The organism is Actinoplanes sp. NPDC051861 (genome assembly GCF_040681145.1).
Lineage (GTDB): Bacteria > Actinomycetota > Actinomycetes > Mycobacteriales > Micromonosporaceae > Actinoplanes.
Window position 1 is genome coordinate 1 of sequence record NZ_JBFAYE010000016.1, and the last position, 55205, is coordinate 55205.

The window sequence follows — 55205 nt, forward strand, 5'->3', positions numbered from 1 at the left end:
CCGCTGCAGCCCGCACCGGGCAACCCCGATCGTGCAGGCCATCCTCGTCCTGCACCACGTCGAGAACCCTGCCTACTCAGGATGAAAAAGGCTCAGTGATCAGAATCGTCGTCTGCAACGATGACCACCTGAGGACCAACCATGTCAGGCCAGGCGCGAGGATCATCGCTACCAAATACGCAGCAGTGATGGCCAGTGCGCGGCGCCCCGCACCGTCGTCAGGGGTAGCGCTGTAGGATTCAAGTATGCTGAGGCCGACCAGCAGGCCTAGCCCGAATACGGTGGCTTGCGCCATCGAGAACCACAACATACGAAATGCGATCGTCAGTCGGCCGATCTCACTGCAATGCTCGAAAATTGTCGGCGACACTCGAAGTGGAGACGGCCAATGCGGGCCGGTCGGGTTGCGCGCATGGACAACCCCGAAGGCGGTTGCGGCAATGAGAAGAGCGAGTGCCGTTGCGGCTGCGCGGACGGTGAGTGATTCGTTTCCTTCCAAGGCGTCGATCGCGACTCCGCCAAAGAATGTGGCTATCGCGGAAGCGCCAATGAGCAGCACGACGGTTATCGTCAGGTCGAGGGCTTCCGACCATGTTGCCGCGCGCCTCAACCCCCGAAATTTGACAGCCGTGGACAGTGCCCACCTCAGGCACATCAGCATCGGCCAGGCTAATACGAGCACCACAAAATAAAAGGCGAAGGCGGAGGCAACCATCGTCAGCGCTTTTATGCCCGTCATGGTGACGTCCGTTCTGGCCGCCGAGGCTACCCGACTTGCTGATACGCCATCGTATCCTGTATCGATCGATGAGAATCGACGGGTATTGAACACTTGCGGCGCCTTGCCCGGCGCCGGACGGAGGGGCCATGCGAGCGTCACTGTGGACGGCCGTCGCGGCAGTTGTTGTCACTGTATTCGCTGGTCAGCCAGCCGTGGCTCGGCCGTCGGCGGGTGTGGGGCCGGTGCCGGTGATCTATGACAGTGACATGGACTTCGATGACGCCTCGACGCTGGCCTATCTGTGCGAGGAGCACAAGCTGGGCCGCGTCGATCTGCGGGCGGTGACTGTGGCGGACAACGGCTTCGGTGTGCCGCAGCGGACGCTCAGGCATGCGCGGAGTGTGCTGGAGCAGTGTGGCCTTCCGCGGGTGCCGGTGGCTTCCGGAGGGCTCGGTGAAGGGGTGCATCCCGCGCCGGCGGAACTCGTGGCGACCATTGAGACGGTGCTCAGTGGGGCTCTCGGGGACGGGGGTCGTCCGCCGTACATCTCTGATGTGAGCGCGACCGAACTGATTGCCCGCACCGTGCGGCGATCGCGGCAGCCGGTCATGGTCATCGCCACGGGGCCGTTGACGAACATCGCGGCAGCGCTCGAGTCCCGGGCGACGGCGCGGCGGATCTCGCACGTTCAGGTGATGGGTGGGGCGTTGCGGGTGCCGGGCAATCTCTACGGGTCGGCGCTGCCCGGGTTCGACAACTCGCAGGAGTTCAATTTCTGGATGGACCCGGTCGCGGCCCGGGACGTGTTGCGGGCCGCTCGGCCGGGAACGGTACGTCTGGTTCCGCTCGACGCGACCGCAGCCGTGCCCATCACGCAGGGCTTCGTCGCGCGGCTCGGCGCGGACCAGTCTGCTCCGGGTGCCCGCCTGACCTATCGGATCGTCACGCAGCCGGACCTGGCCGCGCTGATCGACTTGGGCATCATGTACTGGTGGGACGCGGTGGCGGCTGTCTCGGCCGTGCACGACCGGGGCGCTGTGGCGTCGTTCCGGCCGGAGCGCGTCGATGTGGTTCAGGACGGGGTGCGATCCGGCAGGACGGTTCTCGACCCGGCGGGCCGGTGCGTCGAAGCGGCCTACGCCGCGGACACGGCCGCCTTCGAACAGCGGTTCCTGGACACGTTGAACGGCCGGCGTTAGTGGCGGAACGACCGGTCCGGGTGGGGGACCGGGTCGGCGCGTCCTCCGAGGATGAGGTCGGCGGCGGCGAGGGCTTCTCGCAGTACCGCGTGTTCGGGGCGGCCCAGCCGGCGGGCCAGGGCGGCGACGTCCTCGAACTCGGGCATGGCCTGGACGATCACGCCGTCGAGGTGGCCCACTTTGACGGCGACCTCACCGCCGAGCACCTCCGCTTTCACGAAATATCGGGATAAAGGGACTTTTGTTCGGGGTGACTCGCGGACGCCGAGCGTGGTGGTGTGCTCGAAGATGTACCGCCGCAGACCGGCAGCTTGATCGGGCGCGCACAACACGGCCAGGGTGTGTGCGGGGCGGCCCTTTTTCATGATGATCGGGACCAGCCAGGCGTCGGCGGCCCCGGCTTCGAGGAGACCGGTCAGGACACCCGGCCAGAGACGCGGGTCGAGGTCGTCGACGTTCGCCTCCAGGAGTACGGCTGCTTCCTGGTGTGTTGCGGAGGGGGCGGCGATCAGAACCCGGACGACGTTGGCGCGATCGGGGCGGTCGCGGCCGCCGGCGCCGACGCCGACCAGGTCGAGGGTCATCGGTGGGAGGTCCTCGCAGGTCGCAGCGAGCGCCCGGATCAGCGCCATCCCGGTCGGAGTGGCCAGCTCACCGGGCTGGGACCCGCTGCCGGCGGAGATTCGCCAGCCGCGGGCGAGTTCGGCGACGGCCGGGACCGGCACCGGGAGCCGCCCGTGAGCGCCACGGGTGTGGCCGGACCCGACGGCGACCGGGCCGGCCGAGACCGAGGTGACACCCAGGTCGTCGAGGGCCGCGCAGACACCCACGACGTCGGCGATCGCGTCGAGGGCGCCGACCTCGTGGAAGTGGACTTCGTCGGCGCTGACCCCGTGCACTCTCGCCTCCGCCTCGGCCAGCCGGGCGAACACGGCCGATGCTCGGGAGTGGACGGCAGGCAGTAGCCCGGCGTCGTCGAGCAGGCCGCGGATCGCTGCCCAGGTGCGGTGCGGCGGGTCGGTGACCAGGACGTCCACACGCGCGAGACGGGCACGCAGGCCGGCGCGGGTCACCTCGGTGGTGCTGATCCGCACCGATGACGGCGCGACCGCGTCGACCGCCGCCTGGACGGCTCCATTGCCGCGCCGGCGTCGAGCAGCGCGCCGAGCAGCATGTCCCCGGCTACCCCGGCCGACGCGTCGATCCAGGCGTGCCTCATCGGGCGGGGTCCGCGGCGATCTGGGCGGCGAGGTGGCCGGCGCCGTAGCCGTTGTCGATGTTCACGACTGCTACGCCGGGTGCGCAGGCGTTGAGCATGGCCAGCAGCGGGGCGAGGCCACCGAAGGCGGCGCCGTAACCGACCGAGGTGGGCAGTGCCACGACGGGCGCGGTGATCAGACCGGCCACGACGCTGGGGAGGGCGCCGTCCATGCCCGCGGCCACCACGACGGCGCGGGCGCGGCGCAGCAGGTCGAGGCGGGCGAGGATGCGGTGGAGGCCGGCTACGCCTACGTCGACGACGAGCTCGGTTGGCCGGCCCAGGTAGCGGGCCGTCAGCTCGGCCTCGCGGGCCACGGGGAGATCGGAGGTGCCGGCGGCGGCCACCACCACGAGACCGCCGGTCGGTGGCGGAGGAGAGGGCGGCCAGGCGAGCAGCGCGGCGTCGGTGTCGTGGCGGGCGTCGGGAAGCTCGGCCCGGATCGCGGCGGCGTGGTCGGCGCCGGCCCGGGTGAAGAGGGTGACCACATCCGGTCGCGTGCGCACGGCGGCGGCGATGCCACGGACCTGGGCCGGTGTCTTTCCCGCACAGAACACCGCCTCGGGATAGCCACGCCGGACCGAGCGGTCGAGATCGAGGTCCGCGTAATCCGCCAGCCCGCCGGCCACGTCCGCCGGGTTGGGGCCGCGGTCAGGCGCGGAGGTGGTTGAGGCCGGTGGAAGGGACTGGTCAGGCACGGAGGTGGCTGAGGCCGGCGGAGGGGACCGGTCAGGCACGGAGCGCTCCGACCAGCGGCAACGTGAAGGCGCCGGACTGGATGCCGGCCAGGTCGAGCGCGGCGAAGCGGAAGCCGGCGGCGAGGACGGCGGCGTGGACGGCTTCGCGGAGGGGCGGGCTCACGGCTCGCGGCAGGTCGGCCGGTGGTAACTCCACTCTGGCCACGTCGCCGTGGTGGCGTACCCGGAAATCGGTGAAACCCAGCCGGCGCAAAGCCGCCTCGGCCCGCTCGATCTGGGCCAGCTTCTCCGGGGTCACGTCGCTGAAGTGGGGGATCCGGGAGGCCAGGCACGGCGCGGCCGGCTTGTCGGCGCAGGGCAGGCCGCAGAGGGAGGCCAGCCGCCGCACGTCGGCCTTGGTGAGACCCAGATCGGCGAGGGGGCGCAGCACCCGATGGGCGACCGCGGCCTGGGCGCCGGGACGGTCCGGGCGGCGGGCGTCGTCGGCGTTCTCCCCGTAGGCGACCGCGTCCACCCGGTGCGCCTCGACAACCTCGTCGGAGATCCGGGTGAACAGCTCGTCCTTGCAGTGGAAGCACCGGTCGGGGCCGTTGGCGCGGTACCGGTCGCGGTCCTGTTCGTGGGTCACGACCTCCACGACCGGCACCCCGATGTGGCGGGCGACGGCGTGTGCGGCGGCGCGCTCGTCGGCGGCCAGGCTGGGGGAGACGCCGAGGACGGCCAGGACACGGGACGGGCCGAGGACGCGGGCGGCGAGGGCGAGCAGGAGCGAGGAGTCGACGCCGCCGGAGAAGGCCACCGCCAGTCGATCGATTCCGGTCAGCAGTGTGGTGAGGCGGGCGAGCACATCTTCCATCGTGCTGGTCTCTCCTTAGCGGTGCTGGGTGCGGAGGCGGAACAGGACCTCGCCGGCCTCGGGAACCACGAAAGTCTCCGGATCGGCGGCGAGGGCGGCGAGGTCGATCGTGGCCGGGTCGAGGTGGTCCAGGTTCGCGGCGCGGACCACCCGTTCCGGAATGGCGGTGGCCAGCGTGACGGTCACCCGTGGCCGTTCACCGTCGACCGGGTCCCAGGTGCCGGCGCCGCGCAGGTGCGTGGAGTGTGCCAGGACGCCCCAGTGGTGGCCGGAGAACCGGTCCCACTGCTTCACGAAGTAGTCCCGGCAGTGGTACCCGATCTCCTCGATCTCCGGGTGCATCTCGGAGATCCGGGTGATGTGCGGGGCGTAGACGATCACCTGCCCACCGTCGGCGACGATGGGTTCCACCTTGTAGAAGCCCTTCGCGCCGGTCCACATGTCGTCGTACTTCTCCGGCACGATCGACAGCACCCGCCGCACCGGTGCGTCGAGGTAGCGCACGTGTGTCTCGGCGGAGACGTCGGCGCAGGCGGCCCAGGCCTCCTCCGGTGTGCCGAACGAGACGGCGTGCAGCGCACCGGTGCCGGATTGCACGACCAGGCAGAGCGCGAGCCGGCGGGCCGGGATCATCGCGGCGGCCTCGTCGATCAGGGCGCGTACCGGGGTGATTCCCCGCGTACCGATGATCTCGGCGCTGCTGATCAGCGCGCCCAGCCAGTGCGAGAAGTCGATGATCTCCTGGCCCGCGACGCCGGGGAAGAAATACTTGTTGCCGCCGGAGAAGCCGACCACCTCGTGCGGGAAGACCGGCCCGATCACCAGGCACACGTCATGCTCGACCACGGCACGGTTCAGCGTCACGTCCACCGCCTGCCGCATGCGCCCCTCGGACAGTTCAGCCACGCGCCCGGCGGCGATGCCACCGAGCGAAACCAGCGTTTCGGTCACCCACCATTCGTGGTTGCGCACTTCAAAGCATGGGTACGGGCCCCCGACGTGCTTCTCCAACTGGAGCTCTGTCATCGGCGCGTGCGTACCGAGCGCCACCAGAACGGTCACCGCCGCCGCCCGCCCGTCGAGAGCCTCGTGCACCGCACCCAGCAGGAGCGGGAGCGGGCAACTGCGCGTCGCGTCCGGAACGATGACACACACCCGCCGGCCGTCGAGGTCCTCACCGGCGAGCTTGTCGAGCACGAAGGCGCGTACCTCTGAATCACCCAGAACGCGCCCCGCGGCGCCGATGATGTTCCCCATGCTCGCACCCTCCGCCCACCGCGACCGCCCCGCAACCGGAAGCTTACTTGTGATCTAGTTAGGGGCTAGCTAGAGTTCGAGCATGGCCCCGAGGATGACGCTGCAGACCCAGCTGGTGCTGCGCGCGCTGCTCGAACACCCGACCCGCGAGTTGTACGGCCTGCAGATCAGCCATTCCGCCGGCCTGGCGACCGGCACCATCCACCCCATCCTGGCCCGCTTCGAAGGCCTCGGCTGGCTGGAGTCCCGCTGGGAGGAGATCGACCCCGCGTCCGAGGGTCGCCCGAGGCGCCGCTACTACCGCCTCAGCCCGGACGGCGCCGAGCACGCGCGCGAGGCGTTGGCGACGGCGCGCACGCCGCTCAGCGTTCTGCGGCCGGGCCTCATCCCCGGGACGGGCCCGGCATGACCCGCCACGACCGCTCCCGTGAGCTCTTCTTCAAGCTCGGCTTTGACAAAGACCTTGCCGGCTCTCTTGACCTTGTCAGGAACCTTGTGTGGTCTCTTGACGGTTTGCATGGCTCGTCCCGCATTCAGAACCTCGGCGCGCGACCCCTGTTCATCCGAGTCTGCGAGGATGCCAAGCGTCTCGCTTCGGACCTTGATGACACCCATTGCCGTGCCGGGGAGTACAACTTCGATCGAAGCGTCATCACCGGGCTCGGCCGCGCCATCGACCGTGCCAGGCTCATTGAACGGCTACTGGACGAGGCGACGTCCGTTGCCGAGGCCAGGTCGATCCAGGTCGCTCTTGCTCGCGTGCCGGATCTCGCCATCGATGTCGAGGGCATCCTGTATGTCCTGATCAACGATGCGGATCGCCGGACGGTGGTGCCGAGCGAACCATCGCCGAAGGCGCCGGCAGCGAGCGCTGCACAGCTGGCGCGCGGTGCGGTGCGGGTGCTGCCGGCGGCGGCGCGGGGACGCTACCGGGCGGAATTCGACTCGGAGCTGTATGAGCTGGCGCTGGCCGGTGTGTCGCGGTGGGCGCAGTTTCTGTATGGGTTGCGGCTGCTGGACCGGGCCTGGGTGCTGCGTGCCGAGTTGCGGGAGGCGGCGCTGCGCGGGCGGGCGGTGCGGTCATGACCGATGCGGCTCGGCGGCGGCCGTCTGCCGGGGGCGACTCGGGGGTCGGCTCGCGTGGGTGGTCCGTGGCCGGCCCGCGTGGGGATTTCGGGACCGGCCCGCGTGGGAATTTCGGGGCCGGGCGGCGTGGGGATTTCGGGGCCGGGCGGCGTGGGGATTTCGGGGCCGGTTCGGATGGGGAGGAGCGGGCTCGGGTTCGGCTGGCGGGGTGGGCTCTCGCGATCGGGGCGATGGGGACTCCGGCGACTGTGGCCGTGTTGATTTTCGCGCCGGGTGGGGCGGCTGCGGCGGGGGCCGGGGCGATCGGGGCGATGACGGTGGCGGCGTTTGCGGCGGCTCGGGCGTTCGGGCCGGCCGGGCAGCGTGCTGGTGGGCGGTCGAGGGCGCGGCGGGTCGCTGGGCGCTCGGCGGACTCGCGCAGTGGGCGGGGCTGAGCTCACTCGCGCAGTGGGCGGGGCTGAGTTCACTCGCGCAGTGGGCGGGGCTGAGTTCACTCGCGCAGTGGGCGGGGCTGAGTTCACTCGCGCAGTGGGCGGGGCTGAGCTCACTCGCCCAGGTGCGGGGCCTCGCCGGTGAGGATGTCGTAGATGCCGGCTATCTCCATGATGCGGCGGACGCCCCGGGGGGCGTCGGTGATCACGAAGGTGTGGTTGGTGGCGGCGGCGTGCTGGAAGGCGGCGATCAGGGCGCCCAGGGCGGCGGAGTCCATGAAGGTGACGCCGCTGAGGTCGGCTGTGACGCCGGTGGTGGCGGGGCGGTCCAGCTGGGCGGTGAGGATGGCGCGGAGTTCGTCGGCGGCGGCCAGGTCGAGTTCGCCGGTGAGGGCCACGGTGGGGGTGCCGTCGTGGTCGTCGATGCGGTAGGCCCAGATCTGGTTGTCGGTCACCGGTTTCCTGACGTCGTGGGTTCGCGATCGGGCGGCGGGCGCCGTGACGCCTGGTTCACCGAAACGGGTCGACCCACGGTATCCGGTTCTCCGGGGCAGCGCAGGGCGAGCAGGGCGACGTCGTCCTCGTGGTCGTGGCCGGCGAAGCGGGCGAGGATCTCGTTGAGGAGGTCCGGCAGGGGTGCGCCGGCCAGGCCGCTGAGCGCCTCCCGGAGCTGGCGCTTGCGGTCGTCGATCGGGTCCGTGCGGGTCTCGATCAGGCCGTCCGTGTAGATGAGCAGCGTGGCGCCCGGCGGTAGGCGCCTGCTGTGGTTCGAGCGTGGGGTGCGGCGCAGCACGCCGAGCAGGATGTCGCGGCCGGTGAGCTGGGTGACCGTGCCGTCTTTCTCGATCAGCAGCGGGGTGGGGTGGCCGGCGTTGGCCCACTGCAGCCGGTGGCCGTCGCCGTCACGGTCGACGTAGGCGAGCAGCGCCGTGGCCGGGGTGTGCCCGCCGAGGATCTGCATGGCGTTGTCCAGTCGGCGCAGCAGCGCGGACGGCGGCTCGTGCCGGTCGACGAGGTAGGCGCGGAGCATGCTGCGTAGCTGGCCCATCCGGGCGGCCGCGTGCATGTCGTGCCCGGTCACGTCGCCGACGACCAGGGCGAGGCGGCCGGCGTCGACGCGGACGGCGTCGTACCAGTCGCCGCCGACGTGCTCGCCGCGGGCCGCCGGTTCGTAGCGGGCGGCGAGCTCGTACGGTTCCGCCTCCGGGAGGTCGCTCAGCATGGCCTGCTGGAGCAGTTCGGCGACCTGCTCGCGGGAGTACAGGTACTCGGCACGCCGCAGCGCCTGCGCGACGTACCCGGCCAGCGCGGCGAGGACCGCCTGTTCCGCCTCGTCCAGGGAGTACGGCTGCTTCCAGACGAACGTGAGCGCGCCGATCGGGCCGTCCGGGCCGGGCAGCGGCACGCTCGCACCGGCCTGCCATCCCATCTCTTCGAAGGTCGCTGCGGCGTCCGGCACGTGGGCGGCCACCGCTTCGAGGTCGGGAAGCAGCACGGGTACGCCGGTGGCGGCCGCGACCGCCGACGGTGTCCGCGCCGTCGACGGGTAGTGCCGCCAGTGATCGGCGATCGGCGCCGCCAGGGTGTCGCCGGCCCGCAGGTCGATCTGCCCGGTGGCGTCGAGGAGCGAGACCCCGACGTAGTCCGGGTTGAGGGTGCCGGTGACGAGATCCTGGACCGCCTCGACCACGTCGGTGACCGTGGCGGTGTTGGCCAGGGCGACACTGGCCCGCAGCAGCAGCCGGCTGCGGTCGGCGGCGGCGTCCGCGGCCCGCTCCCGTGCGCGGGTGTTGTGCTCGCGCCGGCTGGCGGAACGGGTGGCGATGCGCAGCCGGAGGCTTTCCGAGCAGGCCGCCGCCAGCTCGGCCAGCAGGCCGAGCTCGTCAGCCGTCCACTCCCGGGCCACGGTGTCGATGACGCACATCGCCCCCAGGATCTCCCCGTCCGCGCCGGTCAGCGGCACTCCGGCGTAGCCGCCCGCGGACAGCTCCTCGATCACCGGATGGCCCGCCAGCAGCTGGTCGGTGCGGGCGTCGGCGACGGCGTACGCCGGGAGCGTGTGCGCGAGCGGTGTCTCGCGCCGGTCCAGCCCGCTGGCGCCCGGGAAGACCTGGCGGGTGATGCCGGTCAGCGCCACCACGGCCGCCCGTACGCCCAGCAGCCGGCGGGCCAGCGCGGCGAACCGGTCGGACATCGGATCGGGCGCCGCCGACAGGCCGGTCCGCACGAGCGGGTCCGGACGGGACGGGTTCCCCGACCGCTCGGCCGTCGACACAGCACCCGCCCCCTTCGCCGCCGCACCCGATGCCCGGTCATTTCCCGGATGGCGACGTTGTTATCCGCGCGGGGGGCGAACTGAAACCTACTGCCCGTGTGCCCCGAGCGGAGCAGGGTCACTCCAGACCGGTGCAGGGTTCGTCGTTGACCTGGCAGCCGGTGGGCTGCGAGTCGACCAGGGTCGCGCCGCGGACGTCGAAAGTGATCACGACGGGGGTGCCGGGGGTGACGGTCCGGGTGGCGTCCTGCGGCGTCAGCGTCCACACCGCGCCGTCCTGCTCGGCGGTGGCTCCCTGGACGCCGCCGATCTGCAGGGTGGCGCGCGGCAGCGTGATGCTGAGCCGCCAGTCCCGCGACGGGCCGGTTCCCTCGGCGGTGAGCGTCACGGTGGCGCGGTAGCCGAGCAGCCCGCTCCCGTTCGCGGCCGTGTACGCGGCGGTCAGCACGTTCCCGGCGGTCCCGGCCGGTGAACTGGGAGCGGGCACCGCCGAGGTGAGGCTGGGCGAGGCCGACGGGGAGGGCTTCGCGCTGGTGGCCGAGGGCCGCGCCGACGGGGCCTGCTGTGTGGTGGCGGCCGGGCCGAGGCTCTCGACCACCGGGGGAGCGGGCGCCGCCTTGCCGGGAAGCGGCAGGTCGATGAGCCCGCCGGGCGCGCCCACCAGCACACCGATCAGCAGGATGACGCCTCCGGCGGTGCCGAGCACACCGGCGAGCAGCCAGAGCGGAGCGGTCCGGCGCGGCGGGGCGCCGGGTTCGCGGCGGCCGGGCAGGTTTCCGGTCTGCACGGCCGTGACTGCCCGGAGCAGGCTGTCCAGCAGCACGACCGTCGGCGAGCGCCGGGGCCGTGGCGAGTCGTTCATCGGTTCTCCGTGACTCAGAGGGATCGGAGTGTTCACAGGGATCTCAGGCCGCTGAGCACCTGTTCGAGCAGCCGCCTGTCGGTGTGCCCGGCGGCGTCGCCGGAGCGGGGGAAGGTGATCATGCCGGCGTCGCGCAGGTCGCCCAGGATGACCCGGACCGGGCCGAGCGGCAGGCGCATCCAGGCCGCGATCTCGGAGACCGACACCGGCCGGTCCGCGAGCCGCAGGACCTCCGACTCCGGCTCGGACAGCTCGCGGCCCGCGGTCGCGCCGAGCACCCGCTGCACGATCGCGCTGAGCGTGATGCCGTCCGCGGGTACGGCGGCGCGGCCACCGGTGATCGCGTAGAGCCGGACGAGGGGGCCGGCGTCCTCGTCGTACCAGACGTCCTCAGCGATCATGACGCCTCCGTTCAATGAGCAGCTACGGAAAGATCTACGGACGTGGTGGCCGTATCGCTCATTTCGGTCATCAGGTCCGCGGGAATCCGTACCTCCGCGGCCAGTCCGCCGGCCGCGCCGCGGGCCAGCCGGACGTCGATCTCCCAGCGAGCGGCGAAGCGGCCCACGGCGTAGAAGCCCGACCAGAGCCCGCCGGCTGGTGGCTCGGGATCGGTCATCACCTGGCGGGCGTTCTCCAGGTCGAGGTCGCTCATCCCGGGCCCGGCGTCGGTGACGGTCACGGTGTAGCCGCCGTCCTCGTCGCGCTCGCCCCCGGTGCGCACCCGGGTCTCCGCGGGGGAGTAGGTGATCGCGTTGTCGATCAGTTCGGCCAGCAGGTGGGTGACCTCGAGGACGGCGTCACCGGAGAGCGCAGCCGGCTCGATCTGCGCGGTGGAGACCCGCATGTAGTCGTCGACCTCGGCGGCCGCGCCGCGTACCACCTCGCCGAGCGGCATCGGCTGGTGCCACTGCCGTCCCGGTGTGCCGCCGGACAGGGTGATCGCCTTCTCCACGTTGCGCCGCACCCGGGTGGCCAGGTGGTCGGCGCGGTACAGCTGCTCCAGGGTCTCGTCCTCGCACTGGCGGCGCTCCAGGCCGTCGAGCAGGCGCAGCAGGCGGTGCACCAGGCGCTGGTTGCGCCGGTGCATGTCGACCAGCAGCGGTTGCAGCCCTCGGTCCTGGCCGGCGTCGCTCTCCGGTTCCCGGGTGGTGGCGGCCGCGGGCGCCCCGGCGGACCGGCGTGCCGCGACGAGCACGCCGATCACCGCGACCAGCCCGACCCCGGCGATCATCCCGGCCCAGACGGTCGTGCCGATCGCCGGCGGGGTCGCCGCCGACACCGCGTCGTGCACGGCGCGTGTCTGCGCGTCGCGCAGGGCGGCGCTGACCGGGTCCGCGACGTCCGCCCAGTCGGCCGGGGCGACGCGTTCTCCCTCGGCGAGCAGCAGTCGTTGCTCCACCGCCTCCAGCGCGGGGACGGTGGTGCCGAGGTCGGCCGGTGCGGCGGCGAGCCAGGCGCGGCGCTCACCGGCGAGGCTGCCGACCCGCAGCGACTCGGCGTCACCGGCGCCGTCGCGGGTGGCCAAAGCCGTGCGCAGCAGCGCGTCCTCCTCGGACAGTGCCTCGCGGGCCCGGGCCAGCGACCCGCCCGGCAGCTCCGGCATGCTGAGACCGGCCGCGATCATCGCCCGGTAGGCGGCCAGGAGCTCGGCGGACTCGGCGGTGCGGTCGTCCACCCGGCCGCGGATCGTGTCCAGGGTGCCGAGGCGGGAGACCAGGCCGCGGGCCGCGTCCACCGCTTCCGCGGTGTACACGTGCGAACGCAGGCCCTCGGTCAGGGAGCTCAGGTCGGCGCCGGCCAGGTCGGTCCGTTCGCGGGCGGCGGCCAGGGGAGCCGGGTCACCGGCGGTGTCGTCGCCGGCGGCCGGTGTGGCAGCCGGGTCGCCGGCGGTCAGGGCGGCGGCCGAGAGCCGCCGCTCCTCCTGAAGGGCGACCACGGTCGCGTCGACGGCGGAGCCGAGCCGGTCGGCGGTGGAGCGCTCCTGTATCCGGCCGGCCGCGCCGAGGACGGCCGGAACCGTCGCGGCCAGCCAGAGAACGACGAGGAGCATCAGCCCGGCGCCCAGCCGGGGATCGACGTCACGCCAGCCGCGCTTCATGCGTTGCTCCGTCCTTTCGGTCCGAGGTTTGGTCGGCCAGCAGCTCGCGCAGGCGGGCCAGCAGCTCACGCCGGTCGGTGACGCCGAGGCGCTGCCGGATCCGGGCCACGTGGTGCTCGATCGTCTTGGCGGACAGGTAGAGCCGCTCGGCGATCTGCTTGTAGGTCAGCCCGGCCAGGACCAGCGCGGCCACCTGCTGCTCGCGTTCGCTCAGCAGGGGAGCGGCCGGCTCGGCGGCGGGGTCGGCCGCGTCGTGGTGCTCGGGTGCGCGGCCCTGCAGCAGCCGGGCGCAGTCGAGCAGGGCGGTCATCGCCTTGCGGTCCTTGGTGCGGATCGCCGCCTGGCCGGCCAGGCGGGCGCCGTCCCAGGTGAGGCCGGTCGCGGCGAGCTGGTGCGCGGCCGCCTCGACCTGCTCCGGATCGATCCGGTCGGTGATCACCGCGAGCCAGCTCCGGGCCGCGGCCGCCAGCGCGGCCACGAGAGGATGGACTCCGGCCGGCGCGGCCGCGAGAGGCCCGGACGGCGCGGCCGTGAGAGGCCCGGACGGCGTGGCGGGGACGGGTCGGTCCCCGGCCAGTTCGGACAGGGCGGCGGCGTGCCGCTCGGCCTCCTCCGGTTGCTCGGCCAGGATCGCGGCGTGCAGGCGGCTCCAGTGCAGCGGTGCGCTCCACAGCGGCGGGTCGCCCAGCCGTCGCAGGAGGCGGTCCGCCTCGCCCAGGTGCTCGGCGACGCGCCGCTGCTCGCCGAGCCGGGCCGCGGCCACGGTCAGCTCGCCGAGCGGCAGCAGCGTGAACAGGTCGACGGGCTGGCTGATCAGGACCTGGCAGGCGTCCGGCCACACCGTTCGCAGCCCCACCGGGTCGCTGTCGCGGCGGGCCAGGGCCACCCGCAGCGCGGTGGCGAACAGCAGGTCACGGCCGGGCAGGCCGGCCACGCCCGGTGCCTCGGTCAGCAGCCGGGCGGCGGCGCCGAGGTGGCCGCGCAGCATTCGGCCCCACGCCTGCAGGAGCAGGTGGCGCGGTGCCAGCGGCGGGCCGCCCATGCCCGCCCGGACCGCCCGGGACAGGGTGGTCTCGGCGGTGTCCAGGTCGGCGGTGTGCAGGGCGACGATCGCGGCCAGCGCCGCCGGGCTGTCCGGCAGCAGCGCCGCGGCGCCCGCGGGTTCCAGCAGCAGGGACGCCTGGACCAGGGTGGACAGTGCGGCGGCGGGGGTGCCGGTGACCGATTCGCGTACGCCGCGGGCCATCAGGTCGGCCGTGGCCCGGACCAGGGTCGGCGGGCCGTCGGTGCCGGCCGGCTCGGCGTCCTCGTCGAGGTGGCCGGTGCCGGTGAGCCCGACCGACCGGAATCCGGCCGCCGGCCCGGTGCCGGCCCAGCGCAGCAGCTCGGTGGCGCTGTCCAGGCGGCCACGGTGTGCCATGGCGACCGCGGAGACCCAGGCGGACTCGGCGCGCTGCGCCGGTGAGCCGCTGGCCACCGCGCGGTCGGCCAACTGGGCGGCCAGGTCGAGGTCACCGCTGAGGGCGGTGGCCAGGGCGCGGCGGGCGCCCGAGGGACGGCCGGCCTCGGCCGCGGCGGCGAAGAACCGGGCGGCCAGCGCCGGGTCGCTGTCCAGAGTCTCCTCACCGGCTGCCTCGAAGGCGAGCGCGAGCTCCGGGCTGGTCCGCGGTGCGCTGCCGCCGTCCGGCAGCAGGTGCAGCACCAGGGGGAGCACCGGGCCGCCGCGGGCCATCTGGAGGACGGCGAGGCGCTGACGAACATCGATGCGCTGCGCCATCGGGCCCAGCGCGGCCAGCGCGTGCCGCGCCAGGGGCACCATCGCACCGTCGGTCCCGAGCATGCCGCCGGCCTGCCCGGCCGCGACCAACTCGGCCACGGTGCGCTGGTCACGCTCGAGGAGTTCGGCGATCAGATCGTACGAGAGACCGGCACCCGCCTCGACGGCGAGCAGAAGCGTGCGCAGGTCGGCGTCGAGCTCGTCGAACTCCGGGGCGAACGGGGCGAGCGCCGCGGCCGGCGGCCGTGCGGTCGCCTCGGCGCCGGAGAGCCCGGCGAACGCCGCGGCCAGCCGATCGACGTAGCGGGGGACACCGGCGCTGAGCGCGGCCACCGGGGCGGCCAGGTGCTCGCCGACCCGGTCCCGGATCTCGGCGGCGGACAGCGGCGCCAGCACCACCGGCGGCCGGGTGCGGCGGAGCACCTCGGTCAGCGGGGCCAGCGCGGCGGGCCGCGGCCAGGGCCGGTACGCGACGACGATCCGCCCGCCCGGCCGCTCGGCCCGGTCGCGCAGGGTCCGCAGCCGCTCGTCGTCGAGCCGGTGCGCGTCGTCGACCAGCAGGACGTCGCTCTCCGGATCGAGCCAGGGCGCTCCGGCCGTCACGCCCGCCTCGCGATAGATCCGCTCCAGGCCGGCCAGCAGCGTGCTCTTGCCGTATCCGCCGGGCGCGCAGATCGCGGCCCGCAGCGGTGCGGACGGGTCGGTGCGAACCGTGCTCAGCAGGTCCCGCGCGCTCACTTGCGGCCGATCTCTGGTGCGGCGACGGTCAGCGGCGGCCGGGCCGGCATCTCGCCGGGCTCGGGGAGACGCAGGCGGGTACCGGTCACCGGCAGCAGCTCGGTCGGCTTGACCAGGACCTCGGCCACCGGCTCCGGCAGCATGCGGGACGACTGGACCGGAGGGCGCAGCGACAGCGCCGCACCGCGGGCGACGGTGTGCCAGGGGTCGTCGTCGCGGATGACCGGTGCGGCGATCGCGCCGGCCAGGGCCTCGAACACCGCGGGCCGGGCGGCGCCGCCACCGGCCGGCAGCACCGCGGCGAGTTCACCGAGGGCGGCACCGCAGTCCCGGGCGGTGCGCCGGATCAGGTCCAGCAGGGCGGCCGTCGCGTCGCGGGCGCCGGCGGCCACGTCGTCGCCGCCGAGCTCGCAGGTCTCGGCGACACCGAGCACCTCGAGGCGGCCCGGCTCGTACGGCACGGCGAACGTGATCTCGGTGCTGGCCCGTCCGATCCGGCAGACCAGCAGCGGGCGGCCGGGCGGCACCGGGCGCCCGGTGGCGTGCAGCCGCTCCACGACGGCCTGCGCGCGGGTGATCAGCACGACGTTGCTCATCCCGGCGTCGTTGAACGCCGCCCGCAGCGGGCCGAGCCGGCCGGGTCCCCAGGCGGTGGGGCAGGCCACCGCGATCCGCTCCGGACCCTCGCCCTGCCGCTCCCACACCGTGTCGGCCGCCTTGCGCGCCTGCTCGACCACCAGTGCCTGCGGCGTGATGAACAGGTCGTCGTAGTAGACCGGCACGTCGTCGCCGCAGCGCCGGAACAGGCCGGGCACGGCCGGTGGCGCGTCGGTGGCGACCGCCTCGGCCGGGCCCCAGCCGGCCGGCTCGGGTGCGCGCCGGCAGATCGCGGTCCACGCGGAACCGGATCCGACGTCGACGCCAAGGAGGTACGGCAAGTGAAGCTCCTCATCACCACGGGATTTGGGACTTCATGTTCGTACCAGATCGGGCATCGGGGGTCTTCCCCCAAATTCGCATCAGCCTATCCCCTAACCCCCTAACGGCGACGGGTCCGTCCCCATCGGAGATCGAGGGGGATCCACCCCGATGCCCGGACCGGCCGGGGCTCCTAGCGTGATCGGCACAACACAAACCCCGTGAGGAGTTCGTTTTCCGATGGATTCGTCCCCGACGTTGCAGGACTTCATCCTCAACCTGATCTATGACCCGGACGCCCGCTCGGCGTTCGAGATCGACCCGCACGGCACGCTCGACGCCGCCGGCCTCGGCGACGTCACCGCCGCGGACGTGCAGGACGTGCTTCCGCTGGTGCTCGACTACGCACCGCTGGGCAACACGCAGGCGCTCAACGGCCTGGCCCCGGTCGACGACCTGACCACGGGCGTGGCGCACCTGGACGTGGCCGGCGCGGTGGCGCACCTGCAGGCGATCACCGCTCAGGTCGGCGGCCTGCCGTCGCACACGGTCGGCGACCTGAACATCGCGGCCGCCGGTGCCATCACGGTGACCGCCGACCACCTGGTCTCCGGGGTGCTCAACACCAGCACCGATCTGCTGAGCCACACCGAGGTGGGCGCCGGGGCCGGCGTCGGCGTCGGCGGCCTGGATCTCACGCACGACCCGGCGGCCAACCTGGACGCCACGGTCTCGGCCACGGTGCACCAGGCCGGTGCGGATGTGGCGTACAGCTCGGAGGCGGTGATCGCGGGCACCGGTGTCACCGGCACCCTCGACACCACGGTCAACGCGCTGACCGGCGTCACCGGCACTCTGGACGCCACCGTCGGCACGGTCACCGGCGTTACCGGGTCGCTCGGCGTCGGGATCGATGACCTTGACGTCTCCGGGGTCCAGGAGGCAACCTCTTCGATTGTCGGATCGGTCCACACCGGCGGACTGCTGCCCGACGGCAATGTCGTGGAGGGTGCGACCTCGACGATCGACCACACGGTCTCGGGTGTGACCGGGCTGGTGGGCGGCTCGTCGGAGGCGGCGCCGGAGACCGATCACGGCCTGCTCGGCGGGCTCACCGGTCTGCACTTCTGATCCCCACCGGGACGGCGACGCCGGACCCGGCCGAGCGAGAGGCAGGACCACGTCCCGATGAGTGGCTGGGAGGTCGGACCCACGGCGTATGCGGGTCCGGCCTCCCCCGTCCGGCCGGACCGGACGGAACTCGACGGGCCGGGAATGCTCTGGCTCGACGTCCTCGACGCGACCATCCGGTCGTGCAGGGAACACGGCCGTCCCGACCTGGCGACCTGGTTGTGGAAGCGCCGGACCCAGCTGCTCGACCCGAACCTGCGGGTGCTGGTCGCCGGCGCGTCCAAACAGGGCAAGAGCCAGCTTATCAACGCTCTGATCAATGCCCCGGTCTGCGTGACCGGTGACGACCGTGGCACCGCCGTGCCCACCGTCGTACGCCACACCGCCGAACCCACCGCCGCCCTGATCCGGCGCGACACCGCGAGTGCCGACTGGCCCTCGGAGGCGGGTATCCACGATCTCTTCCCGCTCGGGGTGGACCGGCTCACCGACGCGCTCGCCGAGGCCCTCGCCGGCCAGCCCGCCGGCGCCGCCGAGCGGATGCACGCCGAGGTCGGCCTGCCCCGGGCGCTGCTGGCCGCCGGCCTCCAGCTGATCGACACCCCGCCGCTGCCCGGTCTTCCGGGCGCCCTGCCGGACGCTCTGCAGCAGGTCCACGCGCATCTCACCGCGGGTCACGCCGACGTGCTGATGCTGGTCTGCGACGCCTCCCGTGAGCTGACCGATCCGGAGATCGCCCTGCTGGCCGATCTGGCAGCGCTCTTCCCGAGCCTGGTCGTGGCGTTCACCAAGATTGACTACGCGCCGCACTGGCGCCGCGCGGTGGACAGCAGCCGAATGCGGCTGGCCCAGGCCGGCGTGCCGGCCACTATGGTGACGACCTCGGCGGCGCTGCGCACCCGCGCCGCGCGGAGCGGCGACGCGGCGCTCAACAACGAGTCCGGTTACCCGCAGCTGATCGGCGTCCTGCAGGCGCTGACCGCGGCCAAGCGCGACCGGCTGGCCCGGGCCGCCGCCGGGCTGCTCGGCCGGGCAGCGACCGAACGGCTGGCCGCCCCGCTGCGCGAGAGGCTGGAGGCGCAGCGCGCGGAGACCGACGGTTCGGGCGCGCAGACCCGCCTGCTCGAGGCCCAGCGCCGGATGGACCAGCTGCGCAAGTGCACCACCCGCTGGCAGAGCCGGCTGGCCGACGAGGTCGCCGACCTGATGTCCGACATCGAGCACGACCTGCGGGAGCGGACGCGCGCGGTGATCGCCCGCTCCGACGAGGTCTTCGCCGAGCAGGACCCGGGGCGGGTCTGGGAGGAGTTCGAGCCCTGGCTGCGCGACTCTCTGGTGGAGACCGCCCGGACCAGCATGGGCTGGCTGGGCGAGCGGGCGGCGTGGCTGGCGCGGTCGGTGGCCGCCGAGTTCCCGCCCGAGCTCGGCGAGGTGCTGCCGTCGTGGGTGCCCGCCGTCTCCGACGAGCTGCCGAGCCGGGTGACCGATCTGCAGACCCCGCCGGTGGAACGGTTCACGATCAGCCAGAAGCTGTTCACGGGGCTGCGTGGTTCGTACGGCGGGGTGCTCATGTTCGGCCTGGCCACCAGCCTCAGCGGGATGTCGCTGATCAACCCGATCTCGCTCGGCGGCGGCGTGGTGTTCGGCGGCAAGAGCATCCACGAGGAGGGCAAGTCGCTGCTCAAGCGCCGTCAGGCGACCGCTCGCGCCGCCGTGCAGCGTCACGTCGACGAGATCTACATCGGGATGGCCAAGGACGCGAAGGACTCGATTCGCCGGGTGCAGCGTGCTCTGCGGGACCACTTCACGGTGGTGACCGAGGACCTGCAGGACGCGATCGTCGACTCGCTGCGCACGGCCAAGGCCGAGGCTGAGCAGGAGGCCGCCGAGCGCGAGACCCGGGCCCGCCGCGTCGAGCAGGAACTCGTCCGCCTCGCCGGCCTGCAACGGCAGTCCCTCGCCCTGCTGCAAGCGCCGGCATGAGCGGTGACCGGCTCGAACATCGGGTACGGACGCTGCTCGACCAGGCGGCCCAGGTGTTCCGCGGCAACCCGCGCGCGGAGACGTGGCTGCTCCGGCACCGCGAGCGCCTCGGCGAGCCGCTGCGGGTGGCGCTGACCGGCCTGCCGCGCTCCGGCCGATCGACCCTGGTCAACGCGCTGATCGGGGAGGATGTCGCGCCGGCGCGGGAGGAGGGCGTGCCGGTCTGGTTCCACGACGGGCCGCGGCCGATCGCGCGGATCTTCCCGGAGAACGGGCAGCCGTCGGTGGCGCTGCTGGAACGCGGGACCCGCGGCGGGCACGTGGTGGCGGGGGCGGCGAGCGGTCCCCGGACGGTGGTGGTCGAGTGGCCCTGCCGGGCGCTGAGGCACACCCGCCTGCTGGAGGCGGCCGGGGACGAGGCGCACGCGGAGGCGGACGCGATCCTGCACCTGGCCCGGCACCTCGGTGAGGACGACCTCGCGGCCCTGCGGGAGGTGCCGGCGGGGCGGACGGTGATCGCTCTACCCGTACACATCATGGTTGTGCTCTCCCGGGCCGACGAAAATGCCGGCGGCATGGCCGACGCCTTGACCACCGCCAAGCGCATCGCCCGCCGCAGGCGGCGCGACCGGGATCTCTCCGCACTATGCCAGGACGTTCTCGCGGTCTCCGGGCAGATGGCGTACGCGGGACGCACGCTGCGCGAGGACGAGTTCGCCACGATCGCCGCCATCGCCGCGCTGCCCCGCCCCGCCGCCGACGCAATGCTGCTCTCCGCCGACCGGTTCGCCGCCGCCACGGTCCCGGTCCCGGCGCAGCAGCGGGCCGCCCTGCTGGACCGGCTCGGCCTCGGCGGGATCCGGCTCGCCGTGACGCTGGCCCGCACCGGCGCCCGCACCCGTGCCGACCTCGGCGAACAGCTCGTCCGGCACAGCGGGCTGACCGAGTTGCAGGCCTCGGTCAGCGACCTGCTCACCGCCCGGCGCTCGGTGCTGAAGGCCCGGACCGCGCTCGTCGGGCTGGACCGGCTGCTGCGCACCGAAGCCGGTCCGGCCACCGGCCACCTGAGCGCCGAGCGGGAGCGATTGATCGCGAACGCGCATGAATTCCGGGAATTGCGCCTGCTCGCGGCGTTGCGCACCGGCCGCGTCGAGCTACCCGCCGAGCTGGCGGTGGAGGCGCGCAGGCTCGCGGGCGGCGACGGTGAGGCGCACAGCGAGCGCCTGGGCGTGCCGCCGAACACCCCGGCCGAGCTGCTGTGGCCGGCGGCCGAGGACGCCGCCGCCCGGTGGCACGAGCAGACCACCGCGGCGGCGGCGGCGAGCGGCCGGCGCGCGGCGGAGGTGGTGCTCCGCAGCTGCACCGCGATCCTCGACGATCTAGGTTGATCCCGTGACCCGGCCGACCCTGCTCTATCTGATCAAGCAGCTGGAGCTGGCCGTGCGCTCGCGGCTGGACGAGGTGCTGCGGCCGGCGGCGATCACGCCGCTGCAGTACACGGCGCTGACGGTGCTGGAACGCCGGTCGGACCTGAGCACGGCGGCGCTGGCCCGCAACGCGTTCGTCACGGATCAGAGCGCGGCCGACATGGTGGTCGTGCTGGAGCAGCGCGGGCTGATCGCGCGCCTGCCCGACCCGGGGGACCGCCGTCGCCGGGTGCTACGGCTGACCGGGGAGGGCGCGGCCCTGCTCGACCGGCTGCGCGACGAGGTGGCGGCGGTCGAGGAGCGGATGCTCGGGCCGCTGAGCGCTTCGGAGGCCGAGGAGTTGCGGCGCTGCATCGTCGAGTGCCGGGCCGCACTCTCGGACCGGCCGCCGCGTTAGCGGGGTTCGCCGAGACCGCCGACCAGCCGGGCCGGGCGGTAGTGCAGGTAGCGGCCCTGGCCGCCGGCCGCGGCGTTGAGTGATTCCGGTGAGGTGACGGCGTCCCAGCGGCCGGTGGCGATGCGGTGTTCGAGGGCGTGCAGGGCGGCGATCGACTCGGCGGGGCGGAACGCGCAGTGGCCGATCCCGTCGACGTAGGCCTGGCGCAGGAGGCCGGCGCGGCCGGCCCGGTGCACACGTTGTGCGTACCAGTTCTCCTGCTCGACCGGAACCAGCTGGTCGACGGTGGTGTGGATGTTGAGTTCCGGGACGAGGAGGCGGCCGGTCGGCGTCGACGTGCGGGCCAGGGTCGCGATCGCGCGCCGGTCGGCGGTGATGTCCGCGTCCCGGGTGAGTGCTCGCAGGTCGGCGCGGAGGTCGAGGCCGGCGTCGCGGTAGAGGGCGCGCACCTCGGCGGCGCGAGGGCTGCTGTGCAGCAGGGCTGCGAAGTCGACGCCCGCGGTGGCCGAGCTGTTGCCGCCGGCCGCGAGTTCGACCTGGTATCGGGCGGGCATGATGAACTGCAGCGGCAGCGCGGCGCCGCCGGGATCGTTCAGCAGGGCGGCACCCAGCGCCGTCCTGGCTCGGCCCGCGGCGGTGGTCTGTGCGGCGGCGACCGCGGTGGAGAGCGCCTGAGCGGCGGCGGCCCCCTCGGCCATGCCGGCGTAGCGAACCAGTTGAACGTCGGCGCCGAGAAGGTGGGCCAGGGCGTACTCGCCGAAGAGCTGGTATTCGTTGAGGTTGAGCGCACCGGCGACCAGGCCGCAGGTGGTGAGCGCGCCGTCGATCCGGCGGCGCCGGTCCTCGGCCTCCAGCGCGCTGACCAGGCCGCCCATCGAGGTGCCCCAGGCGATCACGCGGTGCGGGCGGCCGGTGATCCCGGCAACCTCGTCCAGGGTGGCGAACTGGTCGTCCACGGCGGACTCGAGGGCCCACCAGGACGCCCCGGAATACGACGAACCGGCCAGCGTGTAGCCCTGCGCGAGGAGCTCGGCCTTGGTGGCGGCGTCGGGGGCGTTCTGCGCGACGAGCGGGCCGAACCCGTGGCTGTAGAGGATGGTCGTCCGGTTCCACCGCTCCGGCACGTCGGCGATCCAGGTGGCGCCGCTGGCGAGGGTGCCGGAGTAGCTCCCGGCGGTGCGTGCCTGTGCGGGTGGCGCGGTGAGAAGAACGAAGGCGCAGGTCAGCGCGGTGACGGCGGCGGCGATCCGGCGCATGGGTTGCTCCCTCCACCCGGGCATCGAGGGAGTTCACTATACAGGTTTCCTGTGCTTCTGGAGGTGGCCGGTGATGTCGGTCGCGACTCCTACCCACTCGATGATCTCGCCGTCGTCGTCGAGCACGGGCACGGCCCGGGACAGAGTCCGGCCGAGGCTGCCGTCGGCGCGGCGTACCCGGTGTTCCCGCTCGAAGGCCGACCGGGTCCGGATCGCCTCCTGGACGGCGGCGGTGACCTCGGCCTGATCGTCCGGGTGGACGTGGAGCTGGGGCCAGCTCGCGTCGGAGCGGCCGGTGCCGTCGATCTCCCGCAGTTCGGTCCAGTCGGCGCTCATCCGGAAGACGTCGTCCCGGCTCGCGTCGATCAGCGCGCGGATGCGCCGCTCGCTCAGCCTGCGCAGCCGCCCGAGCTCGATCTGGGCGCCCGCGCGGGCCACCAGCTCGCGCGCGGAGAACGGCTTGACGATGTAGTCGTCGGCGCCGGCGAGCAGGCCCTCGACCGCCGTCTCCTCGCCGGCGCGGGCGGTGACCAGCATGACCGGGGTCCACGGCGTGGTCTCGTCGGCGCGGATCCGGCGCAACAGCTCGAAGCCGTCCATGCCGGGCATCAGCACGTCGGCGAGGACGAGCTCGATCCGCTCCCGCGCGATCAGCCGCAGGGCCTGCTCGCCGTCGGCGGCCGTGAAGACCTGCCAGGTCTCGCCGAGCAGCCTGCTCAGGTAGTCGCGCATGTCGGCGTTGTCGTCGACGACCAGGATCCGGGCACCGGCGGACCGGCGGGCGGTCTCACCGGCGTCCGGCGTGGCGGGCCGGTCCACCCAGTGCGTCGCCTCGTCGGCCATCAGGCCGGCGAAGTCGCCGGCCGCGGAGTCCGTGCCGTCTCGGGAGGGGTCGGCGATCCGCGGGCCGAACGGTAGCCACACGGTGAACGTGGATCCCGCGCCGGGTCGGCTCGACAACCGGATCCGGCCCTGGTGGCGGCGGACCAGCTCGTCGACCAGCGCCAGCCCGATTCCGGCGCCCTCGTGGGTGCGGCCGACGGTGTCGCGGACCCGGTGGAAACGCCGGAAGATGTACGGCTGGTCGTCCGCGGGAATACCGGCGCCGGTGTCGCGGACGCTCAGCTCGGCGTGCTTGGGCTGCGCGCGCAGGCTCACCTCGACGCCACCCTGCCAGGTGAACTTGAGCGCGTTGGACACCAGGTTCGAGACGATCTTCTCCCACATCTCGCGGTCCACCCACACGGGTTCCGGCAGCGGGGGAGCGTCGACGGTCAGCTTCAACCCGGCCGCGTCGGCGGCACTCTGGAACATCGCGACGATCTCGATGGTCGCCGCGGCCAGGTCGACGGGTCCGAAGTTCACGCGCAGCCGGCCCGCCTCCGCCTGCGAGAAGTCCAGCAGGGTGCCGACCATTCGCAGCAGGCGCCGGGCGTTGCGCCGCACCAGTTCCAGCTCGGCGGTGTGCTCGGCGATCCGGTCGGCGCGCCGGTCCAGGAGCTGTTCCAGGGGGCCGAGCATGAGGGTGAGCGGCGTACGGAACTCGTGGCTGACCTTGGAGAAGAACTCGGTCTTGGCCCGGTCCAGCTCGGCCAGCTGCCCGGTCCGGTGCCGCTCCCGCTCCCGGGCGTGCGACTCGGCCGCCTTCGCCGCGATCGTCTCCCCGGCGGCGCGGAAGAACTCCCGGTACCGGTCGTCGAACCTCAGCAGCGGGTCCGCGCCGAGGACGAGGACGCCGGCCACCCGGTCCTCGGCCTGGTCCCGCAGCGGCACGACCGCGGCGGCCTCCGGTTCCCGGTGCTCCGGGCCGAAGGAACTGCCGCGGAACCGGCGGCCGACGTCGTCGACCACGATGAGCTCCCGGCCGGCGACGGCCCGTCCCAGCGGCCAGCCGGCGGTGCCCGTGCGCAGCGTGACGTGCCGCGGCGCCATCGGGCCGCCGGCCTCGACGCCGGTCGCGTCCACGAGGTTCGCCGCGTCGCCGGAGGCCGTCGTGAGGTACGCCGTCGCGTACACCACGTCCTCGGCGCGCGCGAGACAGGCGACGGCCGCCTCGAGTGCTTCCCGGCGCCCGTGCCCGGCCGGGATGGCGGCCAGGTCGCTGAGCGTGGCGAGCCGGCGGGAGGCGAGGACCTGCTCGGTGCGGTCGGACACGCTCTCGAACAGGCCCACGACGGCATCGTGCTCGTCGCGGACGGCGGTGAAGGACAGGTCGTACCACCCGCGGGTCAGCACCGCCCTGCGCCGGAAGTGCGGGACGGGCTGGACGGGCAGCAGGACCGGTTCGCCGGCGCGGGCCCGTTCGAACCACTCGCGCTGGAACTCGACGTCGGGACAGCCCTCGAAGATCGGGCGGCCGAACGCCTCCTCGTACTGGGCGCCCAGAGACGGGATCGCGCCCTCGTTGAACAGCGTCACATAGCGGTCACCGGCGTAGACCACCGCCGCGTGCGGCAGGTCGGCGGCGAGGCGCACCGCGGCGCGCAGCGCGGGCGGCCATCGGCGTACCGGCCCGAGGATGTGCTGGGACCAGTCGACGGCGTGAGCCAGCCGGCTCATCTCGTGCCCCTCGCCGAACGTGGTGCGGATCGCCTCCACCTCGTCCGGCGGTCGGGGCAGCGGGCGGCCGCGGACCACGGCGGCGACGACGACGGCGATCTCGTGCAGCGGCAGCACCAGATGGGCGCCGGCGCCGGCGGCGGCGCGCGGCATCGACGGATACTCCGCGGTGTCCTCAGACTGCGCGATCACCACACCACCGGCGGCGATCATCGCGGCGACGCCGTCGGCGCCGTCGGTGCCCGCGCCGGAGAGCACGACCGCCAGGGCACGCTCCCGGAACGAGTCGGCGAGCGAGGTCAGCAGCTCGTCGTGCGGCCGCCCGCCGGTGGGCGCGACCGTGTGCAGCCCGCAGGTGCCGTCGGGCATCACCTCCACCCAGGTGCGCGGCGGGCTGATCGTGATCCGTCCCGGCACGGCCAGCGCGGCACCGTCGACCGCCCACGTGACCTCGCGGCCCACGCGGCGCCGGAGGATCTCCGGCAGCACGCTCGCCCGCCCACCCAGATGCTGCTGCACCAGCACGCCGGCTCCGAGGCCGGCGGGGAGGTCGCGCAGCACCGCCGTCAGCGCGTCCAGCCCACCGGCCGACGCCACCATCGCGACGACGTCGAATCCGGGCCGGTCCGCGGAATCCTCCATGCCTGGCATTCTCCGCTCGCTCCACGCGTCTTTCAAAAGTGATATCACTTTGCTAGTGTTGAGAAATCATCCTCACGGGGAAGGAGCTCCCATGACCGAACACCTCGACCTGCCCGCGCCGCAGGTGCGCGAGCGCAACGCCCGGGGCGTCTCGGGCTGGCCGGTTCTCGGCCTGTCCCTCCTGGTGCTCGTCCTCAGCGTCGTCACGTTCGTCGTCGGCCTGCAGCGCGACAGCGACGCCGCCGTGCTGAGCCTGGTCGGGCTCAGCCTCCTGCTGGTGCTGGCCGCGCTCGCCGCCCTGGCCGGCCTCACCCCGGTCGCGCCCGGCGAGGCGCGCGTGCTGCAGCTGCTCGGCCGCTACATCGGCACCGTCCGCACCGACGGGCTGCGCTGGGTCAACCCGCTCACCGCCCGGCGCAAGGTCTCCACCCGGATCCGCAACCACGAGACCGACGTGCTCAAGGTCAACGACGCCGACGGCAATCCCATCGAGATCGCCGCGGTCGTCGTCTGGCAGGTGGAGGACACCGCCCGCGCCGTCTTCGAGGTCGACGACTTCATCGAGTTCGTCGCCATCCAGACCGAGACCGCGGTGCGGCACATCGCGAACAGTTATCCGTACGATTCGCACGACACCGCCCTGATGTCCCTGCGTGACAACGCCGACGAGATCACCGCCCGGCTGTCCGAGGAAATCGGGGTACGGGTCGCGGCCGCCGGCGTGAAGATCATCGAGTCACGGCTGACCCGGTTGGCGTATTCGCCGGAGATCGCCCACGCCATGCTCCGCCGCCAGCAGGCGAACGCGATCGTCGCCGCCCGGACCCGCATCGTCGAGGGTGCGGTGGGCATGGTCGAGCTGGCCCTGGGCCGCCTCGCCGACAACCATGTCGTCGACCTCGACGAGGAGCGCAAGGCCGCGATGGTCAGCAACCTCCTCGTGGTCCTCTGCGGCGACAGGGACGCCCAGCCCGTCGTCAACGCGGGCACGCTCTACTCCTAGGCACATGGCCGCGGAACGCAAGCAGCTCCTCCTCCGGCTCGACCCGGCGGTGCACGACGCACTCGCCAGGTGGGCCGGGGACGAGCTGCGCAGCACCAACGCCCAGATCGAGTACCTGTTGCGCAAGGCACTCGCCGACGCCGGCCGCCTGCCCGGAGGAGTGAGCCGGATGCGGCGGCCCGGCCGGCCCCGCGCGGACGAGACCACCACCGAACCGGAAGGAGAATGACGTGGAAGTGCCCGGCAGTCTTCCCCAGCGGGTGTTCCTGCTGGCCTACGACCCCGAGAAGGGGCGGTTCCGCGTGGGCACGAACCTCGGCGCCATGGTTCGCGCCGCGGCCCTCGCCGATCTCTACCTCGACGGCCGCCTCACCGACGAGAACGGCCGCCCCGCCGCCGCGGACCGGCGCCCCGGCATCGACCTCGTCCTCGCGACGGTCCTCGAGGAGGTCGCCAGTTCCCGGCCGCGCAAGTGGCAGTCGTGGATCGGCCGTGGTCAGCGCGCCACCGTCAGCGCGGTGCGCGAGCAGCTCAGCGCGGGCGGCTGGATCCGGGTCGAGCCCCGCAGGATTCTCGGGCTGTTCCCCACGACCAGGGTGACCCTGCGCGACCCGCGTGTCCGCAAGAACCTGCTCGGCCGGGTCAGCGGCGCACTCCGGGACCCGGTCGGCCGCGTCGACCTCGCGGACGCGGCACTGGTGGCCATCGTCGCCGCCGGTGAACTCGGTGTCGTCCTCAGCCGGAGGGCCCGGCGGGACGCCAAGCGCCGCATCCAGGAACTGACCGACCTGAGCGGGCCGGTCGGCCCGGCGCTGCGCAAGCAGATCGCGGCCGAGGCCGCCGCGGCGGCCGGCGGCTAGCTTTAGACGAGCCGCAGACTTGTCGGTCAGGGCAGGCCGGCGGCCCAGAGGAGCCCCCGCTCCGTGAGGGTCCGGGTCGGGGGCAGGGTCAGGTCGGCGGGGGAGTGACCGAGCGTGGAGACGAAGACGCGGCCCTCGCCGAACGGGCGGGTCCAGGCGACCGGCATGACGGTTCCGGCGGTCTCCGGCGCCTCGGGCACACCGGCGAACGTCGTGGTGGCCAGGACGTTCAGGGCCGGGTCGACATGGCAGTAGTACTGCTCGGTGTGCACCGGGAAGCTGGTCAGCCCGGCGGTGACGGGATGCTCGGCGGCGATGTCGACGACGTGGTCGACGAAGCCGCCGGGGTGGAAGAGGAAGCGGCCGCCGACCATGTACTGGTAGCGGGCGGCCTCGTAGCCGACGGCCAGGACACCGCCGTGCCAGCCGGCGAAACCGGCGCCGGCGTGGACCCGGTCGACCAGGTTGGCCTCCTGGGCGGCGGTGAAGGAACCGTGGGTCCAGCACTGGACGATCAGGCCGGCCGCGTCGAGCGTGCCGCGGTCGTCGTAGACGTCCAGCGAGTCCGCCGTCTCGATCGTGAAGCCGTGTGACTCCAGGAAGTCGCGGAAGAGGTCGGTGCAGGCTACGGGTTCGTGGCCGTCCCAGCCGCCACGCACGATCAGGGCCTTCATGGTGCAGACGATACTTCCGGCGCCGTCCTTCGCCGCCGGCCGGCGTACGGTAAGAATTGGGGTGTGGCCGGCGCCGGAATCGCCTAGCGTGCCCCGGATGAATGCTCGGTTGACGGCGATCTGCGTCGATGCCGGAAAGCCTCGGGAGCTGGCGCGGTTCTGGAGCGCGGTGCTGCTGCGCGAGATCGGGGACGACGGCGTCACGTTGCCGGCCGACGGCCCGGAACAGTATTCGGTGCGGTTCACCGAACGGGCGGAACCGAAGGCCGGCCCCAATCGGATGCACTTCGATCTGTCCAGCGCGGCACCCGGGGACCAGGAGCGGACCGTGGCGCGGGCGCTCGCGGCGGGAGCGCGGCACATTGATGTCGGTCAGCGTCCGGAGGAGGAGCACGTGGTGCTCGCGGATCCGGAGGGCAACGAGTTCTGTGTGATCGAGTACGGCAACGACTTCCTCGCCGGATGCGGGCTCATCGGTGCCCTGTCCTGCGACGGGAGCCGGGAGGTCGGCTATTTCTGGAGCGCTGTCCTGGGCTGGCCGCTGGTCTGGGACCAGGATGCGGAAACCGCGATCCAGTCGCCGTCGGGCGGGATGAAAATCAGCTGGGGCGGGCCGCCGCTGCCGCCGAAGAACGGGCGGGGACGGGTGCGGCTCGACATTGCCGGAGCCGGTGCCGAACGGCTGGTCGCACTCGGCGCCACCCGGGCCGGCCACCTCGAGATGGCCGACCCCGACGGCAACGAGTTCCAGATCTGCTAGACGTTGTCGACGGCCGCCTGCTCGACCGGAATGGCGGCCTTGTAACGCTTGAGGAACGCGTCGAAACCGTCCGCGTCGGCCGGGGCCGGTTCGGCGACGGTGACCTCGGCGCCGGCGAAGACGGTAGTGTTCAGGAAGTCTGCCAGCGTCTGATCGGGATTGCGAGTGGCCAGGAAAGAGGCCAGCAGGGCGATGCCCCAGGCGCCACCCTCCGACGCGGTGTCACCCACCGTGACCGGGGTGCGGATGGCCGCGGCGAGCAGGTTCTGCGCGACGCCCTCGGTCTTGAACAGGCCGCCGTGCGCGAACATGCTGTCCAGGCGTACCCCCTCGGCCTGCAGGATCTCCATGCCGATCCGCAGCGTGGCGAGCGCCGCGAACAGGTGCGTGCGCATGAAGTTGGCGAGCGTGAACCGGCTGTCCGGTGAGCGCAGGAACAGCGGGCGGCCCTCGTGCAGCCCGGTGATCGGCTCGCCGGACAGGTAGTTGAACGCCAGCAGGCCGCCGCCGTCCGGCTCGCCGCGCAGCGCGGCCCGGAACAGCGTCTCGAAGACCGCGGACCCGTCGACCTCGACGCCCGCCGCGGCGGCGAACTCGGCGAACAGGCCGGCCCAGGCGTTCAGCTCGCTGGCGCCGTTGTTGCAGTGCACCATCGCGACCGGATCGCCGGCCGGGGTGGTGACCAGGTCGATCTCCGAGTACCGCCGGCTCAGCTCGTTCTCCAGGACGATCATCGCGAAGATGCTGGTGCCGGCGCTGATGTTGCCGGTGCGCGGCGCGATCGAGTTGGTGGCCACCATGCCGGTGCCGGCGTCACCCTCCGGCGGGCACAGCGGGATCCCCGGCCGCAGCGTGCCGGTCGGGTCGAGCAGCGCGGCACCGGCCTCGGTCAGCGAACCGGCGGGCTCACCGGCGGCGCGCACCGCCGGGAGCAGCTCACGGACCTTGAACGTCAGGCCGTGCTCGGCGATCAGGTCGTCGAACTGCCCGAGCACCCGGCTGTGGAAGTCACCGGTGGCCGAGTCGATCGGGACCATGCCGCTCGCGTCGCCGACACCGAGGACCTTCTCGCCGGTGAGCTGCCAGTGCACGTAACCGGCCAGCGTGGTCAGGTGGGCGAGGCGCGGCAGGTGGTCCTCGTTGTTGAGGACGGCCTGGTAGAGGTGTGCGGCGCTCCAGCGGTGCGGGATGTTGTGGCCGAAGACCTCGCTGAGTTTCTCGGAGGCGGCCCCGGTGTTCGTGTTGCGCCAGGTCCGGAACGGGGTCAGCAGCTCGCCGCCGGCGTCGAAGGCCAGGTAGCCGTGCATCATCGCGGACACGCCGAGCGCGCCGGTGGTGGTGAGCTCGACGCCGTACCGCCGGTGGACGTCGGCGGCGACACCGGCGAACGCCTCCCGTAGGCCCGCCCAGACGGCGTCCAGCGAGTAGGTCCAGACACGGTCGACGAACTGGTTCTCCCAGTCGTGCGTCCCGGCGGCGACAACGGCGTGATCGGGGCCGGTCAGGACGGCCTTGATCCGGGTCGAGCCCAGCTCGATGCCCAGTGCGGTGCGGCCCTGTTCAATCGCCGCGCGTACGTCAGCGTCGGACATCGTCACCGTTTGCTCCTCGAGTTCAGCTGCTGGTTGTTAACGTTCACTATCGCCGGGTGTTTCGCCCGTCCTCCGGCATAGTGCCAGTTCAACCCGCTTGATCGTCGGCGGAGGGCGGTCGAGTTGGCTCCGGTGAAGGCAGGGGCTCAGGGTAGCGTGCGCATGCGCTCCGGGGAAAGGAACCGGTAACGGCGCCGAAATCCGCTGGACGGCCCGGTCGCCGCACACAAGGCCAGGAGCCCGGATGTGCCCGGGCTCCTGGCCTGTGTGGTTGCGGCGCTGGGTGAGCGCGTCCTAGTTCCGGCGTTTCGTCAGGTGGATCTCGACCTGGTCGCCGTCCTTCTTGCCGATCGCCTTGCGCACCTGGCCGTTGATGGGCAACTTGTGCGTGCCGTCGCCGAGTGCCATGAAGGCGCCGTCGAACGGTTCGCCGTCCACGGTGCCGGAGACCTTGACCAGGTCCCGGGTGCCGAAGATCTCGGCCGAGTTGGGCATCTTCACGCAGGTCCAGGTGTCACCCGGATTGATCTTGCCCAGCGTTGCGGTGAAGGTGATGTCGAGCGGTCCGGCCGCCATGGTGCGTCCTCCCGAGCATTCGTCCATCTTTAGTACTTGAGGGTACTTATTGCCGACAGCATAGGAGGGCCATTAAAGTACTGTCCAGTTTTATTGGAGGTCGGCCATCACCGGATCACTGGCTCGCCGGCGCGGGCGCCCCAGCGGCAGTCGCGGTGCCGAACTGCTCGGCGTCGCGCGTGAGTTGTTCCTCGAGCACGGGTTCGCGGCCACCACCATGGACACCATCGCCGCGGCGGCCCGCATCTCCAAGGCGTCGCTCTATGTGCAGCACTCCTCGAAGGACGCGCTCTACGCCGCGGTCGTGCGGGACTGGGCAGGCCGGGGACGGGGCGCCATGGAGCCGCATCTCGGTGCGCTGCTGAACGCGGAGGACCTGGCGGCCGCGCTCGGCGTCTTCGCCCGTACGTTGCAGGCCGCGGTACTCAGCCGGGACGTCCTGCGCATGCGCCGCCTCGTCGCGGCGGAGGCGGACCGGCATCCCGAGGTGGCCGCCGAATACGTCACCGAGAGCTGGGATCGCAACGTCGGCGCACTCGCCGCCACGTTTGCCGAACTGGCCCGCCGTGGCGATCTCCGGGTGGACGATCCGGCTGTGGCCGCGGAGCAGTTCACCTGGATGGTGCTCGGAGCGCCCTTGAACGACCACAGCGTGCGGGGCGGCGCGGCGAGAACAGCGGGCCTGGCCGCCACGGCCGACGCAGCGACGGCCACGTTCCTCGCCCGTTACGGCAGTGCCGCCACCGGTGCGGGCGCCTCGTCGAGAGCCCGGCGGCGCACACCGACGACCAGCAGGTAGCCGACCATCCAGAACTCGGCGACGGAGGCGGGGTACGCCAGCGCGTCGAACAGGGCCTGTGCGTCGTCGGCGAGGTAGAGGACGAAGGGACTGAGCACGTACCCGAACCCGCCGGCGATCAGGAGCCATCCCAGGCCGCGCGGCATCCAGCCCGAGCGCAGCACGCACCGGCCCATCGGGATGAGCCACAGGCCGAAGAACAGCGCACCGACGGCCCACAGGTTGAGGCTGATCAGATGGAGAACCTGGACGGTGGCCGCCGCGTCGCCGAACGGGTCGGCGGAGACCTGGACCGCCGTGCCCAGCATGGCCGCGCTCGCGAGGCCGACGACCGCGTTGACCAGGCCGAATGCGGCGATGCCACTCGCGGCGAAGGAGTCCACGCCACGGAACAGGCGGTAGAACCAGGCGGCGGTGAGGGCCTGGGCGACGACCATGGCCAGCTCCAGTGCGACACCCGCGCGGGCGAGCGAGTCGTGCGAGACCAGGTTGGCCAGCGTCACGCCGGGGTCGTCAGAGGCGAAGAGCTTTGGACGTACGACGAGAAAGCCCATGATTGCGGTCAGAGCCATGCCCAGATAGAAGAGGCCGGTCGTGCGGGCGGTGCGGACCAGCGGATGCATCGTGTCTCCCTCTATTGCTCGATGTCGGGGTATCCGAAGACGTCGTCGAGCCGGACCTGGAACACCCGGGCGATCTGGAACGCCACCTCCAACGACGGTGAGTAGCGCCCCTGCTCGATGGCGATGACGGTCTGCCGGGTGACCCCGATGCGGTCGGCCAGCTCGGCCTGGGTCATCTCCCCGTGCGCGAAACGCAGCGCCCGGATCGAGTTGGTGACTCTGGTGGGTTTGCCCATGATCACCATCCTCGCCGGTACGCCACGAGCTTGACCGACGACGAGGCGAGCGCGGCCAGCACGAACGCCAGGTAGAGCGCGTGGGCGATCCAGAACTGATCCACCCGCGCCATGGCCATCGCAAGCGGCACCACAGCGGCGATGCTCATGACATAGAACCCGACGAACTCCCCCCGCGTGTTGATCGCCCGATCCCGCTCATCGGTCCTGCCGTCATCCCCGCGCGAGGCCACAGCGGTCACGATCGCGAGAACGATCCCCACCCCGATCCCGACCCCGATCGACGCGAGCATCGGCTCGGCATAGTCGATCGTCGCCACGTCGGTGCTCGGCACCTGGGACAGAACACTCGCCAGGTAGGCGATCGGCACCACGGCACCGACCAGTGCGGAGATCCAGGTGCGCTTCTCTTCGGAGGACACGTCGCGCTCCCATGTATAAAAAGTTTGACATCTCGAAGGTAAAGCAGAGTCGACTCGATGTCAATAATCTTTTACCTTGAGGGGGTTGGGTCGCTCGGGAGAGGGAGGGGGGATCTGGTTCTTCTCGGCGATTCGGGGGTCGGGCGTGTTGCCTAGCGTGACTGGCGTGATGAAGACGCGCTCTCCTGTCGTTGTCGCGGGTTTGGTGGCGGCTGCTCTGGTGCTCACGTCCGGGCAGTACGGGTATCACCGTGACGAGTTGTACTTCCGGTTTCTCGGTCAGCATCCGGCGTGGGGGTACGTGGATCAGCCGCCCGGGACGCCGATGATCGCTCGGGCGGCGGTGTGGCTGTTCGGGGACACGCTGTGGGGGCTGCGCCTGCCGTCGGCGCTGGCGGTGGCGGCCGTGGCGATGCTGCTCGCGCTGATCGCCCGTGAGGTGGGCGCGGGCGCGGTGGGGCAGTCGCTCGCGGCGGTCGGGGCGGCGGGTACCGGTGTTCTGGTGGTGGGGCACGTGCTGACCACGGTCGCGTTCGACGCGGTGGTGTGGCTGGCGGTGCTGCTGTTCGCGGCGCGGGCGCTGCTGCGGGCGGATCCGCGATGGTGGGTCGGTGTCGGCGTCACGGCCGGCGTGGGCATGTGGAACAAGCTCCTGGTCGTGCTTCTGATCCTCGCGCTGCTGGCGGCACTGGCGGTGGCGGGGCCGAGGGAGGCGCTGCGGTCGCGGTGGCTGTGGATCGGGTTCGGGATCGGGGCGGTGATCGCGCTGCCGAACGCGATCTATCAGGTGGTCAACGACTTTCCGCAACTGTCCATGGCGGCGGCGCTCGCGGAGAACAAGGGTGACGAGGCGCGTGCTCTGCTCGTACCCTTTCAAATCGTCGCGATAGGCCTGCCCCTTTTTCCGGTGCTTGCGGCCGGCGTGGTTTGCCTGCTGCGCAGGCCGCAATTGCGGCCGATCCGTGCGTTCGCGGTGGCCTATCTGCTCCTCCTGCCGGTGCTGTTCGTGATGGCCGCACAGCCCTACTACGCCGCCGGTCTCGCCCTGGCCTGCTATGCGGTCGGCGCCGCGGTGACCGAGAACTGGGCGCGCAGCGTCCTCCGGCGCGTGCTGCTGGTGGCCGCTGTGGTGGTGAACGTGCTGCTGGCGGCGGCTTTCGCGCTGCCGGTGTTCCCGCTGGCGGTGCAGGAGACGATCGGGCTGGCCGAGATGAATCAGGTGAGCCGGGACCAGATCGGATGGCCGGAATACACGCGGCAGGTGGCCGAGATCGCCGCGACGGTGCCGGGTGCGGCCGTGATCACCAGCAATTACGGGGAGCACGGCGCGCTTCACCGATATGGGCCGGAGCTCGGCATGGATACCGGCCTCATCTTCAGCGGGCAGAACGAATTGCACCGCATCGCGCGGCCGGCGGACGGGACCGAAGTGGTGGTGCTGGTCGGTGTTCAGGCGCCGTCGATGTTCGATTCGTGCCGGGTGGAGGGGCGGCTGGATTCCGGCTGGGACATCGAGAACGAGGAGCAGGGCGTGCTGATCTCGGTCTGTCGCGGTCCGGTGAAGCCGTGGACGGAGCTGTGGCCGGCCTTCCAGCACTACGACTGACCCGGGCGCTGTCGCCTGAGTAGAACGTGTTCTATTCTCGGCGGCATGACATCGACGGTATCGACTGTTCGTGACCTGGCGCGGCGATCCCAGGCCGCGGCCGGCGCGAAGGACCGCGAGGCGTGGCTCGGGCTGTTCGCCGACGACGCGGTGGTGGAGGACCCCGTCGGCCCGTCACCGCTCTGCCCGGACGGCCGCGGGCATCGCGGTGCGGCGGCCATCGCCGCGTTCTACGACAGCGTGATCGGGCGGGTGGACGGGATGCGCTTCGAGATCGAGCGGTCCTATCTCTGCGGTGACGAGGTCGCGGACGTCGGCAGCATCCACATCACGCTGCCGGGAGGGCACGCCGCGCGGGTGTGCGGTGTCTTCACCTATCGCAGCGACGGTGCGGACCGGATCGCGGCCCTGCGGGCGTACTGGGAGTTCAGCAACCCTTCCTGAGCGTCCAGGCCATCCGCAGCTTGCGGGGTGTGCCGTTGAGCCGGCTCGGATCCCCGCCGGGCGGTGACACCGTCGCCGTCTCGACCGGGGCTGCCCCGCAGGCGCGATAGAACTGCTGCGCGGCCACGTTCTGCTCCAGCACCCAGAGGTACATTCCGGGCGCCGCCGCCCGCGCGGTGATCGCCGCGGTGGCGCGGTCCAGCAGCGCGGTGCCGATGCCGGTGCGCTGCCAGGCGGCGGCGACGTGCAGGTTGTCGACGAGGCTGCCCCACGCGGGATCGTCGTCGAACACGACATGGACGAAACCCGCCACCCGCCCGCCGACCTCGGCGACGACGGTCTCGGTGCCGGCCGGCGCGGCCAGCCTGGCGGACCAGACGGACCGGCGGTCGGCCGCGATGTCACCGTCGAGGAACGAGTCGGCGTAGGCACCCCGGTAGTGCCGGCGCCAGCTGGCCGTGTGGACGGCGGCGATCTCCTCGGCGTCTCGGGAGCCGGCGGCGCGGAACTCGGGCATGGGCGTCTCCTTGTCGCGGCTTGCCCGGCGCACCACGCGCCGGGCCCGGTCCTCACCCGGAGCACCCCGCCCACGATCGGAGGGTTGCCGGCCAGCAAGCCGGGGCTTCGCGCTGGCACTCATGACCGGCCCGAATCCTACCCGCCGCGGTTACTCGCTGAACTCGGTGACGGAGAGCGCCCGTTCCAGCAGCCCGGCGGCCAGGTCGTCACCGCGGATCACGAAGCTGCCGTAGTAGTACTCGCCGTCCACGGGAAAGCGGGCGAGCGATACCCACTCCCGCGTCAGCCGGTGCTTCTCCCTGTCCACTGCGGAATACCACTGCGCCACCGGGACGACGATCTCGCCGGCCTTCTCGCGCCCCGCGAGGGTCTGCTCGGCGATGCTCGTGATCACCTCGTCGTCGGCGTAGCCGCCGACGTAGGCGCTGGGGAGCCCGTCGCCGCGCGGCCAGAGCTCGTCGGCCAGGGCACTCAGTTCGTCCAGGTGCGGCACGTCGCTGATCAGCTGCTCCTGGAAGGGGGAGAGGTCGTCGTCCTCCAGGTCCTCCTCGGTCGGGAACCACGGGGGCAGCTCGGCGACGAGTGTGGCGCCGAGCGCGGTCGAATCCCCGGTGATCTCGATGCCGGCGGGTGTGTGGAGGACTCTCGCGGACCCGCCGGCCAGATGGTCCTTCTCGTGGTCGAGGAAGAAGAGCAGGGATCCGCCGGCGGGCAGGGCGAGGCCGTCGACCGCCGGCAGCGCCGCACAGTCGACGGCGAAGACGAACGGCAACGGGCTGCCGTCGGTGTCCGGCCAGTCCACGCCGTCCGGTAGCTGAGGGGAACCACCGAACCGGCCGACCGGTGCGCCGGCGGGGCTTCCGCTCAGGCGGATCGACAGGCGGAGGTGCTCGGCGAAGACGTCGATCTCGTCGTCCGGGACGTCCAGCGCGAGCGCGGCACCGCGAAATCGCCCTTGATGATCCATAGCGGAGCATGATGCCACGATGGATTACTGGCGGCACGTCCTGATCGAGCGGATCGGGGACATCGGTAAGTACTTCTGTGGGGTTTGCAAGCGTGGGTGGGTGCTGGAGTGCGTCGTGGTGATGAGCGGGACGAGGTTGTGGGTCTGCGAGGAGTGTGACCACGTCTGGCTCAGCGCGGAGGAGAGTCGTCTGCGGCCGCGTCTCGAGAACCTTCAGCAGATCGTCGAGCCGGCGGACGGGACGCTGGCGGACCTCGTGGTGGGCGGGTGGGAGCAGCTCAGGCTTGCTGTCGACGTAGATTAGCGCAGCAGGCCGGAGTCGTGCAGGTGGGTGAAGATGATGTCGTCGACGGGGGAGACGCGGGTGCGGTCGGCCAGGGTGAGCCAGGCGATCTCGGCGATCTCGTTCGCCGGGGTCAGTTCGCCGGTGAACCGGGCGGTGTAGCAGGTCATCCGGACGGTGACTCCGCTGCGGTGGCCGTGTGCCTGGGCCTCGAACGTCCCGACGTGTTCGGCGGTTGAGGGCTCGATGTCGACCGAGAGTTCCTCACGGATCTCCCGCACCAGGGTGCCGAGGTCGGACTCGCCGGGCTCGCGCTTGCCGCCGGGCAGGTAGTAGACGTCCTTGCCGTGCGACCGGGTGCTCAGCACACGACCTTCCCGCAGAAGGATCCAGGCGATCTTGTCAATCGGTGACGGCACCGCGCGAGTCTAGCGGCGCGTCAGGGCGGAGGCAGGTAGGTCGCCCGTACCGTGAGCGGCGGGCTCGGTGCCGACTCGAGGCCGGCCGCGTCGACGGCGACGACGGTGTACTCGTGGGTGGTGGCCGCGCCCACCGGCAGGGTCAGGGAGGTGCCGCTGGTCTCGCCCACCGGGGTGGCGCCCTCGTACACCCGGTAGGTGCCGGCTGATCCGGACCAGGACAGGGTCACCTCCGCGCCGGACGGCCAGGTCGTGTGGACGTTGCCGGTCAACGCCAGGCCGGCGGGTGCCTCCGGGCGCGAGACCGGGCCTGCGGGGGTGGTCACCGCGGTGCGCCGGCTGCGGGGAGTCTCTCCGCAGGCCTGAAGAACAGCCAGGACACGGTACGCGTGACCCGACGCCGACGGCAGCCCGCTGAGCACGATGTGCGGGTATCGCGTGGTCGCGACCTCCACGTCCCGATCGAACACGGTGTACGAGGAGGCAGCCGCCTCCACGCTCCAGGACAGACGCACCGAACCGGGTGACAGGGCGGTCGCCTCGTTGACGACGGGCCGGGGCGGTTCGCTCATGCAGTCCGCGGTCGCGGCGGTGACCGCGGAGCTGTGCGCGGACTCGTTGCCGGCCGAGTCCAGGGCCGCGACGGTGAACCGGTGCCGGGTGGCGTGGTGCAGGCGGTCCACGGTGACGGCCGACGCGGCCGTGACGGCGACCAGCGTCGCGCCGTCGTAGATCGCGTACCGGGCCGGCGGCGATCCGGCCGGCGCACTCCATGCCAGGCCGACGGTGGTGTCGGTCTGGCCGGTCACGGTCAGGCCGGAGGGTGCCGATGGCGGGGTGGCGCTGCCAGCGGTGGTCGTGGCGGTGAGCGAGGCCACCTGGACGGCGCCGCCACCGTCGATGTGGCAGCGATTCGTGCGGTACAGCGTCACCTGATGCGCCGATCCGGGTGCCAGGCCGCCGATGCGGGCACCGGTCGCCGCGGTCCAGCCGAGGCTTTGCCCGTCGAGCCTCAGCTCCAGGTCGCCGCCGAGCGGGTGCCGCGCCCAGCTGACGCTGATCGCCGTTGCGGTGGTGCCGGTGATCGAGATCGGGACGGCGGAGATCGGCATGCACTCCGGGTTGTAGCCGTACAGCCAGGATCGGCCGGTGACCGGGGCGGTGCGCGCCGATTCCCGGCCACGGCGGTCGACGGCCGACACGGTGTAGTTGTGTGACGACCCGAAGGGCACCTCAAGAGAGGCGGTGGTGGTGCTTACGCGCGCCACCACGGTGTCGTCCTCGTACACCCGGAACGACGTCGCCGGGGATCCGACCCGCGGCTGTTCCCAGGCGAGGGAGACACCGGTGCCGATCGTGCTCGCCCAGAGCCCGGCGGGTGTGGCCGGCCCCGGTGGCGCGGCGGCGGCCGGCGGGGCAGCACTCGCGACGACGACCGCGGCGGCGATCAGGACAGCACCACGACGGCGAAGCGATCGGCTCACGAGCATCCCTCCGATAGCAAACACATCGATGACAATCGAACGATTGCGGCCGCGGTGCTGTCAACCGGGAGGGCTCATCGTGCGAAGAGGGCATCGGCGAAGCGGGTCCAGTGGTGCCACATGTCGATGGCGGGGTTGCGGAGCCAGTTGAGCTGGAGGCCGTCCATGTAGGCGTAGATCTCGATGGCGGCCTCCTCGCCGCTGCCGGGGAAACGGGTCTCCAGCAGGGTGGCCATGGCGGTGATGCTGTCGCGCAGGCGGGCAGCGAAGTACTGGTGTGCGGGGTGTGCGGGATCCAGGGCCTCGGCGGCCAGGACGGTGTAGAGGCGGACTATCTCGGGTTGGCCGATGTTGCGGCGGACGATGGCGTCGAGGGCGGCGCGGGCGTCGGGGGGTGCGGCGGCCAGGGCGGCGGAGTCGCGGGTGTCGCGGAGGGTCAGGACGTCGAGGAGCAGCTGTTCCTTGGACCCGACGTGGTGCAGGACGCCGGCGCGGGTCAGGCCGGTGGCCTCGGCCAGGGCTTTGATGGAGAAGCGGTGGTAGCCGATGCGGGCGATCAGCGCGGTGGCCTCGGTGACGAGCTGGCCGCGCCGGGCGTCGGCGGTGAGGCGTACCCGTCTTGTGGTCATCGCCAAGGATCGTAGACTCTGCACTACCTACACTAGTGTCAGTAAGGGGACGGGATGACGGCCTTCGGGGAAGCGGTGGAGCGGGTGCGCGCGGGTGCGGACCTCGCCGCGCAGACGGAAGGGCTACTGGGTCAGCTCACCACCGAGGAGAAGCTGTGGCTGCTGGACGGCGACGACGAGTTCTGGCCGGGCATGGCGGAGATGACGGTCGCGTACAACACCAGGCCGATCGTGATGGGCGCGGTCGACCGGCTCGGCATCCCCGGACTGCGCTTCAGCGACGGGCCGCGCGGTGTGGTGATGGGTGCGTCGACGGCGTTTCCGGTGTCGATGGCACGCGGCGCGACGTGGGACACCGGCTTGGAGGAGCGCGTCGGGCTGGCGATCGGCCGGGAGATGCGCGCCCAGGGCGCGAATTTCTTCGGCGGGGTGTGCATCAATCTGCCGCGGCATCCGGCCTGGGGGCGGATTCAGGAGACGTACGGGGAGGAGCCGCTGCTTCTCGGTGAGTTCGGCGCCGCGCTCGTCCGGGGTGTGCGGCGCAACGCGATGGCGGTGGCCAAGCACTACGCGCTCAACAGCATGGAGAACGCCCGCTTCAAGGTTGACGTGACGGCGGACGAGGCCACGCTGCACGAGGTCTACCTGCCGCACTTCCGCCGGGTCGTGGAGGAGGGCGTCGACGGGATCATGACGGCCTACAACTCGGTGAACGGCGAGTGGGCCGGCCAGAACGCGGAGCTGATGGAGGGCATCCTGCGCGGGCGCTGGGGGTTCACCGGCGTGACCGTTTCGGACTTCATCTTCGGGTTGCGGGACGCCGGTGGCTCGCTGCGGGCCGGGCTCGACGTCGAGGAGCCGTTCCGCCAGCAGCGGGCGTTGCGGCTGCCCGGGGAGCTGGAGGCCGGCACGGTCACGATCGAGCACGTGGACCGGGCGGCGCGGCGGATCCTGGCCACACAGCTCGCCCATCACGCGAGTGACCTGGAGCCGCAACCGGGTGCGGAGGTCGTCTTCAGCGCCGAGCACCGTGAGCTGGCGCGGGAGGTGTCGCGCCGGTCGATCGTGCTGCTCAAGAACGAGGGTGGGCTGCTCCCGCTGAACGCGGAGTCGTTGCGGTCGGTGGCGGTGGTCGGACGTCTCGCCGCGATGCCGAACACCGGCGACCACGGGTCGTCTAACGTGCGCTCCCCGGAGGTCGTGACCGCTGTCGACGGGCTGCGAGCCGTGCTTTCCTCCGTACATCTGGATCTTGTGGAAAAAGACGATGCGCAAGCCGCGGCAGAGGCGGCGCGCAACGCGGACGCCGCGATCGTGGTGGTCGGGTACACGGCTGCTGACGAGGGTGAGTATCTCGGTGCGGACGCGATGGCGGCGCCCGGTGTGACGGAGTGCTTCCCGCCGCTGCCGGAGGGCGCGCCGGCGCTGAACCTGGAGCAGGACGGGCTGGGTGCGACGGCGGGAGGTGACCGGGCGAGCCTGCGGCTCCGTCCGATCGACGTCGAGATCATCGAGGCGGTGGCGGCGGTCAACCCGCGCACGATCGTGGTGATCGTGACGGCCGGCGCGGTGATCACCGAGGAGTGGCGGGACCGGGTGCCGGCGGTGCTGGTGGGCTGGTACGGCGGTGTCGAGGGAGGCAACGCGCTCGCGGACGTCCTGCTCGGTGAAGCGGACGCGGCGGGGCGGCTGCCGTACTCGATCCCGGTCAGCGAGGAGCATCTGCCGTTCTTCGACCGTGACGCGGCGAGCATCGTGTACGACCGGTGGCACGGGCAGCGGCTGCTCGACCGTGACGGGCACCGGGCGGCGTTCCCGCTGGGGTTCGGGCTGTCCTACACGACGTTCGCGCTGGGTGGGCTGTCGGTGAAGCCGGTCTCGGGCGAGGGTTTCGAGGCGACGGTCAGCGTGACGAACACGGGGGAGCGGGCCGGGCGGCACGTGGTGCAGCTCTACGGACTGGCCGGCGCGCCGGACTTCCCGGCGCGGGTGCTGCTCGGGTTCGAGCCGGTCTCACTCGCCGCTGGGGAGTCGGCTGACGTGGTGGTCCGTGGGTCGACGCGACCGCTGCAGCGGTGGGTGGACGGCGGGTTCGTGCCGGCGGCTCGGCGGGTGGTGGTCGAGGCCGCGGCGTTCTCCGGCGACCCGGAGGCGGTGACCGCGGCACTCGACCTGTGACGGTGGTTCAGCGTTCCTGGCGGGACATCCACTGCCAGATGTGGGTGCCGTCGATCGACGGGTCGTTGCGGGCGACGTAGATCCAGGACCAGTGGCCGGGGAACTGGTGGCCCTCCCAGACGACGTGGTCGTAGAGGGTCATCAGGGAACCGGGGATCAGGTCGTGGGCGTGCACGGTGTTGGCCTGCGGGTTCACGGTGGTGTCGTCGAGTGAGGTGACCAGCCAGGTCGGGGTGTCGATCGCGGCGAGTTCGGCGTCGGTGATCAGGTTGGTGACCACGCCGCAGATCGGCACCGAGGAGGCGAACGTCTCCGGGTAGACCGAGGTCATCTTCATGCTCATGTAACCGCCGTTGCTGCAGCCGACGACCGAGATGCGGTCGGTGTCGACGCGGTGGCGGCGGACCAGGTCGCGGATGATCTCGTGGATCAGCGGGGCGAAGCGCGGGCCGTCCAGCATCCACGCGGAGAAACTCTGCGGTGCGACGACGTAGGCGCCGCCGAAGATCCGCTGGGCGTCGCGAGTGGCGAAGCCGAGCGCGCCGCGGTTGGCGCGCAGGGTTGTCTCGTTGTCGTAGTAGCCGTCCGGGAGCGACGCGCCCTCGCCGCCGCCGTGCAGCCAGACGACCAGCGGGCGCCGGCCGCCGCGGTGGTCCGGTGAGAACACCCGGTACTTCATGCCCGAGCGCGAGGTGTGATAGCTGAACGCGTCGACCTCGCGGTTGACCAGGCGGCCCTGTTCGAAGCCCGTGATCGTGACCGGCCGGCCGCCGTGCAGCAGGAGCGGGCTGTTCTGGGTGATCGTGTACACGAGGTCGAGCCGGACGTTGCGGCCCTTGCTCACGATGTAGCCGAGCGTGCCGCCGCCGACCTGGCCCTCGGCGTGGTCGAGTTCGAGGACGACGTCGCCGCGGCGGTCGAGGCGGGCGGCGGTCACCGGGCGGTCCAGGTCGTACTCGCTGAAGATCTGGTCGCCTGGCGCGAGCGGGATCGGGCTGGTGGCCCTGGCGTGCACGGTGAACGTGCCCGGGGTGAGGCTCGCCGGGTCGATCGGCCCGAGCCGGCCGGTGCGGAGGGTGACGGAGGTGACCTGCTCGCCGCCGTCGAGCGTCTCGGCGTCGAGGGTGAAGCCGACGGTGCCGGGCCGGTGGCCACGGCCGGCGTAGGCGGCGCCGGGCAACGCGAGGCCGGCGGTGAGGACGGTGCGGCGTCTGATCTGCGCGGTCATGCGGACTCCCCTGGATAGCGAGGTTCGTCGATATCTGAACCTAACGCGGCGGAAATCCGGCGGCAACAGCACCCGGAACGCACCCCGCGCATTCGGAAAGAGCGCCCGCGCGGCGACCGATCCGGATCACGTGTCCACGCGTAGAACCTCCCTGATCCGCCGCGCCGTGTCGTTCGCCGGCGCTGTGGCGCTCGCGCTGACCTCGGCCACACCGGCGCTCATGGCCGCGTCGGCCGACGCCGCCGAGGTGGCGTGCGCCCGGACGCTGAACGTCGTGGCACACCAGGACGACGACCTGCTCTTCATCAACCCGGCGATCAGCGCGGACCTCGCCGCGGGTCGCTGTGTCACCACCCTGTTCCTGACCGCGGGTGACGCCGCGCGGGGTGCCGCGTACTGGCGGAGCCGGGAACTGGGTGCGATGGCGGCGTACGCGCAGATGACCGGCGGCACCACCTGGGTCGAGGACTCGTTGATGGTCAGCGGGCGGCCGGTGCATCGGGCGACGCTCGAGGGTACGGGAGTCACTCTGCTGTTCCTGCGCCTGCCGGACCGGGTCGGCGGGTGGCCGCTGCAGACGGTCCAGCAGCTGTGGCTCAATCCGGCGGCGAAGGTGACGGCGCTGGGCAGCCGGCAGATCTACACCAGGAAGGCGGTCATGTCCGTGCTCACGGGGGTGATGGCGGAGCTGGAGCCGGAGATGATCCGTACCCAGGACTTCCACGGGACCTACGGCGACGGGGACCACGACGATCATCACTCGGCGGCGTACTTCACCTATGCGGCCCAGCGGCGGTACGCCGGGAAGCACGGCCTTGCGGGCTACATGGGTTACGGGGCGAGCAAGCTGCCGGACAACGTGAGCGGTGCGGAGTACGACTCCAAGGTGGCGGCGTTCATGGCGTACGCGCCGCACGACTTTCACGTCTGTCAGGCCGCGGAGGTTTGCGAGCGGGGGCACTACCGGGGCTACTTCGCGCACAGTGTGACGGTGCCGATCCCCGAGGGGCCGGGGCGGAACGTGGCCGGGTGGGCGGCGCCGAGCGCGTCGTCGCAGGATGTGGGCACGGGACAGACGGCTACCAAGGTCGCTGACGGGCGGTTCAACCACGCGACGATCGGGGAGTGGGTCACGCGGGGCGGGCTGGCGGGGAGCTGGGTGAAGCTCAGTTGGCCGGAGGGGCAGCGGCTGGGGCGGGTGGTTCTGCACGACCGGCCGGGAGCGCGGGACCGGGTGATGGCGGGGGTGCTGACGTTCAGCGACGGCAGCACTGTTCCGGTGGGGGCGCTGCCGAACAACGGGGCGCCGCTGGCGGTGCGGTTCGAGGCGCGGGACGTGACCAGCGTGAAGTTCACGATCACCGAGGTCTCGCCGACCACGACTAACGCGGGGCTCGCGGAGTTGGGTGCGATCACCGCCCTCTGACGCGGAAGTGACGGCCCCTGTCTCGGTTCCGACAGCAAGCAGCTGGGTTTGCGGCACTCGAGCTCAGAACCATGCGACGGGGTGGACGTGACGCGCTCGGCGGCCCACTCGAACCTCGACCGGTAGGCCGAGCTGCTGGGCGATCGGTTCGATCGCCCGGTTGCCGAGTCGCAGGTCGATGTAGGTCTGCTCGTCGTCACCGCGTCCTAGAACGGGCCACCTGTCCGCGTTCTGAGCGGCCCGGTCTCACCCTCGAGCACGAACGCTGCCCAGAAGTACGGGTCCGTATGCCGTCGGCGCTGCTCGATCTGGGTTGCGCGCAGGGCCGCCGACCGCGACATGCCACCGAGCAGCAGGCGGTAGAACTGCTCCATGAATTCCCGGGTCTCGGCGTCCGGCACCTTCCAAAGGCTGATCAGCAGACTTCGGGCGCCCGCCGCCGCGCACGCCCATCGCAAGCCCAAAACTCCTTCTGCCGAGCGGGTGACTCCGAGCCCTGTCTCACACGCCGAGAGCACCACCATCTCGGTGGCGCGCAGGTCCAGCACCGACAGACGGTCGGCGGTGAGCACCGCCTCGGGCGTCGCCCCCGGGTCCCCGGCGAGCCACGCGTTCGCCCCGGCGAACGCAAGCCCGCTTCGGTGCAGGTCGTCATCGCCTGCGAGCCTGCCGAGCGGTCCCGGCCGGATCACCCCGCTGATGGACCACGGCTGGCCGTCCTCGACCCCGGAGAAGAACCAACTGACGCCCTCCTCCTCCCCGGTCACCTGATAACTCCACCCTCCGGCGACCGGTTTGAGTGCAAGTTTTTCCTCGGGCACGAAGTAGGCGTGGGTGGCCAGGTGCACGATCCGGGGCCCACGGGCGCCGAGGAGGGCGCTGCCGGTCGCACTCGCCCCGAGTCGCGGTGGAACGCCAAGCAGCCCGGCGACGACCTGCCCCTCGATCCGGCTCTGCGGCAGTGCTACGAAATCGCCCGGGCCGAAGTCGGGGTCGGCCAGCACCAACGCCGGGCCAGCTGGGAGTCGGTCGGCTCGGTCAATTCGGTCGAGTAGTTTCCGCCCGGTCGTCAGGTAGCCGATCTCGTACTCGTCCAGCAGGTTGGGCGTCGCGAAGCCGGGCAGCGCGGCGAACGGGATCTTCGTGAGGCCGCTGTCGGGGGCGATCAGCAGCGAAGACTGTGCCGGCGGCAGCGCCCTGACGACGGGATCAAGGACAGCCGCGCGGAGCCGGGCGCCGACGCGTGCCAGCTCGTCCGGGTCGGCGGCGCCGCTCTCGTAGCCATACATGCCTTCACCGCCGCGGCCGAGCACTTCCCGGAACTCCGCGGCCAACGCGTCGAGCGGATCGGCCGGCCCGAGGTCCACCATCTCGACCCGGCCGTCGCCGGTGAGCACGAACACCGCGTACCGGTCCTCGCCCCAGGCTTCGCGCCGCCACGGCGAGATGCCGAAATTCCGTGCCGTGAACCGGGCGTACTCCACCAGGCTCGTACTGACAGGCAGAGCAGCGGCGACGGCCCCGGTCGTGACGGTCCGGACGTCCGGCAGCGCACCGCCCTTCGTCTCCTGAGCCAGACGTTCCTCCAGCATCTCGCGGCGCTGTGCGGCTGCCGTACGGTCGGTGTCGTTGCCGTGGAAGACGGCGGCAGCAGTTTCGGCACTCACCCGGAACAGCTCCTCGCGGACCTCGCGGGCGGCGCCTGTGGTAGCCGCGCGATACTGCGCCAGCAGACCCTCGGCGAGTAGTCCTTTGCGGCGCAGGACGAGACCGTACGCGTCGGCAGCGGCGCCCGGCAGCCCGACTGCCAGGCTTACCGTCGATTCGTATCCGTGTAGCAGCGAGTCGGTGTGCTCGCGCCGTTGCGCCGCCGAACTGGCGCCGAAGACCTGCTGCAGCATGCGGTCCTGCTCCGCTGCGGCTTCGAGCATCAAGTCCAGGGCCTCTCGTGGCCGATTGGTCGTGGCGCACAGGTGAGCGACGTTGTACAGGTTGGTGGTGGTCAGCGAGCGGTTGCTGCGGTGACGATCAAGGGCGTCCCGGAGCAGGGGCTCAGCCTCGGCGTATCGGCCCTGGTCGCGGAGCAACTCGCCGAGGTTGTTAGTGACGTTCGGCATCAGACGTTGGCTCTGCGGGTAGGGGCGGGTCGCATAGAGCGCGAAACACTCCCGCCATAGCCGCTCGGCCTCGGCAAGGTCGTCGGTCTCCAGCTTGAGGACGCCGTAGTTGTTGAGCGCAGCCGGCAGCGCGTCGTCGTCGGCCGGCCGCAGGATCGCGATCGCCCGTTCGAACAGCGAAGCGGCCACGACGTACCGGCGCTTCTCCCGGAGCAGCGCGCCCAGATCGGACAAAGCTCTTCCCAGGTGGACCGACGCCGGGTGAGCCTTCTCCAGGATTGCTACGGCTCGTTCGCTCTCGTCTTGCGCTTGGGTGCGTCGGTGCATCTGACGGTGGATGTTGCCCAGGAGCTGGTAGGCGTAGCCTTGCTCGAAAGATCCGGTAACGGCGCCGTCGAGGGCTTGCCGAGCGGCTGCTTCGGCCTCGCCCAGTTCGCCGATGCTGTATGCCCCCGCGGCCCAGTTCAGATAAGCCGCGACGGTGCGCTTGTCGGCGGGGCCGAACTGCTGCCGGTACTGCTCGGCGACCGAGGCGTGCAGGGCAGACGCCTCGTCGTTCTGCCCGACCTGGAACAGACAGAGCGACAGGGCGGCTCGTTGCTCGGCCAGCAGGTAGTGGTCGGCGGGCAGGATACGCTCGGCCAGGTCGACGATGCGCCCCAGGACCGGCAGCGCCTCGCCGTAACGGTTGGTCTCGCGCAGCAGCTGCGCCAGGTTGCCGAGCGTCATCACCGCCCGCCAGTCATCGGTGTCGCCGGCCGCGTCGATCTCTGCGGCGGCCCAGCGCAGCTGCTCCTCTGCCTCGGCGATCCGGCGTTGACCGACCAGCGCGCTCGCCAAGTTGGACCGGCTGAACGCGATCGTGACTGGATCGGTCGCGGGATCAGCCCGGCGCAGGTCGAGCGCACGGCGCAGGTTCCGTTCCGCGCTCTCGGTGTCGCCGGCATCCAGCTCGGCGGTGCCCAGATTGGACAGGCTTATGGCGACCGACGGGTCACGCTCCCCGAAGTGCCGCAGCCGGATCGCCAACCCCTCACGTTGCTGCTGCACCGCGAGTTCGTAGCGGCCAGTCCGCCGCGCCAGGATTCCGATCGTGCTGTGGAGCTCGGCGTTCTCCGGGTGGTCGGGACCAAGCAACCGGCGCGACGGCTCGAGCATCTGCCACGCGAGCGCGAAGGCCTGCTCGTTGTGCCCTTGGTCCTGCAGCCGCCGCACCGCTTCGTAGGCGTTGCTCAGCTGTTCGAGCGGGTCGCTCATACGGGTAGCTCGAAACTCAACGGTTGCCCGTCAGGCAGTACCGCCCGGAACGGGAACATCCGCCACCGCCGGTAGGTGATCGTCGCCTTCACGGTCAGCTGCCCGACGGTGTTTTCGGCCCGCGGGGCCCGAACCACCAGCGCCAGCCGTTGCGTCCCGCGGATCTCCTCCCGGTCACTGCGCCGGAACTCCCACGAACAGGCGCTCTCGAGCAGTCCAAAGCTCTCGATGAACACCTCGGCGCCGGTTCCCTGGCTGTTGCTCTCCACCGTGGCCTCGACGAATGCCAACTTGGCGCCCAGCGTGACTCCACGAGTGACCTCGACCGGGCGCTCGGCTCGTTGCGGCGTCAGCGACCACACGATCGGCTGGTCAGCGGTGGCGTCCGGCGCCTTCAACCGGACCCCTACCTCGGCCCGCGCGATCCGCACGCCGTCGGCAGGGCGGAACGAGCACCCGAGGTGGACCAGATGAAACCGCCACCTCGGGTCGCCGGCACGGACGAACTCGACCAAGGCATCATCGGCCTTGACCGTCTCCTCGGTGACCTCCTGGACGAGCGGGACGCCCAACGTCACCACATCCGTAAGGGCGGGCGGCCCACCACCGGCACGAGTGGTGCCGCTGTCGCCGACAAGGGCAACCGGCAGGGACTTGAGCACAGGAAAGTCGATGTACAAAGTGATCATCCTCTATCGAGCCCGGGATTGAGGAGCATCATCTCGCCCACGCGACAACGCAGCAATCGTCCGTCAGTGGCCTTGCCCGCGGGTAACGTTGCGTGCACGTCAACGCCAACACGGCCGCCAGGGCCAGGGGCGCTCTGCGGGCGAAAGACGTCTGCCTCGCGGTAGGCATCGGCACCGAGCCCAAAGGCACCGAAGGCATATTCACGCCTGCTGAGGCGAGGGGCGGCCGGCGGTGGCGTCGTTGCCGGCCGGGGCCGCGTTGCCGCCATGGTGACGCGGCCGGATTGCGACCGGCGACGATCCGTGGCCGATATCAACCGGCACCTGGTTGACGGAGCGAACCGCGTGATCGTCGTCGCCGATGCCTCCAAGCCGGCCGGCGCGCGTTCGCCCGGACATGCCCGATCGAGTCGATCGACGTCGTGGTGACCGGTGTCCGGGTGATCAAGCCTGATATAGGCGGATCAACCCGGACCAAAGTTAATTGATAAGCATTGATATCGAGCTTGTTAAATGTAATGCTGGTTCTGGGAGCGCTCCCAATGTCGACCGCCAGAGACGGAGGACCTGTATGCGTTCGAACAAGCCATTGAGAGCACTGATCCTGGTGTTCAGCGTGATGGCCGGCCTGCTCGCCTGGTCAGCTCCGGCGCAGGCCCACGGCACGATCATCAACCCGATGAGCCGCGCCTACCAGTGCTGGAAGACCTGGGGCAACCAGCACATGAACCCGGTCATGCAGACCCAGGACCCGATGTGTTACCGCGCCTTCCAGGCCAACCCCGACACCATGTGGAACTGGATGAGCGCTCTGCGGGACGGCCTCGGCCAGCAGTACCAGGCCCGGACCCCCGACGGCCAGCTGTGCAGCAACGGCCTGTCCCGCAACGACACGCTGAACCAGGTCGGTGCCTGGAAGACCACCAGCATCAGCCGCAACTTCACCGTCCACCTGTACGACCAGGCCAGCCACGGCGCCGACTTCCTGCGGGTCTACGTCAGCAAGCAGGGATTCAACCCGACCACCCAGAAGCTCGGGTGGGGCAACCTCGACCTGGTCCACACAACCGGTCGGTACGCGCCGACACAGAACATCCAGTTCAACGTCTCGACCTCGGGATACACCGGCCAGCACATCCTCTTCGTGATCTGGCAGGCGTCTCACCAGGACCAGGCGTACATGTGGTGCAGCGACGTCACGTTCGCCTGACCGCCACACCTCCGGCCCGGGACATGATCCCGGGCCGGCCCGGCGCTCACCGGCCCGGGGGACCGGCGAACGGGAACCACTCGACGGTCCTGAAGTCGCCGGTCTCGACCCACTCGTAGGGTGCGCCGCTCACGCACTGCGGCACCGACTCGGTGCTGCCCGGGTCGAGGACCCAGCTGTAGCCGACGCGGTCGTGGCGGCCGTTGTCGAAGACGGTCATGCCACGGCGGACGCCGATCCACTCGGGCTTGCTGCTCGCGGTGATGACACCGGTGACGACGGCGACCTTGCCGCCGACCACCAGGCAGTCGATGTCGCCCTCCATCCAGGCGCCCTCGCCGTTCAGGTAATGGCTGACCCGGAACGTGCCCCGGACCTCCAGCCCGAAGCCGTGCGCGTCGAAGTCGAAGCGGATGTCGTCGCCGGTGGGCCGCCAGAGCGTGGCGGAGCCGACCAGGCTGGCCTCCTTCGGGGTGGGACGCGGTTTCGCCGCGGCGGCCGGTGCGGCCGAGGCCGTCAGGACGGTGCCGGCGGCGAGCAGGGCCAGGAGCGCCTTCTTCATCGCTGTTCTCTCCTCTGTCGTCTGTGGACATCAACAGCCTCGCCGCCGGCGCCCGGGGAGAACTCCCCACCCGGAGGGGACCGTCTCCCTCGGGCGGGGGAGCGTCGCACTTCAGGAGGTGCCCGGGGGAGGGCCCGCGCGCTGGAATGAAGGCCCGGCCCGGAAGGAGCGCCCCATGAACGAGGAGACGGATCCTCCGGCGGCGGTCGCGGTCTCCGGTGAGCCGATTCCGGTGGCCGATCCGCCGAGCAACCTCGAGGCGTGGGCCCGCGCGAGTCTGCGGCACATGTGGCCCGGCGACGATGACGACGATCCGCAGTTCCTGCGCGGAATCGAGTGAGTGCGAACCCATGCAGGAGGAGTGCGATGGACGTCCACGATGTGCCGGTCGAGACGATGGACCCGCTGGAGTTCGCCCGGCTCGTGAAGCAGATGCGCGGCGACGAACTGCGCGGGCTGATGCGCGGTGAGCGGCGTACGGCAATCCTCGATCATCTGGTCGCCGGGATGACCTCGGCGTTCCGTCCGGAGGTCGCCGGTAACACCCGGGCGGTCGTGCACTGGCGGATCGGGGACCGCCCGGACGGCGGTGCCGACACCTATCAGATGGTGATCGGGGACGGGCGGTGCGTCCTGTCGCCCTCGCCGTCCGGCGAGCCGCAGCTGACGCTGAGCCTGGACGCGGCCGACTACGTCAACCTGGTCACCGGCAACGCACACGCGGTGGTGCTGGTGATGCGGGGACGGATGAAGACCTCCGGCGACCTCGGGCTGACCGCGCGGTTCCCCCGTTTCTTCGCAGCGCCCCGGCCGTGATCCCGCCGTCCACGCTGGCCGTCGTCGACCCGTCCACCGGTGCCGTCTTCGCCGAGGCGCCGGTGTGCGGCCCGGAGCAGCTCGACCGGGTCATGGCCGAGGCGGACCGGGCGTTCCGCGACTGGCGGTGCGCGGAGGAGACGCGGCGCTCGGCGCTGCGCCGGGCGGCCGAGGTGGTCCGTGACGCGCGCGAGGAGCTCGCCGCGCTGATCACCGCGGAGCAGGGCCGGCCGGTACGGGAGTCGATGGCCGAGGTCATGGCGTCGGTGACGTGGCTGCGCTACTACGCCGACCTGGAGCCGGACGAGATCCTGGTACGCGGCGACGCGCGGGTGACCCGGCGGCCGCTGGGCGTGGTCGCGGCGATCACCCCGTGGAACCACCCGCTCGCCATCGCGGTGTGGAAGCTCGCGCCGGCGCTGCGGGCCGGCAACGCCGTGGTGCTCAAGCCGTCGCCGTACACGCCGCTGACCACGCTGCGCCTGGGCGAGCTGCTGCGCGACGTGCTGCCGCCCGGCGTGTTCACGGTGGTGACCGGCCCGGAGCCGCTGGGCGCGTGGATGACAGCCCATCCCGTACCGCGGAAGGTGAGCTTCACCGGCTCGCCGGAAACCGGGCGGCGGGTGGCGGTGGCGGCCGCCGCCTCGCTCAAGCGGATGACCCTCGAACTCGGCGGCAACGACCCGGCCGTGCTGCTGGACGACGCGGACCCGGAGAAGGTCGCGGACGGCGTGTTCTGGGGCGCGTTCGCCAACAACGGGCAGCGGTGCATGGCGCTGAAGCGGCTGTACGTGCCCCGCGGGATCCACGACGAGGTTGTGGAGGCGCTGGCGGTACGGGCCCGGGAGGTGCCGGTCGGCGCGGGTGCGGACCGCCGGACCAGGATCGGGCCGGTGAGCCTTCCGGCCGGGCGGGACCGGGTGGCGGCGCTGGTGCGGGACGCGGTCAGCCGGGGCGCGAGTGTGGCGGCGGGCGGGCGGGCACCCCGGCGGGCCGGGTACTTCTACGCGCCGACGGTGCTGGGCGGCGCTGACGACGGGATGCCGGTGGTGGACTGCGAGCAGTTCGGCCCGGTGCTGCCGGTGGTGCCGTGCCGGGATGTCGACGACGCGGTGGCCAGGGCGAACGCGTCGCCGTACGCGCTCACCGCCTCGGTCTGGTCGGCGGATCCGGACCGCGCCGCCGCGGTCGCGACGCGCCTCGACGCCGGGCAGGTGTCGGTGAACACGCACGCCGGCGGTGTCCGCCCCGACCTGCCGTTCGGCGGGCACAAGGAGAGCGGGCTGGGGGTCGAGAACGGTCCGTGGGCGGTCCACGCCCACACCGACCTGCACGTCCTGGTCGGCTAGAGCCTCCGGGCGGCGATGTCCGCGCGCAGCGCCTTCTTGTCGGGGATGGTGGCGACGACGCGGAGGCGTTCGGGCAGTTTGAAGTGGGCTGTGCCGGCCGCGAGCATGACCTCGCGGACGTCGGCGAGTCGCACGTCGGCGCCGGGGTGCGGGACCACGTAGAGGCAGACCCGCTCGCCGAGATCCGGGTCGGGCACGGCCACGGCCGCCGCGGATGCCACACCGGGGACCTGGTGGGCGAAGAACTCCACCTCGGCCGCGGAGATCTTCTCGCCGCCCCGATTGATCATGTCCTTGGCGCGGCCCACGATCACGATGTTGCCGTCGGGGCGGCGCCGGACGATGTCGCCGGTGCGCAGCCAGCCGCCGGGTGCGAAGGCGCGGGCGTTGAAGCCGGCGGCGCGGTAGTAGCCGCGCGGGGTGCAGGGGCCCCTGGTGAGCAGCAGGCCCGGTTCGCCGTCGGGCACCGGGTGGTCGTGCTCGTCGACGACGAGCAGTTCGTCGTCGTCGCAGATCGGGCGGCCCTGCGTGTACCGGGCCACCTCGTCCGGGTCGTCCAGGCGGGTCAGGCAGACCAGGCCCTCGGCCATGCCGTACCCCTGCTGCAGCCTCCGGGCCAGGGCGGGCACGATGCGGTGGGCGACGTGGGCGGGCAGGTGCGCGCCACCGACGAGCATGATGTGTACGGAACTGAGGCGCCGTCTGTCCGGACGGGCCCGCAACCAGCTCCGCGCGATCGCCGGCACCACGGCCGTGGCGGTCACGCCCTCGCGCTCGATGACGTCGAACGCCGCGGTCGGCGCGGGTGAGGGTGCGACCACCACCCTTCCGCCGGAGCGCAGCGTCGCCAGCATCATCCCGAGCGGCATGCTGTGGGCCATCGGCAGTACCGCGAGATAGACGGTGTCCGGGCCGAACCCGCTGAGCTCGGCGGCCCGCCGCACGTGGCAGCCGTAGTCGTCGTGGGTGCGCGGGATCAGCCTCGGCACCGTGTCGACGCCGCCGGAGAGGACCATGAGCGCGACGTCGCGGCTGTCCGGGGCCGCGCTGTCGAGTTCACGGCGAGCGCGGGCGGGGTCCGGCGCGGGACGGATCAGGTCGTCGAGGGTGTCGCCGGCGACGAGGACGTGGTCGAGTGTGGGGGACTCGGCCGCTATCGCGTACGCCATGTTCCGGTGATGGAAGGCGGCAGGTACCGCGAGCGCCCGCGCCTCCGCGTGCCGGACCAGATAGCCGATCTCCCGGCGGCGGTGGTCCGGCACGGCCATCACCGGTACGACACCGGCACGCAGACAACCCAGGGTGAGCACCACGACCTCGGGGCCCGTCGGCAGCTGCACGACGATCCGGTCGTCGCGCCGCAGACCGAGCTCACGCAGGCGGATCGCGGTGCCGTCGACGCGCGCGGCCAGTTCCCGGTACGTCATCCGGACCCCGCCGTCGACGAGCGCGACCGCTTCCGGGCGCGCGTCCGCGGCGGCCAGGACGGGAGCTGTCAGGGTCCGGTCGTCCCACCAGCCGTTGCGGGCATACCGGGCCGCCACCTCCGCCGGCCAGGGCACGACGCCGTCCCGGGTCGGGCTGACCGTCATCCGCTGCTCCTCCCCGTGGCAACGGCGACGGGCGCCGCCGGCCGGTCGCCGGCGACGCCCGATGCGGATGTCAGGAGTTGCGGGGGCAGTTCTGGTAGACGGCGAGCCGCCACTGCCCGTCACGCTTGACGAGGATCCAGGACGCCCGGATGGCGGCCTCGTCCGGCAGTGTGTCGGCGCCGGCCGGGATGACGCCGCCCTCGGTGATCAGGGCGACCGCACCCGGGCCCAGCGGCTTGATCTCGATCGGCTGCCCGATCACGCGGGTGCCCTGGTACGGGCCCTGGAACGCGGCCGCCATGAACGAGCGGATGGCCTCGCGGCCCTGGTGGTAGCGGCCCGGCAGGATCAGCGTGCCGTCCTCGTGGAACAGCTCGGCGAACGCGTCGGTGTCGTGCGCGGCCCAGGCCTCGATCATCCGTTTCGGGAGTGCGGCGATCTCGGCCGGGTCGACGGCCCCGGGCGCGGTGGTGGTCTCGGTGGTCATCGGCAGTCTCGCTTTCCGTCTCAGATGTAGAGCGTGTTCGGCGGCAGGCCGCACAGCACCCGGCCGTACAGCTCGGCGTTGGTCTCCGGGTGCATCAGGGCGTGCAGGTGAGCGGCGTGCACGTCGCGCTGGATGCGCTGGATGGGCACGTCCTCGTAGATCGACGAGCCGCCGCTGGCGCCGCCGAGGATGTCCACGGCCTGCTTGGTCCGGGACACCACCGCGCCCAGTCCGGCGCGGGCCCGGGCGCGCTCCTCGACGGTCCAGCCGGCGCCGTCCGCGCACTTGCCGTCGACCTGGCCGGCCAGGCGGTACGCGTGGAACTCGGCCTCGTCCAGGTGCTGCACGGCGGCGGCGACCTGGTGGTGGGTCAGCGGCGCCTCGGCCTGCGACGCGTACTCGGTGTAGGTGATCTTGCGGTCCGGCAGGCGCTCGAGGAACGCCTCGCGGGCCGCCCGCCCGAGCCCGATCAGCGTGCCGACCGACGACGCCGAGGCGACCGGCAGCAGCGGCGACCGGTAGATCGGCGAGTCGGCGTTGCGCTCGGAGGCCGACTGTCCCTGCAGGATCAGCGGCAGCGGGAGGTAGTGGCCCTCCGGCACGAACACGTCCTGCGCCACCGTGGTGACGCTGCCGGTGCCGCGCAGGCCGGAGGTGTGCCAGTCGTCGATGATCCCCAGCTGGGACATCGGGACCATGGCGACCACCGGGAGCGGCTGCTGATCCGGGGTGATCAGCACCGCGACGATCTCCTGCCAGGTGCTGTGGTGGGCGCCGCTGATGAACTTCCAGCTGCCGTTGACCACGATGCCGCCCTCGGCGGGGG

The 55205-nt window shown here is 71.8% G+C and carries 53 protein-coding genes, 1 pseudogene and 1 riboswitch (1 of these 55 running past the window's edge); of the genes and pseudogenes, 22 read left to right on the forward strand and 32 right to left on the reverse strand.

Translation table 11 applies throughout. The features are described from left to right. Positions 1-85: pseudogene (locus AB0M02_RS32155) on the forward strand (IS5/IS1182 family transposase); the annotation flags it as partial. Here AB0M02_RS32155 and AB0M02_RS32160 read toward each other — a convergent pair. Then, complete coding sequence (locus tag AB0M02_RS32160) at positions 77-832, reverse strand: hypothetical protein (RefSeq protein ID WP_364233700.1); 756 nt, start codon at positions 830-832, stop codon at positions 77-79. The pseudogene AB0M02_RS32155 and the gene AB0M02_RS32160 sit on opposite strands and share 9 nt — an antisense overlap. A 35-nt stretch (positions 833-867) precedes the next feature. Between AB0M02_RS32160 and AB0M02_RS32165 the strand changes: the two genes are divergently transcribed. After that, entirely contained in the window at positions 868-1920 is a 1053-nt protein-coding gene (locus AB0M02_RS32165) for a nucleoside hydrolase (RefSeq protein ID WP_364233703.1), read from the forward strand. Here the strand turns inward: AB0M02_RS32165 and larC are convergent. From larC to AB0M02_RS32185, 4 genes are all read right to left on the reverse strand, one after another. Next, on the reverse strand, positions 1917-3014 hold the full coding sequence (larC, locus tag AB0M02_RS32170) for a nickel pincer cofactor biosynthesis protein LarC (protein ID WP_364233705.1): 1098 nt from the start codon (positions 3012-3014) through the stop codon (positions 1917-1919). The genes AB0M02_RS32165 and larC overlap by 4 nt on opposite strands. Before the next feature lie 121 nt (positions 3015-3135). Then, complete coding sequence (larB, locus tag AB0M02_RS32175) at positions 3136-3807, reverse strand: nickel pincer cofactor biosynthesis protein LarB (RefSeq protein WP_364233707.1); 672 nt, start codon at positions 3805-3807, stop codon at positions 3136-3138. Positions 3808-3907: 100 nt separating this feature from the next. Then, a complete protein-coding gene (gene larE, locus AB0M02_RS32180) occupies positions 3908-4732 on the reverse strand; it encodes an ATP-dependent sacrificial sulfur transferase LarE (RefSeq protein WP_364233710.1) in 825 nt (274 codons plus the stop codon). A 15-nt stretch (positions 4733-4747) separates the two neighbouring features. Beyond that, positions 4748-5989, reverse strand: a complete 1242-nt coding sequence (locus AB0M02_RS32185; RefSeq protein WP_364233712.1) for a lactate racemase domain-containing protein — start codon at positions 5987-5989, stop codon at positions 4748-4750. Positions 5990-6071: 82 nt separating this feature from the next. Between AB0M02_RS32185 and AB0M02_RS32190 the strand changes: the two genes are divergently transcribed. Both AB0M02_RS32190 and AB0M02_RS32195 read left to right on the forward strand, forming a co-directional pair. After that, positions 6072-6398 carry a PadR family transcriptional regulator gene (locus AB0M02_RS32190; protein WP_364233715.1) on the forward strand — a complete coding sequence of 109 codons (327 nt, stop codon included), beginning with the start codon at positions 6072-6074 and terminating at the stop codon, positions 6396-6398. Next, a complete protein-coding gene (locus tag AB0M02_RS32195) occupies positions 6395-7075 on the forward strand; it encodes a hypothetical protein (RefSeq protein ID WP_364233717.1) in 681 nt (226 codons plus the stop codon). Before AB0M02_RS32190 ends, AB0M02_RS32195 begins: the two co-directional genes overlap by 4 nt. 544 nt (positions 7076-7619) lie before the next feature. Here AB0M02_RS32195 and AB0M02_RS32200 read toward each other — a convergent pair. From AB0M02_RS32200 to AB0M02_RS32230, 7 genes are all read right to left on the reverse strand, one after another. Next, on the reverse strand, positions 7620-7961 hold the full coding sequence (locus AB0M02_RS32200) for an STAS domain-containing protein (protein WP_364233718.1): 342 nt from the start codon (positions 7959-7961) through the stop codon (positions 7620-7622). Further along, entirely contained in the window at positions 7958-9781 is a 1824-nt protein-coding gene (locus AB0M02_RS32205) for a GAF domain-containing SpoIIE family protein phosphatase (RefSeq protein ID WP_364233720.1), read from the reverse strand. The genes AB0M02_RS32200 and AB0M02_RS32205 overlap by 4 nt, the downstream gene beginning before the upstream one ends. 118 nt (positions 9782-9899) lie before the next feature. Continuing rightward, complete coding sequence (locus AB0M02_RS32210; RefSeq protein ID WP_364233722.1) at positions 9900-10643, reverse strand: cellulose binding domain-containing protein; 744 nt, start codon at positions 10641-10643, stop codon at positions 9900-9902. 32 nt (positions 10644-10675) lie between these two features. Beyond that, the gene (locus AB0M02_RS32215; protein ID WP_364233724.1) at positions 10676-11044 is read right to left on the reverse strand and encodes a DUF742 domain-containing protein; all 369 of its coding nucleotides are present in this window, start codon (positions 11042-11044) and stop codon (positions 10676-10678) included. A gap of 11 nt (positions 11045-11055) precedes the next feature. Then, complete coding sequence (locus AB0M02_RS32220) at positions 11056-12744, reverse strand: nitrate- and nitrite sensing domain-containing protein (protein WP_364233727.1); 1689 nt, start codon at positions 12742-12744, stop codon at positions 11056-11058. Then, complete coding sequence (locus AB0M02_RS32225) at positions 12725-15259, reverse strand: helix-turn-helix transcriptional regulator (protein WP_364233729.1); 2535 nt, start codon at positions 15257-15259, stop codon at positions 12725-12727. The genes AB0M02_RS32220 and AB0M02_RS32225 overlap by 20 nt, the downstream gene beginning before the upstream one ends. Continuing rightward, positions 15256-16197, reverse strand: coding sequence for a hypothetical protein (locus AB0M02_RS32230; RefSeq protein ID WP_364233731.1), 942 nt, complete (start codon positions 16195-16197; stop codon positions 15256-15258). The genes AB0M02_RS32225 and AB0M02_RS32230 overlap by 4 nt, the downstream gene beginning before the upstream one ends. A 220-nt stretch (positions 16198-16417) precedes the next feature. Between AB0M02_RS32230 and AB0M02_RS32235 the strand changes: the two genes are divergently transcribed. The 4 genes from AB0M02_RS32235 to AB0M02_RS32250 are packed head-to-tail and all read left to right on the forward strand — an operon-like array spanning position 16418 to position 21115. Then, entirely contained in the window at positions 16418-17308 is an 891-nt protein-coding gene (locus tag AB0M02_RS32235) for an IniB N-terminal domain-containing protein (RefSeq protein ID WP_364233733.1), read from the forward strand. A 57-nt stretch (positions 17309-17365) separates the two neighbouring features. Next, entirely contained in the window at positions 17366-19291 is a 1926-nt protein-coding gene (locus AB0M02_RS32240; protein ID WP_364233736.1) for a dynamin family protein, read from the forward strand. Beyond that, the gene (locus tag AB0M02_RS32245; RefSeq protein WP_364233739.1) at positions 19288-20679 is read left to right on the forward strand and encodes a hypothetical protein; all 1392 of its coding nucleotides are present in this window, start codon (positions 19288-19290) and stop codon (positions 20677-20679) included. Before AB0M02_RS32240 ends, AB0M02_RS32245 begins: the two co-directional genes overlap by 4 nt. 4 nt (positions 20680-20683) lie before the next feature. Next, complete coding sequence (locus AB0M02_RS32250) at positions 20684-21115, forward strand: MarR family transcriptional regulator (protein ID WP_364233740.1); 432 nt, start codon at positions 20684-20686, stop codon at positions 21113-21115. Here the strand turns inward: AB0M02_RS32250 and AB0M02_RS32255 are convergent. Both AB0M02_RS32255 and AB0M02_RS32260 read right to left on the reverse strand, forming a co-directional pair. Then, positions 21112-22371, reverse strand: coding sequence for a hypothetical protein (locus AB0M02_RS32255; protein ID WP_364233742.1), 1260 nt, complete (start codon positions 22369-22371; stop codon positions 21112-21114). The two genes, AB0M02_RS32250 and AB0M02_RS32255, sit on opposite strands and share 4 nt — an antisense overlap. A gap of 36 nt (positions 22372-22407) precedes the next feature. After that, on the reverse strand, positions 22408-25572 hold the full coding sequence (locus AB0M02_RS32260) for a chemotaxis protein CheB (RefSeq protein ID WP_364233744.1): 3165 nt from the start codon (positions 25570-25572) through the stop codon (positions 22408-22410). A 91-nt stretch (positions 25573-25663) separates the two neighbouring features. Between AB0M02_RS32260 and AB0M02_RS32265 the strand changes: the two genes are divergently transcribed. The 3 genes from AB0M02_RS32265 to AB0M02_RS32275 are packed head-to-tail and all read left to right on the forward strand — an operon-like array spanning position 25664 to position 27435. Then, positions 25664-26575: an SPFH domain-containing protein gene (locus AB0M02_RS32265; protein ID WP_364233746.1), complete on the forward strand. Its 912-nt coding sequence runs from the start codon at positions 25664-25666 to the stop codon at positions 26573-26575. 4 nt (positions 26576-26579) lie between these two features. Continuing rightward, complete coding sequence (locus tag AB0M02_RS32270) at positions 26580-26804, forward strand: hypothetical protein (protein ID WP_364233748.1); 225 nt, start codon at positions 26580-26582, stop codon at positions 26802-26804. Position 26805: 1 nt separating this feature from the next. Beyond that, positions 26806-27435: a GPP34 family phosphoprotein gene (locus AB0M02_RS32275; protein WP_364233750.1), complete on the forward strand. Its 630-nt coding sequence runs from the start codon at positions 26806-26808 to the stop codon at positions 27433-27435. A 26-nt stretch (positions 27436-27461) separates the two neighbouring features. Here AB0M02_RS32275 and AB0M02_RS32280 read toward each other — a convergent pair whose 3' ends face one another. Further along, positions 27462-28109: a ThuA domain-containing protein gene (locus AB0M02_RS32280; RefSeq protein ID WP_364233751.1), complete on the reverse strand. Its 648-nt coding sequence runs from the start codon at positions 28107-28109 to the stop codon at positions 27462-27464. Positions 28110-28206: 97 nt separating this feature from the next. Between AB0M02_RS32280 and AB0M02_RS32285 the strand changes: the two genes are divergently transcribed. Next, positions 28207-28869, forward strand: a complete 663-nt coding sequence (locus AB0M02_RS32285; RefSeq protein WP_364233752.1) for a VOC family protein — start codon at positions 28207-28209, stop codon at positions 28867-28869. Here AB0M02_RS32285 and AB0M02_RS32290 read toward each other — a convergent pair. Further along, entirely contained in the window at positions 28866-30461 is a 1596-nt protein-coding gene (locus AB0M02_RS32290; protein WP_364234116.1) for an FGGY-family carbohydrate kinase, read from the reverse strand. The two genes, AB0M02_RS32285 and AB0M02_RS32290, sit on opposite strands and share 4 nt — an antisense overlap. A 294-nt stretch (positions 30462-30755) precedes the next feature. Then, on the reverse strand, positions 30756-31037 hold the full coding sequence (locus AB0M02_RS32295; RefSeq protein ID WP_364233753.1) for a DUF1905 domain-containing protein: 282 nt from the start codon (positions 31035-31037) through the stop codon (positions 30756-30758). Positions 31038-31200: 163 nt separating this feature from the next. On the opposite strand from AB0M02_RS32295, the gene AB0M02_RS32300 reads away from it, so the two are divergent. After that, positions 31201-31836 (forward strand): TetR/AcrR family transcriptional regulator, encoded by a 636-nt coding sequence (locus AB0M02_RS32300; RefSeq protein ID WP_364234118.1) that lies wholly within the window; start codon positions 31201-31203, stop codon positions 31834-31836. Here AB0M02_RS32300 and AB0M02_RS32305 read toward each other — a convergent pair. Genes AB0M02_RS32305 through AB0M02_RS32315 form a run of 3 tightly spaced genes read right to left on the reverse strand, consistent with a single transcriptional unit; the run spans position 31764 to position 33117 of the window. Beyond that, a complete protein-coding gene (locus AB0M02_RS32305) occupies positions 31764-32459 on the reverse strand; it encodes a DUF4386 domain-containing protein (RefSeq protein WP_364233755.1) in 696 nt (231 codons plus the stop codon). The genes AB0M02_RS32300 and AB0M02_RS32305 overlap by 73 nt on opposite strands. An 11-nt stretch (positions 32460-32470) precedes the next feature. Beyond that, on the reverse strand, positions 32471-32695 hold the full coding sequence (locus AB0M02_RS32310) for a helix-turn-helix transcriptional regulator (RefSeq protein ID WP_364233757.1): 225 nt from the start codon (positions 32693-32695) through the stop codon (positions 32471-32473). Between the two features lie 2 nt (positions 32696-32697). Then, positions 32698-33117: a hypothetical protein gene (locus AB0M02_RS32315; RefSeq protein ID WP_364233758.1), complete on the reverse strand. Its 420-nt coding sequence runs from the start codon at positions 33115-33117 to the stop codon at positions 32698-32700. 169 nt (positions 33118-33286) lie between these two features. On the opposite strand from AB0M02_RS32315, the gene AB0M02_RS32320 reads away from it, so the two are divergent. Together AB0M02_RS32320 and AB0M02_RS32325 are read left to right on the forward strand one after the other, a co-directional pair. After that, complete coding sequence (locus tag AB0M02_RS32320) at positions 33287-34723, forward strand: glycosyltransferase family 39 protein (protein WP_364234120.1); 1437 nt, start codon at positions 33287-33289, stop codon at positions 34721-34723. Positions 34724-34768: 45 nt separating this feature from the next. Next, positions 34769-35167, forward strand: a complete 399-nt coding sequence (locus tag AB0M02_RS32325; RefSeq protein ID WP_364233760.1) for a nuclear transport factor 2 family protein — start codon at positions 34769-34771, stop codon at positions 35165-35167. Here the strand turns inward: AB0M02_RS32325 and AB0M02_RS32330 are convergent. Continuing rightward, complete coding sequence (locus AB0M02_RS32330) at positions 35151-35684, reverse strand: GNAT family N-acetyltransferase (protein WP_364233761.1); 534 nt, start codon at positions 35682-35684, stop codon at positions 35151-35153. The genes AB0M02_RS32325 and AB0M02_RS32330 overlap by 17 nt on opposite strands. A gap of 11 nt (positions 35685-35695) precedes the next feature. Next, positions 35696-35811: riboswitch (SAM riboswitch) on the reverse strand. Positions 35812-35834: 23 nt separating this feature from the next. Then, positions 35835-36653, reverse strand: a complete 819-nt coding sequence (locus AB0M02_RS32335; protein ID WP_364233762.1) for a DUF1963 domain-containing protein — start codon at positions 36651-36653, stop codon at positions 35835-35837. Between the two features lie 19 nt (positions 36654-36672). Between AB0M02_RS32335 and AB0M02_RS32340 the strand changes: the two genes are divergently transcribed. Next, a complete protein-coding gene (locus AB0M02_RS32340; protein WP_364233764.1) occupies positions 36673-36957 on the forward strand; it encodes a hypothetical protein in 285 nt (94 codons plus the stop codon). On the opposite strand, the gene AB0M02_RS32345 is transcribed toward AB0M02_RS32340, so the two are convergent. The 3 genes from AB0M02_RS32345 to AB0M02_RS32355 form a co-directional block, all read right to left on the reverse strand. After that, the gene (locus AB0M02_RS32345; RefSeq protein ID WP_364233765.1) at positions 36954-37355 is read right to left on the reverse strand and encodes an NUDIX domain-containing protein; all 402 of its coding nucleotides are present in this window, start codon (positions 37353-37355) and stop codon (positions 36954-36956) included. The genes AB0M02_RS32340 and AB0M02_RS32345 overlap by 4 nt on opposite strands. Positions 37356-37375: 20 nt before the next feature. Further along, complete coding sequence (locus AB0M02_RS32350) at positions 37376-38839, reverse strand: hypothetical protein (protein ID WP_364233766.1); 1464 nt, start codon at positions 38837-38839, stop codon at positions 37376-37378. Positions 38840-38913: 74 nt separating this feature from the next. Next, positions 38914-39468: a helix-turn-helix domain-containing protein gene (locus tag AB0M02_RS32355; RefSeq protein WP_364233768.1), complete on the reverse strand. Its 555-nt coding sequence runs from the start codon at positions 39466-39468 to the stop codon at positions 38914-38916. A gap of 54 nt (positions 39469-39522) precedes the next feature. On the opposite strand from AB0M02_RS32355, the gene AB0M02_RS32360 reads away from it, so the two are divergent. Beyond that, positions 39523-41646, forward strand: coding sequence for a glycoside hydrolase family 3 C-terminal domain-containing protein (locus AB0M02_RS32360; protein ID WP_364233771.1), 2124 nt, complete (start codon positions 39523-39525; stop codon positions 41644-41646). Between the two features lie 7 nt (positions 41647-41653). On the opposite strand, the gene AB0M02_RS32365 is transcribed toward AB0M02_RS32360, so the two are convergent. Continuing rightward, the gene (locus tag AB0M02_RS32365) at positions 41654-42874 is read right to left on the reverse strand and encodes a PHB depolymerase family esterase (protein WP_364233772.1); all 1221 of its coding nucleotides are present in this window, start codon (positions 42872-42874) and stop codon (positions 41654-41656) included. A gap of 130 nt (positions 42875-43004) precedes the next feature. Here AB0M02_RS32365 and AB0M02_RS32370 point away from each other — a divergent pair, with 130 nt between their 5' ends. After that, positions 43005-44300, forward strand: a complete 1296-nt coding sequence (locus tag AB0M02_RS32370) for a PIG-L family deacetylase (RefSeq protein ID WP_364233774.1) — start codon at positions 43005-43007, stop codon at positions 44298-44300. A gap of 206 nt (positions 44301-44506) precedes the next feature. Here the strand turns inward: AB0M02_RS32370 and AB0M02_RS32375 are convergent, their stop codons facing one another. Further along, positions 44507-47674, reverse strand: coding sequence for a CHAT domain-containing protein (locus tag AB0M02_RS32375; RefSeq protein ID WP_364233776.1), 3168 nt, complete (start codon positions 47672-47674; stop codon positions 44507-44509). Then, complete coding sequence (locus tag AB0M02_RS32380; protein WP_364233778.1) at positions 47671-48363, reverse strand: hypothetical protein; 693 nt, start codon at positions 48361-48363, stop codon at positions 47671-47673. The genes AB0M02_RS32375 and AB0M02_RS32380 overlap by 4 nt, the downstream gene beginning before the upstream one ends. A gap of 571 nt (positions 48364-48934) precedes the next feature. Here AB0M02_RS32380 and AB0M02_RS32385 point away from each other — a divergent pair. Next, positions 48935-49573, forward strand: coding sequence for a lytic polysaccharide monooxygenase (locus tag AB0M02_RS32385; RefSeq protein WP_364233780.1), 639 nt, complete (start codon positions 48935-48937; stop codon positions 49571-49573). Positions 49574-49619: 46 nt separating this feature from the next. On the opposite strand, the gene AB0M02_RS32390 is transcribed toward AB0M02_RS32385, so the two are convergent. After that, positions 49620-50135 (reverse strand): hypothetical protein, encoded by a 516-nt coding sequence (locus tag AB0M02_RS32390; RefSeq protein ID WP_364233782.1) that lies wholly within the window; start codon positions 50133-50135, stop codon positions 49620-49622. A 175-nt stretch (positions 50136-50310) separates the two neighbouring features. On the opposite strand from AB0M02_RS32390, the gene AB0M02_RS32395 reads away from it, so the two are divergent. The 3 genes from AB0M02_RS32395 to AB0M02_RS32405 are packed head-to-tail and all read left to right on the forward strand — an operon-like array spanning position 50311 to position 52300. Then, on the forward strand, positions 50311-50475 hold the full coding sequence (locus tag AB0M02_RS32395; protein ID WP_364233785.1) for a hypothetical protein: 165 nt from the start codon (positions 50311-50313) through the stop codon (positions 50473-50475). Between the two features lie 26 nt (positions 50476-50501). Next, entirely contained in the window at positions 50502-50951 is a 450-nt protein-coding gene (locus tag AB0M02_RS32400) for an SCP2 sterol-binding domain-containing protein (protein WP_364233788.1), read from the forward strand. Next, on the forward strand, positions 50948-52300 hold the full coding sequence (locus tag AB0M02_RS32405; protein ID WP_364233791.1) for an aldehyde dehydrogenase family protein: 1353 nt from the start codon (positions 50948-50950) through the stop codon (positions 52298-52300). The genes AB0M02_RS32400 and AB0M02_RS32405 overlap by 4 nt, the downstream gene beginning before the upstream one ends. Here the strand turns inward: AB0M02_RS32405 and AB0M02_RS32410 are convergent. The 3 genes from AB0M02_RS32410 to AB0M02_RS32420 form a co-directional block, all read right to left on the reverse strand. Continuing rightward, on the reverse strand, positions 52297-53892 hold the full coding sequence (locus AB0M02_RS32410) for an AMP-binding protein (RefSeq protein WP_364233794.1): 1596 nt from the start codon (positions 53890-53892) through the stop codon (positions 52297-52299). The genes AB0M02_RS32405 and AB0M02_RS32410 overlap by 4 nt on opposite strands. 70 nt (positions 53893-53962) lie before the next feature. Beyond that, complete coding sequence (locus tag AB0M02_RS32415) at positions 53963-54379, reverse strand: SgcJ/EcaC family oxidoreductase (protein WP_364233796.1); 417 nt, start codon at positions 54377-54379, stop codon at positions 53963-53965. 20 nt (positions 54380-54399) lie between these two features. Beyond that, positions 54400-55205, reverse strand: the 3' portion of a protein-coding gene (locus AB0M02_RS32420) for an acyl-CoA dehydrogenase family protein (RefSeq protein WP_364233798.1). It continues 373 nt past the right edge of the window; 806 of the gene's 1179 nt are visible here — the last part of the coding sequence; its start codon lies off the right edge, out of view; its stop codon occupies positions 54400-54402.

Excerpts from the sequence above, each read along its gene's own strand:
- AB0M02_RS32265 (WP_364233746.1), top strand. The coding sequence starts at position 25,664 with ATGACCGAACACCTCGACCTGCCCGCGCCGCAGGTGCGCGAGCGCAAC.
- AB0M02_RS32320 (WP_364234120.1), top strand. The coding sequence starts at position 33,287 with ATGAAGACGCGCTCTCCTGTCGTTGTCGCGGGTTTGGTGGCGGCTGCT.
- AB0M02_RS32410 (WP_364233794.1), bottom strand. The coding sequence starts at position 53,892 with ATGACGGTCAGCCCGACCCGGGACGGCGTCGTGCCCTGGCCGGCGGAG.
- AB0M02_RS32375 (WP_364233776.1), bottom strand. The coding sequence starts at position 47,674 with ATGAGCGACCCGCTCGAACAGCTGAGCAACGCCTACGAAGCGGTGCGG.
- AB0M02_RS32280 (WP_364233751.1), bottom strand. The coding sequence starts at position 28,109 with ATGAAGGCCCTGATCGTGCGTGGCGGCTGGGACGGCCACGAACCCGTA.
- AB0M02_RS32310 (WP_364233757.1), bottom strand. The coding sequence starts at position 32,695 with ATGGGCAAACCCACCAGAGTCACCAACTCGATCCGGGCGCTGCGTTTC.
- AB0M02_RS32220 (WP_364233727.1), bottom strand. The coding sequence starts at position 12,744 with ATGAAGCGCGGCTGGCGTGACGTCGATCCCCGGCTGGGCGCCGGGCTG.
- AB0M02_RS32190 (WP_364233715.1), top strand. The coding sequence starts at position 6,072 with ATGGCCCCGAGGATGACGCTGCAGACCCAGCTGGTGCTGCGCGCGCTG.
- AB0M02_RS32395 (WP_364233785.1), top strand. The coding sequence starts at position 50,311 with ATGAACGAGGAGACGGATCCTCCGGCGGCGGTCGCGGTCTCCGGTGAG.
- AB0M02_RS32215 (WP_364233724.1), bottom strand. The coding sequence starts at position 11,044 with ATGATCGCTGAGGACGTCTGGTACGACGAGGACGCCGGCCCCCTCGTC.
- AB0M02_RS32195 (WP_364233717.1), top strand. The coding sequence starts at position 6,395 with ATGACCCGCCACGACCGCTCCCGTGAGCTCTTCTTCAAGCTCGGCTTT.
- AB0M02_RS32245 (WP_364233739.1), top strand. The coding sequence starts at position 19,288 with ATGAGCGGTGACCGGCTCGAACATCGGGTACGGACGCTGCTCGACCAG.
- AB0M02_RS32240 (WP_364233736.1), top strand. The coding sequence starts at position 17,366 with ATGAGTGGCTGGGAGGTCGGACCCACGGCGTATGCGGGTCCGGCCTCC.
- AB0M02_RS32235 (WP_364233733.1), top strand. The coding sequence starts at position 16,418 with ATGGATTCGTCCCCGACGTTGCAGGACTTCATCCTCAACCTGATCTAT.
- AB0M02_RS32355 (WP_364233768.1), bottom strand. The coding sequence starts at position 39,468 with ATGACCACAAGACGGGTACGCCTCACCGCCGACGCCCGGCGCGGCCAG.
- AB0M02_RS32260 (WP_364233744.1), bottom strand. The coding sequence starts at position 25,572 with ATGGAGGATTCCGCGGACCGGCCCGGATTCGACGTCGTCGCGATGGTG.
- AB0M02_RS32255 (WP_364233742.1), bottom strand. The coding sequence starts at position 22,371 with ATGCGCCGGATCGCCGCCGCCGTCACCGCGCTGACCTGCGCCTTCGTT.
- AB0M02_RS32360 (WP_364233771.1), top strand. The coding sequence starts at position 39,523 with ATGACGGCCTTCGGGGAAGCGGTGGAGCGGGTGCGCGCGGGTGCGGAC.
- AB0M02_RS32415 (WP_364233796.1), bottom strand. The coding sequence starts at position 54,379 with ATGACCACCGAGACCACCACCGCGCCCGGGGCCGTCGACCCGGCCGAG.
- AB0M02_RS32385 (WP_364233780.1), top strand. The coding sequence starts at position 48,935 with ATGCGTTCGAACAAGCCATTGAGAGCACTGATCCTGGTGTTCAGCGTG.
- larE (WP_364233710.1), bottom strand. The coding sequence starts at position 4,732 with ATGGAAGATGTGCTCGCCCGCCTCACCACACTGCTGACCGGAATCGAT.
- AB0M02_RS32330 (WP_364233761.1), bottom strand. The coding sequence starts at position 35,684 with ATGCCCGAGTTCCGCGCCGCCGGCTCCCGAGACGCCGAGGAGATCGCC.
- AB0M02_RS32295 (WP_364233753.1), bottom strand. The coding sequence starts at position 31,037 with ATGGCGGCCGGACCGCTCGACATCACCTTCACCGCAACGCTGGGCAAG.
- AB0M02_RS32290 (WP_364234116.1), bottom strand. The coding sequence starts at position 30,461 with ATGTCCGACGCTGACGTACGCGCGGCGATTGAACAGGGCCGCACCGCA.
- AB0M02_RS32390 (WP_364233782.1), bottom strand. The coding sequence starts at position 50,135 with ATGAAGAAGGCGCTCCTGGCCCTGCTCGCCGCCGGCACCGTCCTGACG.
- AB0M02_RS32400 (WP_364233788.1), top strand. The coding sequence starts at position 50,502 with ATGGACGTCCACGATGTGCCGGTCGAGACGATGGACCCGCTGGAGTTC.
- AB0M02_RS32285 (WP_364233752.1), top strand. The coding sequence starts at position 28,207 with ATGAATGCTCGGTTGACGGCGATCTGCGTCGATGCCGGAAAGCCTCGG.
- AB0M02_RS32365 (WP_364233772.1), bottom strand. The coding sequence starts at position 42,874 with ATGACCGCGCAGATCAGACGCCGCACCGTCCTCACCGCCGGCCTCGCG.
- AB0M02_RS32270 (WP_364233748.1), top strand. The coding sequence starts at position 26,580 with ATGGCCGCGGAACGCAAGCAGCTCCTCCTCCGGCTCGACCCGGCGGTG.
- AB0M02_RS32335 (WP_364233762.1), bottom strand. The coding sequence starts at position 36,653 with ATGGATCATCAAGGGCGATTTCGCGGTGCCGCGCTCGCGCTGGACGTC.
- AB0M02_RS32165 (WP_364233703.1), top strand. The coding sequence starts at position 868 with ATGCGAGCGTCACTGTGGACGGCCGTCGCGGCAGTTGTTGTCACTGTA.
- AB0M02_RS32185 (WP_364233712.1), bottom strand. The coding sequence starts at position 5,989 with ATGGGGAACATCATCGGCGCCGCGGGGCGCGTTCTGGGTGATTCAGAG.
- AB0M02_RS32305 (WP_364233755.1), bottom strand. The coding sequence starts at position 32,459 with ATGCATCCGCTGGTCCGCACCGCCCGCACGACCGGCCTCTTCTATCTG.
- AB0M02_RS32380 (WP_364233778.1), bottom strand. The coding sequence starts at position 48,363 with ATGATCACTTTGTACATCGACTTTCCTGTGCTCAAGTCCCTGCCGGTT.
- AB0M02_RS32210 (WP_364233722.1), bottom strand. The coding sequence starts at position 10,643 with ATGAACGACTCGCCACGGCCCCGGCGCTCGCCGACGGTCGTGCTGCTG.
- AB0M02_RS32325 (WP_364233760.1), top strand. The coding sequence starts at position 34,769 with ATGACATCGACGGTATCGACTGTTCGTGACCTGGCGCGGCGATCCCAG.
- AB0M02_RS32340 (WP_364233764.1), top strand. The coding sequence starts at position 36,673 with ATGGATTACTGGCGGCACGTCCTGATCGAGCGGATCGGGGACATCGGT.